Source organism: Verrucosispora sp. ts21, assembly GCF_002879555.1.
GTDB lineage: Bacteria > Actinomycetota > Actinomycetes > Mycobacteriales > Micromonosporaceae > Micromonospora > Micromonospora gifhornensis.
In genome coordinates this window covers 114102-171353 of the sequence record NZ_PNOZ01000002.1, presented here as the reverse complement: position 1 = coordinate 171353, position 57252 = coordinate 114102, and the positions used below count along the sequence as shown (strand labels likewise).

The 57252-nt window shown below is 71.7% G+C and carries 51 protein-coding genes (2 of these 51 running past the window's edge); 29 read left to right on the top strand and 22 right to left on the bottom strand.

Translation table 11 applies throughout. The features are described 5' to 3' along the window. The 3 genes from C1A38_RS01480 to C1A38_RS01470 form a co-directional block, all read left to right on the top strand. Nucleotides 1-814, top strand: partial view of an adenylate/guanylate cyclase domain-containing protein gene (locus C1A38_RS01480; RefSeq protein ID WP_102656010.1) — the end only. 2750 nt of this gene lie to the left of the window's left edge; 814 of the gene's 3564 nt are visible here — the last part of the coding sequence; the start codon falls outside the window, past its left edge; it ends in the stop codon at nucleotides 812-814. A gap of 140 nt (nucleotides 815-954) precedes the next feature. Next, on the top strand, nucleotides 955-1431 hold the full coding sequence (locus tag C1A38_RS01475) for a hypothetical protein (protein WP_102656009.1): 477 nt from the start codon (nucleotides 955-957) through the stop codon (nucleotides 1429-1431). A 31-nt stretch (nucleotides 1432-1462) separates the two neighbouring features. Then, nucleotides 1463-2929: a serine/threonine-protein kinase gene (locus C1A38_RS01470; protein ID WP_102656008.1), complete on the top strand. Its 1467-nt coding sequence runs from the start codon at nucleotides 1463-1465 to the stop codon at nucleotides 2927-2929. A gap of 39 nt (nucleotides 2930-2968) precedes the next feature. Here the strand turns inward: C1A38_RS01470 and C1A38_RS01465 are convergent, their stop codons facing one another. Continuing rightward, complete coding sequence (locus tag C1A38_RS01465) at nucleotides 2969-3295, bottom strand: hypothetical protein (protein WP_102656007.1); 327 nt, start codon at nucleotides 3293-3295, stop codon at nucleotides 2969-2971. 237 nt (nucleotides 3296-3532) lie between these two features. On the opposite strand from C1A38_RS01465, the gene C1A38_RS01460 reads away from it, so the two are divergent. Beyond that, entirely contained in the window at nucleotides 3533-5314 is a 1782-nt protein-coding gene (locus C1A38_RS01460; protein ID WP_102656006.1) for an alpha/beta hydrolase, read from the top strand. 71 nt (nucleotides 5315-5385) lie between these two features. Here C1A38_RS01460 and C1A38_RS01455 read toward each other — a convergent pair whose 3' ends face one another. From C1A38_RS01455 to C1A38_RS01430, 6 genes are all read right to left on the bottom strand, one after another. Next, nucleotides 5386-6552, bottom strand: a complete 1167-nt coding sequence (locus C1A38_RS01455) for an acyl-CoA dehydrogenase family protein (protein ID WP_102656005.1) — start codon at nucleotides 6550-6552, stop codon at nucleotides 5386-5388. Continuing rightward, a complete protein-coding gene (locus C1A38_RS01450) occupies nucleotides 6549-8597 on the bottom strand; it encodes an ATP-binding protein (RefSeq protein WP_102656034.1) in 2049 nt (682 codons plus the stop codon). The genes C1A38_RS01455 and C1A38_RS01450 overlap by 4 nt, the downstream gene beginning before the upstream one ends. Before the next feature lie 11 nt (nucleotides 8598-8608). Further along, complete coding sequence (locus tag C1A38_RS01445) at nucleotides 8609-10210, bottom strand: acyl-CoA carboxylase subunit beta (protein WP_102656004.1); 1602 nt, start codon at nucleotides 10208-10210, stop codon at nucleotides 8609-8611. Continuing rightward, entirely contained in the window at nucleotides 10207-11925 is a 1719-nt protein-coding gene (locus tag C1A38_RS01440; protein WP_102656003.1) for an acyclic terpene utilization AtuA family protein, read from the bottom strand. The genes C1A38_RS01445 and C1A38_RS01440 overlap by 4 nt, the downstream gene beginning before the upstream one ends. A gap of 97 nt (nucleotides 11926-12022) precedes the next feature. Beyond that, nucleotides 12023-12658 (bottom strand): TetR/AcrR family transcriptional regulator, encoded by a 636-nt coding sequence (locus C1A38_RS01435; protein WP_102656002.1) that lies wholly within the window; start codon nucleotides 12656-12658, stop codon nucleotides 12023-12025. 460 nt (nucleotides 12659-13118) lie between these two features. Then, nucleotides 13119-13796 carry a Crp/Fnr family transcriptional regulator gene (locus tag C1A38_RS01430; RefSeq protein ID WP_013736306.1) on the bottom strand — a complete coding sequence of 226 codons (678 nt, stop codon included), beginning with the start codon at nucleotides 13794-13796 and terminating at the stop codon, nucleotides 13119-13121. A gap of 211 nt (nucleotides 13797-14007) precedes the next feature. Between C1A38_RS01430 and C1A38_RS01425 the strand changes: the two genes are divergently transcribed. The 6 genes from C1A38_RS01425 (at nucleotide 14008) to C1A38_RS01400 (ending at nucleotide 19353) form a co-directional block, all read left to right on the top strand. Then, nucleotides 14008-14670 carry an adenosylcobinamide amidohydrolase gene (locus C1A38_RS01425; RefSeq protein ID WP_102656001.1) on the top strand — a complete coding sequence of 221 codons (663 nt, stop codon included), beginning with the start codon at nucleotides 14008-14010 and terminating at the stop codon, nucleotides 14668-14670. A gap of 57 nt (nucleotides 14671-14727) precedes the next feature. Next, nucleotides 14728-15876 carry a CapA family protein gene (locus tag C1A38_RS01420; RefSeq protein WP_102656000.1) on the top strand — a complete coding sequence of 383 codons (1149 nt, stop codon included), beginning with the start codon at nucleotides 14728-14730 and terminating at the stop codon, nucleotides 15874-15876. A gap of 54 nt (nucleotides 15877-15930) precedes the next feature. Next, the gene (gene nth, locus C1A38_RS01415) at nucleotides 15931-16740 is read left to right on the top strand and encodes an endonuclease III (RefSeq protein ID WP_199180044.1); all 810 of its coding nucleotides are present in this window, start codon (nucleotides 15931-15933) and stop codon (nucleotides 16738-16740) included. Beyond that, a complete protein-coding gene (locus tag C1A38_RS01410; RefSeq protein ID WP_102655998.1) occupies nucleotides 16737-17390 on the top strand; it encodes a TlpA family protein disulfide reductase in 654 nt (217 codons plus the stop codon). Before nth ends, C1A38_RS01410 begins: the two co-directional genes overlap by 4 nt. A 13-nt stretch (nucleotides 17391-17403) precedes the next feature. Continuing rightward, nucleotides 17404-18111: an NUDIX hydrolase gene (locus C1A38_RS01405; RefSeq protein WP_102655997.1), complete on the top strand. Its 708-nt coding sequence runs from the start codon at nucleotides 17404-17406 to the stop codon at nucleotides 18109-18111. Nucleotides 18112-18174: 63 nt separating this feature from the next. Beyond that, nucleotides 18175-19353, top strand: coding sequence for a MarP family serine protease (locus tag C1A38_RS01400; RefSeq protein WP_013736300.1), 1179 nt, complete (start codon nucleotides 18175-18177; stop codon nucleotides 19351-19353). A gap of 3 nt (nucleotides 19354-19356) precedes the next feature. Here C1A38_RS01400 and C1A38_RS01395 read toward each other — a convergent pair whose 3' ends face one another. The 3 genes from C1A38_RS01395 to eccCa all read right to left on the bottom strand — a co-directional run bounded on the left by C1A38_RS01395 (nucleotide 19357) and on the right by eccCa (nucleotide 25536). Next, complete coding sequence (locus C1A38_RS01395; protein WP_502696909.1) at nucleotides 19357-20127, bottom strand: phosphatase PAP2 family protein; 771 nt, start codon at nucleotides 20125-20127, stop codon at nucleotides 19357-19359. 61 nt (nucleotides 20128-20188) lie between these two features. Beyond that, nucleotides 20189-21499 carry a type VII secretion-associated serine protease mycosin gene (gene mycP, locus C1A38_RS01390; protein ID WP_373306859.1) on the bottom strand — a complete coding sequence of 437 codons (1311 nt, stop codon included), beginning with the start codon at nucleotides 21497-21499 and terminating at the stop codon, nucleotides 20189-20191. Nucleotides 21500-21585: 86 nt separating this feature from the next. Continuing rightward, nucleotides 21586-25536 carry a type VII secretion protein EccCa gene (gene eccCa / locus C1A38_RS01385; RefSeq protein WP_102655996.1) on the bottom strand — a complete coding sequence of 1317 codons (3951 nt, stop codon included), beginning with the start codon at nucleotides 25534-25536 and terminating at the stop codon, nucleotides 21586-21588. A 100-nt stretch (nucleotides 25537-25636) separates the two neighbouring features. Here eccCa and eccD point away from each other — a divergent pair, with 100 nt between their 5' ends. Further along, the gene (gene eccD / locus C1A38_RS01380; protein WP_102655995.1) at nucleotides 25637-27034 is read left to right on the top strand and encodes a type VII secretion integral membrane protein EccD; all 1398 of its coding nucleotides are present in this window, start codon (nucleotides 25637-25639) and stop codon (nucleotides 27032-27034) included. A gap of 27 nt (nucleotides 27035-27061) precedes the next feature. On the opposite strand, the gene C1A38_RS01375 is transcribed toward eccD, so the two are convergent. Then, nucleotides 27062-27568: an inorganic diphosphatase gene (locus C1A38_RS01375; RefSeq protein WP_013736295.1), complete on the bottom strand. Its 507-nt coding sequence runs from the start codon at nucleotides 27566-27568 to the stop codon at nucleotides 27062-27064. A gap of 413 nt (nucleotides 27569-27981) precedes the next feature. Between C1A38_RS01375 and dacB the strand changes: the two genes are divergently transcribed. The 3 genes from dacB to tilS are packed head-to-tail and all read left to right on the top strand — an operon-like array spanning nucleotide 27982 to nucleotide 31599. Beyond that, nucleotides 27982-29475, top strand: coding sequence for a D-alanyl-D-alanine carboxypeptidase/D-alanyl-D-alanine endopeptidase (dacB, locus tag C1A38_RS01370; RefSeq protein ID WP_233196556.1), 1494 nt, complete (start codon nucleotides 27982-27984; stop codon nucleotides 29473-29475). Nucleotides 29476-29531: 56 nt separating this feature from the next. After that, nucleotides 29532-30599: an Rv3626c family coenzyme F420 biosynthesis-associated protein gene (locus C1A38_RS01365; RefSeq protein ID WP_102656030.1), complete on the top strand. Its 1068-nt coding sequence runs from the start codon at nucleotides 29532-29534 to the stop codon at nucleotides 30597-30599. 10 nt (nucleotides 30600-30609) lie between these two features. Beyond that, entirely contained in the window at nucleotides 30610-31599 is a 990-nt protein-coding gene (tilS, locus tag C1A38_RS01360) for a tRNA lysidine(34) synthetase TilS (RefSeq protein WP_102655994.1), read from the top strand. 2 nt (nucleotides 31600-31601) lie between these two features. Here tilS and C1A38_RS01355 read toward each other — a convergent pair whose 3' ends face one another. After that, entirely contained in the window at nucleotides 31602-32564 is a 963-nt protein-coding gene (locus C1A38_RS01355; protein ID WP_102655993.1) for a GlxA family transcriptional regulator, read from the bottom strand. 151 nt (nucleotides 32565-32715) lie between these two features. Between C1A38_RS01355 and C1A38_RS32130 the strand changes: the two genes are divergently transcribed. The 4 genes from C1A38_RS32130 to folE all read left to right on the top strand — a co-directional run bounded on the left by C1A38_RS32130 (nucleotide 32716) and on the right by folE (nucleotide 36561). Further along, entirely contained in the window at nucleotides 32716-32838 is a 123-nt protein-coding gene (locus C1A38_RS32130) for a hypothetical protein (protein WP_275409867.1), read from the top strand. Nucleotides 32839-32952: 114 nt separating this feature from the next. Beyond that, nucleotides 32953-33528, top strand: coding sequence for a hypoxanthine phosphoribosyltransferase (gene hpt / locus C1A38_RS01350; RefSeq protein ID WP_013736289.1), 576 nt, complete (start codon nucleotides 32953-32955; stop codon nucleotides 33526-33528). Between the two features lie 319 nt (nucleotides 33529-33847). Next, nucleotides 33848-35863 carry an ATP-dependent zinc metalloprotease FtsH gene (ftsH, locus tag C1A38_RS01345; RefSeq protein ID WP_102655992.1) on the top strand — a complete coding sequence of 672 codons (2016 nt, stop codon included), beginning with the start codon at nucleotides 33848-33850 and terminating at the stop codon, nucleotides 35861-35863. 38 nt (nucleotides 35864-35901) lie between these two features. Beyond that, nucleotides 35902-36561 carry a GTP cyclohydrolase I FolE gene (gene folE, locus C1A38_RS01340; protein WP_102655991.1) on the top strand — a complete coding sequence of 220 codons (660 nt, stop codon included), beginning with the start codon at nucleotides 35902-35904 and terminating at the stop codon, nucleotides 36559-36561. 86 nt (nucleotides 36562-36647) lie between these two features. On the opposite strand, the gene C1A38_RS01335 is transcribed toward folE, so the two are convergent. After that, the gene (locus tag C1A38_RS01335) at nucleotides 36648-37364 is read right to left on the bottom strand and encodes a hypothetical protein (RefSeq protein WP_102655990.1); all 717 of its coding nucleotides are present in this window, start codon (nucleotides 37362-37364) and stop codon (nucleotides 36648-36650) included. Beyond that, on the bottom strand, nucleotides 37361-39916 hold the full coding sequence (locus tag C1A38_RS01330) for an FtsK/SpoIIIE domain-containing protein (RefSeq protein ID WP_102656029.1): 2556 nt from the start codon (nucleotides 39914-39916) through the stop codon (nucleotides 37361-37363). Before C1A38_RS01330 ends, C1A38_RS01335 begins: the two co-directional genes overlap by 4 nt. 191 nt (nucleotides 39917-40107) lie before the next feature. Between C1A38_RS01330 and C1A38_RS01325 the strand changes: the two genes are divergently transcribed. Further along, the gene (locus C1A38_RS01325; RefSeq protein WP_199180040.1) at nucleotides 40108-40674 is read left to right on the top strand and encodes a hypothetical protein; all 567 of its coding nucleotides are present in this window, start codon (nucleotides 40108-40110) and stop codon (nucleotides 40672-40674) included. Between the two features lies 1 nt (nucleotide 40675). Here the strand turns inward: C1A38_RS01325 and C1A38_RS01320 are convergent, their stop codons facing one another. From C1A38_RS01320 to C1A38_RS01290, 7 genes are all read right to left on the bottom strand, one after another. Then, on the bottom strand, nucleotides 40676-41275 hold the full coding sequence (locus C1A38_RS01320) for a hypothetical protein (RefSeq protein ID WP_102655988.1): 600 nt from the start codon (nucleotides 41273-41275) through the stop codon (nucleotides 40676-40678). Between the two features lie 12 nt (nucleotides 41276-41287). After that, a complete protein-coding gene (locus C1A38_RS01315) occupies nucleotides 41288-42457 on the bottom strand; it encodes a M23 family metallopeptidase (RefSeq protein ID WP_102655987.1) in 1170 nt (389 codons plus the stop codon). Further along, nucleotides 42454-43011: a hypothetical protein gene (locus tag C1A38_RS01310; RefSeq protein ID WP_102655986.1), complete on the bottom strand. Its 558-nt coding sequence runs from the start codon at nucleotides 43009-43011 to the stop codon at nucleotides 42454-42456. Before C1A38_RS01310 ends, C1A38_RS01315 begins: the two co-directional genes overlap by 4 nt. Beyond that, nucleotides 43008-44948: a hypothetical protein gene (locus tag C1A38_RS01305; RefSeq protein WP_102655985.1), complete on the bottom strand. Its 1941-nt coding sequence runs from the start codon at nucleotides 44946-44948 to the stop codon at nucleotides 43008-43010. Before C1A38_RS01305 ends, C1A38_RS01310 begins: the two co-directional genes overlap by 4 nt. A gap of 1 nt (nucleotide 44949) precedes the next feature. Further along, entirely contained in the window at nucleotides 44950-48234 is a 3285-nt protein-coding gene (locus C1A38_RS01300; protein WP_102655984.1) for an ATP-binding protein, read from the bottom strand. Nucleotides 48235-48346: 112 nt separating this feature from the next. Then, the gene (locus C1A38_RS01295; RefSeq protein ID WP_013736278.1) at nucleotides 48347-48709 is read right to left on the bottom strand and encodes a hypothetical protein; all 363 of its coding nucleotides are present in this window, start codon (nucleotides 48707-48709) and stop codon (nucleotides 48347-48349) included. A 13-nt stretch (nucleotides 48710-48722) separates the two neighbouring features. Beyond that, entirely contained in the window at nucleotides 48723-49040 is a 318-nt protein-coding gene (locus tag C1A38_RS01290; protein WP_013736277.1) for a hypothetical protein, read from the bottom strand. A 342-nt stretch (nucleotides 49041-49382) separates the two neighbouring features. Here C1A38_RS01290 and folP point away from each other — a divergent pair, with 342 nt between their 5' ends. The 7 genes from folP to C1A38_RS01255 all read left to right on the top strand — a co-directional run bounded on the left by folP (nucleotide 49383) and on the right by C1A38_RS01255 (nucleotide 54064). Next, on the top strand, nucleotides 49383-50285 hold the full coding sequence (gene folP, locus C1A38_RS01285) for a dihydropteroate synthase (RefSeq protein ID WP_102655983.1): 903 nt from the start codon (nucleotides 49383-49385) through the stop codon (nucleotides 50283-50285). After that, nucleotides 50282-50641: a dihydroneopterin aldolase gene (gene folB / locus C1A38_RS01280; protein ID WP_102656028.1), complete on the top strand. Its 360-nt coding sequence runs from the start codon at nucleotides 50282-50284 to the stop codon at nucleotides 50639-50641. Before folP ends, folB begins: the two co-directional genes overlap by 4 nt. Further along, complete coding sequence (gene folK, locus C1A38_RS01275; RefSeq protein ID WP_102655982.1) at nucleotides 50638-51165, top strand: 2-amino-4-hydroxy-6-hydroxymethyldihydropteridine diphosphokinase; 528 nt, start codon at nucleotides 50638-50640, stop codon at nucleotides 51163-51165. Before folB ends, folK begins: the two co-directional genes overlap by 4 nt. 106 nt (nucleotides 51166-51271) lie before the next feature. Continuing rightward, entirely contained in the window at nucleotides 51272-51757 is a 486-nt protein-coding gene (locus C1A38_RS01270) for a DUF3180 domain-containing protein (protein WP_373306879.1), read from the top strand. Between the two features lie 131 nt (nucleotides 51758-51888). Then, on the top strand, nucleotides 51889-53109 hold the full coding sequence (locus C1A38_RS01265; RefSeq protein ID WP_233196555.1) for an ABC transporter permease: 1221 nt from the start codon (nucleotides 51889-51891) through the stop codon (nucleotides 53107-53109). A 59-nt stretch (nucleotides 53110-53168) separates the two neighbouring features. After that, entirely contained in the window at nucleotides 53169-53474 is a 306-nt protein-coding gene (locus C1A38_RS01260; protein ID WP_102655979.1) for a hypothetical protein, read from the top strand. 98 nt (nucleotides 53475-53572) lie between these two features. Next, the gene (locus C1A38_RS01255; protein ID WP_102655978.1) at nucleotides 53573-54064 is read left to right on the top strand and encodes a hypothetical protein; all 492 of its coding nucleotides are present in this window, start codon (nucleotides 53573-53575) and stop codon (nucleotides 54062-54064) included. A gap of 54 nt (nucleotides 54065-54118) precedes the next feature. On the opposite strand, the gene C1A38_RS01250 is transcribed toward C1A38_RS01255, so the two are convergent. Beyond that, on the bottom strand, nucleotides 54119-55114 hold the full coding sequence (locus C1A38_RS01250; protein ID WP_102655977.1) for an ABC transporter ATP-binding protein: 996 nt from the start codon (nucleotides 55112-55114) through the stop codon (nucleotides 54119-54121). A 2-nt stretch (nucleotides 55115-55116) separates the two neighbouring features. Between C1A38_RS01250 and C1A38_RS01245 the strand changes: the two genes are divergently transcribed. The 3 genes from C1A38_RS01245 to C1A38_RS01235 form a co-directional block, all read left to right on the top strand. Beyond that, on the top strand, nucleotides 55117-55803 hold the full coding sequence (locus tag C1A38_RS01245; RefSeq protein WP_102655976.1) for an ABC transporter permease: 687 nt from the start codon (nucleotides 55117-55119) through the stop codon (nucleotides 55801-55803). A gap of 37 nt (nucleotides 55804-55840) precedes the next feature. Next, a complete protein-coding gene (locus tag C1A38_RS01240) occupies nucleotides 55841-56563 on the top strand; it encodes an ABC transporter permease (RefSeq protein ID WP_102655975.1) in 723 nt (240 codons plus the stop codon). 354 nt (nucleotides 56564-56917) lie between these two features. Further along, nucleotides 56918-57252 carry the 5' portion of a glycine betaine ABC transporter substrate-binding protein gene (locus tag C1A38_RS01235; protein ID WP_102655974.1) on the top strand. It continues 667 nt past the right edge of the window, so 335 of the gene's 1002 nt are visible here — the first part of the coding sequence; its start codon is at nucleotides 56918-56920; its stop codon lies beyond the right edge, outside the window.

Here is a 57252-nt window from a genome sequence, read left to right as displayed (position 1 = left end):
CCGGATCTTCCTGCCGTTCGGTGAGCGGGTCGGCGAGGCGTGGGCGGTGGGCACCCTGCGGGCCGTCGACGCGTACGCGAAGGCCGAACTCGGTGACCTTGCCGACGCCGATCGGGAGGCCCGGCGGGCGTACCGCGAGTTCGCCGCCGCCTCCGACGAGTGGGGGCAGGGCTTCGCCCTGGTCGTACGCGGGGTGGTCGCCCGAGGGCTGGGCGAGCCGGAGCACGCCGCCGACCTGCTCACCGACGCGATGTCCTACGCCCACCGTACGGGTCACCCGTTGCTCACCGGGATGGCCGGCACCCTGCGTGGCTTCGTGGCGCTGGACATGGGCGACGTCAGCGCTGCCGAACGCGACGCCCGGGCCGTGCTCACCAGCGTCGAGCCGCACAACCCGCAGGCACCCGCACAGGTGGCGCCCCGGGTGCTGCTGGCGACCGCCCGGCTGGCGGCCGGCGACTCCGGTACCGCGGTCGGGCTGCTCGCGCCGGTCGCCACCGCCGCGGCCGGTACGCCCTCGTTGCTGTTCGCCCGCCGGCAGTCGATGGCGCGGTACGCCTCGGCGCTGCTCGCGCACGAACAGCGGGAGCAGGCGTTGGACTGGGCCCGGCGGGCGGTGCAGGTGCCCGCGGAGGACGTACGCAGTCAGGTGATCGCGGTGAGCGTGCTCGCCGAGGCGTTGGCCGCGTGTGGTCGCCCGGCCGAGGCGACGGCCTGTGCCGAGGAGGCGGTTCGTCTGGCGTACGCGACCGAGCAGCGCAGCGAGCGCGCCGCCGCCGAGTCCCTGCTGGCCCGGCTACGCGCCGCCGGCTGACCCGTCCCTGCCGGGGCGGGTTGGTACGGCAGCTGCAGGTGTGTCGGTTTCGGTGATGTGATTCGTAACGCCGACGGTTACCGTGCAGTTGCCCGCGTTTGTCGACGTGGTCGCTGGGCCGTCAAGGGGGAGGGCTGAAGATGAGGCTGCCGCGCTCGGTTGCCGGCTGGACGATCGCCGTGTTCGGCGTGTTGGCACTGCTGATGGGCGCGGTCGGGCTGCTCTGGCCGGAAACGCTGCTGGGGATGCTCGGCTTCGAGATTCCGGAGACCCGTACGGCCGGCGACTACACGGGTGTCTTCGTGACCGCCTCGTCGATGGCCTCGTTCAACATGGGCGTCTACTACCTGCTCGCCACCGCCACCGAGTGGCGGGCGTTCTACCGCTTCACGGTGGTCTTCCGGCTTGTCACGTTCACGGTGTTCACGCTCGCGGTGCTGGCCGACGTGGCGCCCGGCGCGTTCTTCGGCGTGGCCGCCTGGGAGGGCGTGGGCGCGTTGGCCACCGCGGCGGGCCTCTGGTGGGATGCCCGGCGAGCCGGTGACGCTGCGGATTCGGGCGGGCGTGGCGGGGCGGGAACGTCGAACGTGGAGCCGTCTGCCGATGCGGTTCGATGAGCGGACGGTGCGGTTGGGTATTTTCGATACCGTGACCGACACGCCGCCCGGCTCGTTGCCGATGCCCATTGTGCCTGGTCTGACTGATTTGCAGGTGTTCGCCCGGGGTGGTTATGCGACGGTCTACCGGGCCACTCAGATCTCCGTAGGTCGTGAGGTCGCGGTCAAGGTGGAGAATCGCACCCTGGCCAGCGAACGGGACCAGGCGCGTTTCCTGCGCGAGGCGCGGGCGGCCGGCCGGATGTCGTCACACCCGCACGTGGTGGACCTGTTCGACGTCGGCGTCACCATCGACCAGCACCCCTATCTGATCATGGAACTCTGCGACGGGTCGTACGCCGAGCGGATGCGTACCTCGCCGCTGGATGCCGTCGAGGCCCGTGACCTCGGTGTCAAGATCGCCGACGCGATCGCCCATTCGCACGGCGCGGGCGTGCTGCATCGCGACGTCAAGCCCGCAAACATCCTCTACTCGCACTTCAACAGCGCGGTGCTTGCCGACTTCGGGCTGGCGGTGGTCGCCGAGATGCGGGACGCCTCGGTCGCCCTGGAGGTGCTCACCCCGGCGTACGCGCCACCGGAGATGTTCAATCACAGCCCGCCGTCGCCAGCCGTCGACGTGTATGCGCTCTGCGCCACGCTCTACGCGGTCATGCATGGTCGGCCGCCCCGCTGGCAGGCCGAGCGGAACCCGAGCCTGGTGACCGTGCTGGAGATGTTCCACCAGCCGATCCCCAGCCTGCCCGGGGTGCCGGAGGATCTGATGGACGTGCTCCGGGTGGGCATGGCAAACGATCCGGGGGAGCGGCCGTCCGCCGCGGAGTTGCGCGACCTGCTTGCCAATCTCTCCCTGGGCGCTCCCGGCAGATACGCCCAGGACAACTCGTTCGGATTTGGTGGCGGCCGGTACGACGCCGGTCCGCCCCACCCGCCGCCCACCACTGCGGCCCCCGGCGACTCGGCCCGGCAGCGTCGGCGACGCTGGTTCTTCGGCATGGCGGGCGTCGTCGCGTTGGCCGCGTCGGCCGGGGTCGGCGCCTGGGCCGCCGGTGGTCTGCCGCCGGCCCAGCCGACCCTGCCCGTTCGCCCCTCGGCGACCGGCGTGCTGCGGCCGGGTTGTGCCGCCGTGCCGCAGGCGCTGCCCAGCGGTGCCCGGTGCGCGGAGGAGTTGGAGTGTTTCGGGCCGGTGCAGGTGCGGGGTCAACGGGCCGAGGCGAGCCGGGTGCCGTGCGACAGTCGGCACACCTGGGAGAGCTACGCCCAGGGCGAGTTGCCCGCCGCGCTGGCTGACGCCGGCCACGACGAGATCGTGGCCGATCCGGCCGTCCAGCGGGTCTGCAACGAGGAGACGTTCCGACTGATCATCGGCGGGCGTACGACGACCGGCTGGAACCTGGAGGTGCTGCCTCCGACCGACGCGGAGGTCGACCCCACGTATCGCTGCCTCGCCGGACGAGGGCTGAACGGACTGGCCTCGCCCACGCTCACCGGCAACTGACCGGGCGGCGCGACAGGTGTGCGGGCGGCGGCTGCCCGGTCACTTGTCGCCGTCGGTCCGGTAGCGGGCCCGCATCGCGCGGACCGCGTCGCGGTCGCCCAACGTCTCCAGCGTGTCGGCGTCCACGCCCTGCGGCCCGGTGTTGGCAGGCCCGAGTGGGGGCGCGGGATCGGACGCAACGGCGGCATCCTGCTGACGGGCTGCGGCCACTGCCACTCCGGCGACGGTGGCGAGCAGGACGCAGAGCAGGGCCATCGCCACGCCGATCAGGTCTTGTCGACGTCCGGCGACCAGCGACGCCAGTAGCCAGCAGGCCGCGATGGCGGCGACCACCGCGACGGTTCGGGCGTCGGAGAAGCGTTTCACTGGTCCAGAATGTCGGGGATCGCCGGTCTGTCAACTACGGACTTCCCATGATTGGGAAAACGTCAGGCATCGCACCGCTGGATACGGCGCATCTGATGAACAGGTTGTTACATTCGCCCGAGTGAATGCCAGGATAAGCTCATCTTTGTCCGGTAAAGCGATGAGTTCTGAGTATCTAAAGTGGTCGTGGTCGAGCCTCGACTCGACGTGTCCCTCACCCCACCGGAAGGCGTCCCTATGCCACGACCAGCCCGGACACTGGCCGCAGCGGCTATCACCGGCGTACTGCTCGCCGGGATGGCGGTCGTACCCGCCGCTGCCGCCCCGATCGTCATCGGTGGTGCGAGCGTCTCGCACCGCACAAGCATCAAGGAGAGCCTGCGCGTCGACCGGGTACCCACCCCCAGGATGAACTGGGCGGAGTGCGACGAGGGGGCCGAGTGCGCCACGGTCGACCTGCCACTTGACTACGACGACCCGAAGGGCCCCACCACCCAGGTGGCAGTCGTGCGGGTCAAGGCACGCGACCAGAAGCGCAAGATCGGCAGCCTCTTCATCAACCCGGGTGGTCCCGGAGTCCCGGCCATCGCCACCGTCCTGGCCTCGCCGTACTTCCTCAGTGATGTGCTGCTGGACCGGTTCGACATCGTCGGGATGGACCCGCGCGGGGTGGGTGCCAGCAACCCGATCAGGTGCTTCAGAACGGTCGAGGAACAGACCCGGGCGTACGAGGGGTTGAACGTCGCCTTCCCGTACACCAAGGCGGAGGAGAAGAAGTACGTGGCCTCCTCGGTCGCCGTCGGCAAGGCCTGCTCCACCACGGGCAAGCCGATCAGTGGCGCGATGTCCACCGCCCAGGTGGCCCGGGACATGGACGTGCTGCGTCGGGCCGTGGGCGACAAGAAGCTGACCTACCTGGGGTGGAGCTACGGCAGCATCCTCGGGCAGCACTACGCGAACATGTTCCCCGACCGGGTTCGCGCTGTGGCGATCGACGGGGTGCTGGACGCGACCGCCTGGGTCGGTGGCGGGAACTACGGCGACGTCGACCAGGAGTCGCGGATGCGCAGCGCGCAGGGCGCGTACAAGGCGCTCAGCGAGATCCTCAAGCGGTGCAGGACCGTCGGCGCCGACCTCTGCCCGCTGGCCCCCGGCGACCCGGCGGCCAAGTTCGAGCTGGCGATGCAACGGCTCAAGGCCGGGTCGGTGGTGATCGAAGTCCCGTACCTCGGCCCGCGAACCTTCACCTACACCAGCTTCATCGGCACCGTCCTCAGTTTGCTGTACTACCCCTGGAACGACGGCGACATCGTGTGGTTGACCGCCGAGGTGCTGCGGCTCACCGACCCGACGGCATCCGCGGCGGACCGCGAGCAGGCGCGGGCCGCGCTGGGCCGGTGGCTGGCTCAGGCCCACTTCGACGACATCCCGTACGACAACATGATGGAGGCCTTCCTCGGGGTGAACTGCGTCGACGCCAACCACCCCACGGCCGTCGCTTCCTGGCCGGCCCGGGCAGCCAGGGCCGACAAGCGGGATCCGTACTTCGGTCGGCTCTGGACCTGGGCCAGCGCGCCCTGCGCCCGGGGCAGTTGGACGGTACGCGACGAGGACCGGTTCACCGGCCCCTTCAACCGGCGGACCGCCAACCCGGTGCTGGTGGTCGGCAACTACTGGGACCCCTCCACCAACTACAACGGGGCGGTGTCCGCCTCGAAGCTGCTGCCGAACAGCCGACTGCTGTCCAGCGACAGTTGGGGGCACACGGCGTACGGGACCTCGGCCTGCGTGACCGATGCCATGGACGCGTACCTGCTGCGGGTGACGCTGCCCAGGAAGGGCACGGTCTGCAAGGGTGACATTCAGCCCTTCCAGGAGGTGCCGGAGTTCGCGGCGACCACCCGGGCCGAGATGCCCAGCAGCGACATGGCCGCGCAGGGCGCGCCGCGTCGCGGTGCACCGAAGCAGCTACCGCCAGTGGTGGCGCCGCTGCCGGTAGGGACACCGGCCGGTCGCTGAGTTACGTTCGACTCACCGGGGTACGGCAGGCGTTCGGGTCGCCCGCCGTACCCCGGCCCGTCTTCCCCGGCTCAGTACGACTTGTCCTGGCCGAGGATGTGTTGGGCGACGAAGTTGAGGATCATCTCGCGGCTGACCGGTGCGATCCGGCTGGCGCGTACCGCACCGAGCAGGGTGGCCACGCCGTACTCGGTGGTCATGCCGGCACCGCCGAGAGCCTGGACGGCGGTGTCGACGGCCAGCGCCGCGGCCTCGCTGGAGGCGTACTTGGCCATGTTGCCGGCCACGCCCGCCTCCAGATCCCGCCCGGCGTCGTAGAGGGCCGCCGCCTTCTGGATCATCAGTCGGGCCAGCTCCACCTGCACGGCGGCGTGTGCCAGCGGGTGCGACACACCCTGGTGGGTGCCGATGGTTCGGCCGCCCCAGACCGCCCGGGTGGCGGTGTACTCGGTGGCCCGCTCGATGGCGTACCGACCGGTGCCGGCACCCATCGCGGCAACCGTGATCCGTTCCGGATTCAGCCCGGCGAACAGCGCCGGCAGACCGGCGTCGAGAGACTCACCGACCAGCGCGTCGGCGGGCAGTCGAACGTCGTCCAGGTAGAGCAGGAACTGGTTCTCCGGGGACACGATCTCCATGTCGAGCTTGGAGCGGGTCATTCCGGGCGCGTCGGTGGGCACCAGGAACAGCGCCGGCTTGAGCTTGCCGGTCGCCGCGTCCTCGGTACGGGCCACCACCAGCACGTGCTGTGCCTCGTCGACGCCGGAGATGTAGCACTTGCGCCCGGACAGCAGCCAGTCGTCGCCGTCACGGCGGGCCACCGTGGCGAGGCGGTGGAAGTTCGAGCCCGCCTCCGGTTCGGTGATCGCGAAGACGATCTTCTGGGAGCCGTCGGCCAACCCGGGCAGGTGGCGTTTGCGCTGCTCCTCGGTGCCGTGCCGGTGGATGACGGTGGCGGCGATCGCGGGGGAGACCACGAGCAGCAGCAGGGGGCAGCCGGCGGCGGCCAACTCCTCGCAGACGATGGCCAGTTCGGTGATCCCGCCGCCACCACCGCCGTACTCGGTGGGGATGTTGACGCCGAGGTAGCCGAGCCGGCCCGCCTCGTGCCACAGCTCGGTGGTGTGCTCGCCGGCCTTGGCCTTCTCCACGAAGTAGCGGTGACCGTACCGGCGACCCAGCGCGCGCACCGCCTCGCGTAACTGGTCCTGCTCCGGGCTGAGGTCGAAGTTCGTCACGATGTCTCCTCAAGCGGGTTGACCACGGCGAGCACGGCACCCGTGTCGACCTGCCCGCCGGGCGGGACCGGCAGTTCGGTGACCACGCCGTCGGTCGGGGCGAAAACGGGGTGTTCCAGCTTCATCGCTTCCAGGGTCAGCAGCAGGTCACCGGCGGCGACCCGCTGGCCGACCTCGACGTGCACCCGGGTCACCGCGCCGGGCAGCGGGGCCAGCAGCGACCCGGCGGCCAGCGCCGCGCCGGGCAACGGGAAACGCGGCGACTCGACAAGCCGCGCTGCGGAGTCCGGGCCGTCCACGAAGACCTCGGACCCGACCCGGTGTACGCGGTACGCCCGCCGCACCCCGGCCACGTCCAGCACGACCCGCTCCGGGCCCGCCTCGACCAGGGTGACCGCCTCGTGCGGCTCCGCACCGGCCTCGCCGGACTCGTTCGGCGTAGCTGGGGTCGGACCGGCGTGGTGGGGTGAAGCGGCGGTCGAGTCGGCAGAGGTCGACAAGTGCGCGAGCCGGCCGGCCCGATCCAACCGGTAGCGGACCTCGATCTCGCCGCCGTCGCCGCTGGTGAACCGGGTGACCTGCGGGACGGCGGGCGCGTTGCGCCAGCCCGACGGCAGCCCGGCCAGCACAGGTGCGGCGGCGCGACGGGCGGCGGCCGAGGCGAGCGCGGCGGCCAGCGCGACGAGCGGAAGCTCGGCGGGCGGCAGCAGTGGCGCGAGGACCTCCGGGTGCCGGTCCAGGAAACCGGTGTCGACCTGCGTCGCACCGAACTCCGGGCTGCGCAGCACCCGGACCAGCAGGTCCCGGTTGGTGGTGACGCCGTGCAACTCGGCGCGGGCGAGCGCACCGGCCAGGGCGCGGGCCGCCTCGGCGCGGGTGGGTGCCCAGGCGATCAGCTTGGCGAGCATCGAGTCGTAGTGCACGCTCACCACCGAGCCGTCGACCACCCCGGAGTCCAGCCGCAACCCCTGGTGCGGGGTGAACTCGGCGGCCACCCCGGGCACCGCGAACCGGTGCAGGGTGCCAGCAGCCGGGCGGTACCCCTGGGCGGGGTCCTCGGCGCAGAGGCGTACCTCGATGGCGTGGCCCCGTACCGGCGGGGTCGCCGGCACGGGCAGGGGCTGGCCCTCGGCGACCAACAGTTGCAGCCGGACCAGGTCCAGCCCGGTGACCGCCTCGGTGACCGGGTGTTCCACCTGGAGTCGGGTGTTCATCTCCAGGAAGAAGAAATCACCCTCCTCGGTCAACAGGAACTCCACAGTGCCCGCCCCGACATAGTCGACGGCCTGGCCGGCGGCCACCGCCGCCTGGTGCAGTCGGGCCCGCACCTCGGTGGCGAGCAGCGCCGGTGCCTCCTCGACGATCTTCTGGTGTCGGCGCTGGATCGAGCAGTCCCGCTCGCCGAGGGCGAGCACCGTACCGTGCCGGTCGCCGACGATCTGCACCTCGACGTGCCGGCCCCGTTCGACGTACCGCTCGATGAAGACCGTGCCGTCGCCGAACGCCGACGCCGCCTCGCGGCGCGCACCGGCGACGGCCTCGGCCAGCCCGGCCCGGTCGCGGACGATGCGCATGCCGCGACCGCCACCCCCGGCGGACGCCTTGACCAGCACCGGGAAGTCGGTGACCTGGTCCGCCTCGGTCCAGCTGGGCAGCATCGGTACGCCGGCCTCGGCGAGCAGCGTCTTGGCGGCCAGCTTGTCGCCCATCGCGGCGATCGCCTTGGCGGGCGGGCCGACCCAGGTCAGGCCGGCGTCGGCCACCGCCGTGGCGAAGTCGGCGTTCTCGGCGAGGAAGCCGTAGCCGGGGTGGACGGCGTCCGCGCCGCAGCGCCGGGCCGCGTCCAGGATCAGGTCGATCCGCAGGTACGTCTCGGCGGAGGTGTTGCCGGGCAGGCGGACAGCCTGGTCGGCCTCGCCGACGAAGGGGGCGTCGGCGTCCGCGTCGGAGTGCACCGCTACCGTCTCGATGCCCAGTGCCCGGCAGGTGGCGAAGATCCGGCGGGCGATCTCCCCGCGGTTGGCGACCAGCAACCTGTCAATCATGATTCGCCCGCTCACATTCGGAAGACGCCGAAGCCGTCGGCGCCCTTCACCGGTCCGTTGTGGATGGCCGACAGGCAGAACCCGAGGACGGTACGGGTGTCCCGAGGATCGATCACCCCGTCGTCGTAGAGCCGACCGGAGAGGAACAGCGCCCCGGACTGCGACTCGATCTGCTGCTCGACCATCATTCGCATCGCCGCGTCGGAGTCGGCGTCGAACTCCTGGCCACGGGCGGCGGCGGCCTGCCGGGCCACGATGGACAGCACCCCGGCCAACTGCGCCGGGCCCATCACCGCCGACTTCGCGTTCGGCCAGGTGAACAGGAACCTCGGCTCGTACGCCCGACCGCACATGCCGTAGTTGCCGGCCCCGTACGAGGCACCCAGGTTGACCGTCAGGTGCGGCACCTTCGAGTTCGACACCGCGTTGATCATCAGGGCGCCGTGCTTGATGATGCCGCCCTGCTCGTAGGAGGTGCCGACCATGTAGCCGGTGGTGTTCTGCAAGAAGATCAACGGGGTGTCGGTGGCGTTGGCGAGCTGGATGAACTGGGCCGCCTTCTGCGCCTCGGCGCTGAACAGCACACCTCGGGCGTTGGCGAGCACACCGACCGGGTACCCGTGCAGCTCGCCCCAACCGGTGACCAGGGCGGTGCCGTAGGCCGGTTTGAACTCGTCGAACTCGCTGCCGTCGAGCACCCGGGCGAGCACCTCGCGGGGATCGAAGGGCACCCGGAGGTCGGCGCTGACGATGCCGAGCAACTCCTCCGGGTCGTACTTCGGCGGCTGGGGGTGCGGGTTGCGGGGCGAGGGGCCCAGCTTGCGCCAGTTCAACCGGCGTACGCACTGCCGGGCCAGCCGGATGCCGTCCCGCTCGTCGGCGGCGAGGAAGTCGGCCAGGCCGCTCGTCGTGGCGTGCATGGCCGCCCCACCCAGGGACTCGTCGTCGGCGTCCTCACCGGTGGCCATCTTCACCAGCGGCGGTCCGGCCAGGTAGACCTGCGACCGATCCCGGATCATGATTGTGTAGTCCGACATGCCCGGCACGTAGGCCCCGCCCGCGGTGGCGTTGCCGAAGACCACGCTGACCGTGGGGATCTTCTCGGCCGAGAGCCGGGTCAGGTCACGGAACACCCGGCCACCCGGAATGAAGATCTCCGCCTGGGTGGGCAGATCCGCCCCGGCCGACTCGACCAGGTTCACCATGGGCAGCCGGTTGGCCAGGGCGATCTCACCGGCCCGCCGGGTCTTCGCCAGCGACCAGGGGTTCACCGCCCCGCCGCGTACCGTCGGGTCGTTGGCGACCACCAGGCACTCGACGCCCTCGACCACCCCGATGCCGGTCACCACGCTGGCCCCGACCGGGAAATCCGTGCCGTACCCGGCCACCGGTGACAGTTCAAGGAACGGGCTGTCCTGGTCCAGCAGCAGCTCGATGCGTTCCCGGGGGAGCAGCTTGCCGCGCCCGTGGTGCCGGGTCACGTACTTCTCGCCGCCACCGGCCCGCGCCTGCTGCACGGTGTCGTCCAGCTCGGCGATGCGTTCCAGCAACGCCTCCCGGTTGGCGCGGAACGCCGCCGAGGTGGGATCGACGGCGGTGTCCAGTGTGCTCACTTCGCTCCCTCCGATGCCGGTCCGGCGGTCAGCTCCGTCGGCAGGTCCACCACCCGGGCGCGGAGCAGTTCGCCGAGCGCCTTGGCCTGCGGGTCGAACCGGGTGGAGGCGGCCACCCCGGCACCCAGCAGCCCTTCGATGACGAAGTTGACCGCGCGCAGGTTGGGCAGCTCGTACCGCTGCACGCGCAGCGCCGCCGTCTCCGGCAGCAACTCGGCCAACCGCTCAACGCTCAGCCAGCCCCGCAACCAGACCCAGGTCGCGTCCGTACGCGCCCACACCCCGAGGTTCGCGTCGCCGCCCTTGTCGCCCGAGCGCGCCCCCACCACCTCCCCCAGCGCCCCCCGCCGGGTCGAGTGAAAGGAAGGGCCCCTTATTAACGCCTGGTGTTGTATAGGGGGCCCTTCCAAACAGGTCACCGGGGGCGGCGGGATCGGCACGCGGATGCCGTCGGGCAGCACGGCGACGTGTGCGACGTCGCCCTGCGGCACGGCGTCCGTGGTGAAGACTCCGTACGGGGTGGCGTCGCCGGGCAAAGTGGTCAAGGTGCAACCCGGATAGGAGGCCAGCGCCAGCTCCACCGCCGCGGCCGAGAAGGCCCGCCCGGCCCGCGACTTGTCACCGTCGCGCAGGTGTACGTGCAGCAGCGCGCTGGCCGTCTCGGTGTCCACGGCATCCGGATGATCGGTACGCGCCAGCGTGAACTCCAGCCCATCCGGGCCGACCGACTCGGTCAACTGCGCCTCGACCAGGGCGGCCTTGGCCGGAATGTCCAACCCGCAGAGCACGAACGTCATCGAGTTGCGGAAGCCGCCCAGGTTGTTGATGCCGACCTTGAGCGTCTCCGGTGGGGGCGTACCCCGGACCCCGCAGACCCGGACCCGGTCCGGCCCTTCCTGATCCAGGGTCACCGTGTCCAGCCGGGTCACCACGTCCGGCCCCAGGTACGCAGGCCCGCCCACCTCGTACAACAGTTGGGCGGTGACCGTCTCGACGGTGACCGCGCCGCCGGTGCCCGGATGCTTGGTGAGCACGGCCGAGCCGTCCGGATGCAGCTCGGCGATCGGAAAGCCCGGCCGGTGCCCACCGTCGGGCAACTCGGTGAAGAAGCTGAAGTTGCCCCCGGTCACCTGGGCACCGCACTCGATCAGGTGCCCGGCGACGGTCGCCCCGGCCAGCGCGTCCAGGTCGTCGCGTCCCCAGCCGAAGTGCGCGATGGCCGGGCCGACGGCCAGCGAGGCGTCGGTGACCCGGCCGGTCACCACCACGTCGGCCCCACCGTCGAGGCAGGCGGCGATGCCGAACGCCCCGAGGTACGCGTTGGCGGTCAGTGCGTCCGGCCTGGCGAGGGCGTCGCCCTCCACATACCCGACCCGCACAGTGAGCCCGAGCCGGTCGGCGAGAGACCGCACGGCGGCGGCCAGCCCCGCCGGGTTGAGCCCACCGGCGTTGGTGACGATCCGTACGCCCCGGTCCAGCGCGGTGCCGAGGGTGCCCTCCAGTTGCCGGAGGAAGGTCTTCGCGTAGCCGAGGTCGGGGTCGCGCATCCGGTCCCGGCCCAGGATGAGCATGGTCAACTCGGCCAGGTAGTCCCCGGTCAACACGTCCAACTCGCCGCCGTCGAGCATCTCCCGCCAGGCGGAGAAACGGTCGCCGTAGAAGCCGGAGGCGTTACCGACCCGCAGCACCGCACCCGGGCCGGTGGCCCGACTCATGCGAGCCGCCCGGTGGCAGTCGGTGCGAGCCGTCCGGTGGCAGTCGGTGCGGTGGGCGGTGCGGGCAGGTCGAGCATGATGCCTCCGGGCGGGATCGTCAGTGCCGCGCGCTCCCCGGCGGGTCGGCAGCGGGGGTGAGCAGGGCGGCGAGCTGGTGTTTCCAGGCCTGCAGCAGGGCGGTCCGCCGGGCCGAGTCGTCGCTGAGCAGATTGGCCACGCCCAGCCCACGCAGCAGGTCGAGGGTTGCCTGCACCGCCTCGCGTACGCCGGGCCGGCGTTCGTCCACCCCGAGCAGCTCGACGGTCAGCCGGTACATCTCCCGGCCCACCCGGGCCTCCAGCGGCAGCAGCGCGGCACGTAGTTCGGCGTCGGTACGGGCGGCCACCCAGAGTTCGAGGGCGGCGACGAACAGCGGCCCGGTGAAGGCGGCGGCGAGCAGGTCGACGACCCGGTCCAGCCGACCTGGGCCGGCCGGCAGGGTCTCCGCTTCGCTGCGCAACTCCGCCGCCCGCCGCTCGGTGAGGTGCACGACGGCGGCGGTGACCAGGGCGGCCCTGGTCGGGTAGTGGTGCAGCTGGGCACCCCGCGAAACGCCCGCGCGCTGAGCCACGACGGTCGTGGTGGTGCCGGACCAACCGTGTTCCACCAGGCAGTCGAGGGTCGCCTCCAGCAGCCGGGCCTGAGTGGCGCGACTGCGTTCCTGTTGAGGGACCCGGGTCGATGCGGTGGACACGCGCACAGCCTGCCGCGCCAGAAACAAACAGTCAAGACTGACTTTTTTATCGCTCCTGCGGCTGCCTCGGCCCGCCCCGCTGATCTCCACGCCACACCGTGCCGACCGGCGGAGACTGCGGCGCGTACGTGCCCGCGAACCCCTCCCGCGTCGCCCCCTCCGGCACCTCACTGTGCCCCTTTGCTCTGCTTCAACCCACGCATCGTTGTTGGCGGCGAACCATTGCGTGGGTTGAAGCAGAGCAAAGGGGGGCGTGGACACAGGGCGGAAGGGGAGGGACCCCCTGCTCGCACGGACCAACCTCCTGGCCCTCGGTCCGAGCCGAGGGCGCACCGAGGGCTGTCAAGGGGCGATGGCCAAGGGGTCGGGGCACCGAGGGCCGAGGGCCGGGCTGGACGTGGAAAAGCGCCACCCGCCCGGTCCGCGGTGGCGGGCCGAGCGGGTGGGTGAGCAGACGGGGTCAGACGCGGGCGCGGCGGGCCAGGCGCTCCGGGTCGAGGATGATGATGCTCTTGCCGTCCAGGCGCAGCCAACCGCGCGAGGCGAAGTCGGCAAGGGCCTTGTTGACCGTCTCCCGGGAGGCGCCGACGAGCTGGGCGATCTCCTCCTGCGTGAGGTCGTGGGTCACTCGCAGCACGCCGCCGTCGCGGGTGCCGAAGCGGCCGGCCATCTGGAGCAGGTTCTTGGCGACCCGGCCGGGCACGTCGGTGAAGATCAGGTCGGCCAGGGCGTCGTTGGTCCGGCGCAGGCGGCGGGCGAGCACCCGCAGCAACTGCTCGGCGATCTCCGGCCGGTTGTTCAGCCAGGGGCGCAGGGCCTGCTTGCGCAGTCGGGCCAGGCGGCTGTCGGTGACCGCGGTGGCGGTCGCCGTACGCGGGCCCGGGTCGAACAGGGACAGCTCGCCCACCATGTCCGACGGTCCCATGACCGCGATCAGGTTCTGTCGGCCGTCCGCCGCGCGGCGACCCACCTTGATCTTGCCGGACAGCAGGATGTAGAGACTGTCGCCGGGCTCGCCCTCGTTGAAGACGACCTCGCCCTTGCGGACCTCGATCGTCTCCATCTCCTTGGCGAGCGCCTCGGCAGCCTCCGGGTCAACGCCCTGGAAGATCCCGCTGCGGGCCAGTACCTCGTCCATCGCGCACACCTCCGGTTGCGCGTGCCGTCTGCTCGGCCGGGACTGCCGTCCGCTGATCCCCTCGCGCGCCGCCCAGTCTAGGCGCACGTGAGCAGTAATCAGAGGTCCACCCCTGGAATCTTGATCGTTGGTGTAACCCGCCCGTCGCCGACACCCACTACGATCGCCGGCCCACCCGATCTGGCGGAGCCGCTGGTCGTAAGGTCACGGCGTGCTGAGCGACCCCCTGCTGACCACTCGTCGTGAGGACGGGTGGGACATTCCGCTACTCGTGTGGCGGGCGAGGCGACCGCTGCGGGCGGTCAGCAGCGCTCCGCTCGGCGGTGGCATCGGCGTACGACGGTGGGTGCTGAACGCGACAGTGCCGATGTCGTACGACCGGGAGGACCCGGCCGCCCACCTGGGCGAGATGGCCCGCCGGCTCGGCCTCGACGGACCCGGGGTGGGCCTGCTGACCGGTGTCGACGTGAGCGAGGTGCTGACCCGGACCGACACCGGGGTGCGGGTGTGGGCCACCGTCGGCCTGGGCACCCCGATCCCCGCGGCGGCGCCGGCGACCCCGACCGTCGCCCAGCGGGTCGGCACGGTCAACATCGTGGCGTGGGTGCCGGCCCGGCTCGGCGACGCCGCGCTGGTGAACGCGGTGGCCACGGCCACCGAGGCCAAGGCGCAGGCGATCGCCGAACTCGGCCTGCCGGGCACCGGGACCCCGACCGACGCGGTCACCGTGCTGTGCCCACCGACCGGTCCGGTCAGCGCGTACGGTGGCCCGCGGTCGGAGTGGGGCGCGCCGCTGGCCCGGGCGGTCCATGCCGCCGTGCTCGCTGTCGGGACCGGCACAGTCGTGCCATGGTCGGATCGGCTCCGGGTCTGAACTCCTCGACCGATCGGCCGTCGTGATCCGGTTTTCGGCCCGGTAGGGTCGCCCACGATGTATGCTCCCGCCCCCCTTGCGTCCCGACGTCGCCGCCCTGCCCTGGCCGTGCTCGGCGCGCTGTTCGCTGCGCTCCTGCTCGCCGGTTGTGCCGAAGTCACCGAAGGGCCGATCTGGCAACCCGGTGCGGGCGGTGGCGGCACCGGAGCCCCCGTCGAGTCGCCGACGCCGAAGGTCAAGAAGATCTCGCTCTCGGCCACCGGCGACATCGTGATGGCGATGGCACCCAACCGGCTGCCGCCGAACAACGGCAAGGGCTTCTTCGACTCGGTGAAGAAGGCGCTCGCCGCCGACCTGGTGATGGGCAACCTGGAAGAGCCGTTGACCGTGGACACGGGGGCCGGCAAGTGCGGGGCGGATTCGACCCGCTGCTTCCAGTTCCGGGCCCCGCCGGAGTACGCCGCACACCTCGCCGACGCCGGGTTCGACCTGCTCAACCAGGCCAACAACCACGGCTACGACTTCGGTGAGAAGGGGTACGAGAACACCCAGAAGGCGCTGGAGGAGCACGGGCTGGAGCACACCGGCGCCCCCGACCAGATCACCGTGGTGGAGGTCAAGGGCGTCAAGGTCGCGGTGGCCGGGTTCTCGTCGTACCGCTGGTCGAACAGCCTGACCGACATCCCGGCCGCGAAGAAGGTGATCGCGAAGGCCGCCACCATGGCCGACATCGTGGTGGTGCAGGTGCACATGGGTGCCGAGGGTGCGGAGATGACCCGGGTACGACCGGGCACCGAGATGTTCCTCGGCGAGAACCGGGGTGACCCGATCAAGTTCTCCCGAGCCATGATCGATTCCGGGGCGGACCTGGTGGTCGGGCACGGTCCGCACGTGCTGCGGGGCATGGAGTTCTACAAGGGCCGGCTGATCGCGTACAGCCTGGGCAACTTCGCCGGTGGCGGCAACTCGCTGAGCAACAACGGGCGACTCGGCTGGGGTGGGGTGCTCAAGGTGTCGTTGGAGGAGGACGGCACCTGGGCGGGCGGCTCGTTCGTGTCGACGTACATGGACGGGGTCCGCAAGCCGGTGGTGGATCCCGACGATCGCGGCCTCGGGCTGCTGAAGGAAGTCACCAAGCTCGACTTCCCGGAGACCGGCGCCAGGTTCACCGACTCCGGCAAGATCAGCCCGCCCGCCGCGGGCTGAGTCACCCGGCACCCGACGAGGGCTGAGCCACCCTGCGTACGCGTGCCCGTCGCCGTGTCGGCGGGGCGACGTAGGCTGGCCGTCGTGACCAGAAGTGCCACCGAGACCGACCTCGGGCGTACCCGGCGGGCGCGGCGGATCGGCCGCGTGCTGACCGAGACGCACCCCGACGCGCACTGTGAGCTCAACCACACCAGCCCGCTGGAGTTGGCCGTCGCCACCATCCTGTCGGCCCAGTGCACGGACAAGAAGGTCAACGAGGTCACTCCGAAGCTCTTCGCCCGCTATCCGAGCGCCGCCGACTACGCCGGGGCGGACCGGGCCGAGATGGAGGAGTTGATCCGGCCCACCGGGTTCTACCGCAACAAGACCAACTCACTGATCCAGCTCGGTCAGGCGTTGGTGCAACGCTACGACGGCCGGGTGCCCGGCCGGTTGGCCGACCTGGTGACGCTGCCCGGGATCGGCCGCAAGACCGCGAACGTCATCCTCGGCAACGCCTTCGATGTGCCCGGCATCACCGTCGACACCCACTTCCAGCGGCTGGTGCACCGCTGGGGGCTCACCTCGGAGACCGACCCGGTCAAGATCGAGCACGCGATCGGGGCGATGTTCCCGAAGCGCGACTGGACCATGCTGTCGCACCGGATCATCTTCCACGGCCGGCGGGTCTGCCACGCGCGCAAGCCGGCCTGCGGAGCGTGCACGTTGTCGAAGCTCTGCCCGTCGTACGGCACCGGGCCCACCGAGCCGGCCGCCGCGGCGAAGCTGCTCAAGGGCCCCCGCGCCCGTGACCTCGCGGTCGCCGCCGGGGTCGATCCGGAGTTGGTGCCGGTGCAGGCGGTCCGGGCGGAGGCGCCATGATCCGCCGGCTCGCTCTGCTCGCCATGCCGCTGCTGCTGGTCGCCACCGCCGCCTGCACCGCCGAGGCCGAGAAGCCCCCACCCACCCGGCAGGACCCGGCCGCCAGCCGCCCGTCGCCGTTCGCCGACTGCGCCGCGCTGACCAGCGCCCCGGGCAGCTCAGGCGACGACGGTGCGCCGGGCAGTTCGGCCGACGACCGCCCGGCCGGCGACACCGGCAGCGGCGGCAGTCAACTGCCCGAGCTGTCGCTGACCTGCTTCACCGGCGGCGCACCGGTCGCCCTGCGGGAGGTACGCGGCCCAGCAGTGATCAACATCTGGGCCTCCTGGTGCCCGCCCTGCCGCAAGGAACTGCCCGCCTTCCAACGGCTCAGCGAACGCGCCGAAGGGCAGCTCCGGGTCATCGGGGTGAACACCCAGGACAGCCGCAGCGCCGCCCAGTCCATCGGCGAGGACTTCGGCGTACGGTTCCCGATGCTTGTCGACCAGGGGCAGGCGATGCAGCGGGCGCTGCGCCGCAATGCGTTCCCGATGACCCTGTTCCTGGCCGCCGACGGGCAGCTCCGGCACATCGACACCTCGGGCGCGCTGGACGACGCCCAGCTCACCGAGCTCGTTGAGCAGCATCTCGACATCACGGTCGGAGCGTGAGCGAGGTGGCGCGATGAGTCAGCCACCGGAGACGGCCCGCCGCGCGCCGGCCTGGCTGCAACCACTGCTGGCCCGCCTCGACACCGCCCGCATCGAGGACTTCACCCAGCTGCGTACGCCGGAGCACGGCGGCCGGGAAAGCGCCGTGCTGGTGCTGCTCGGCGAGGGTGAGACCGGCCCGGACGTGCTGATCCTCCAACGGGCCGCGACGCTGCGCAACCACGCCGGCCAGCCCGCTTTTCCCGGCGGTGCCGCCGACCCGGAGGATGCCGACGCCGCCGCGACCGCACTGCGGGAGGCCAACGAGGAGGTCGGGCTGGACGTCGGCAGCGTGACCCTGCTGACCGAGCTGCCCCGACTCTGGATCCCGGTCAGCGACTTCGTGGTCACGCCGGTGCTTGCCTGGTGGCACGCCCCGCACCCGGTGCACGCGCGGGAGCCGGCCGAGGTGGCCCACGTCGCCCGGCTGCCCATCGTCGAACTGGTCGACCCGGAGAACCGGATGCAGGTACGCCACCCGAGCGGCTGGATCGGCCCGGCGTTCTCCGTACGCGGGATGCTGGTCTGGGGATTCACCGCGGGGGTGTTGTCGGGTCTGCTGGACATGGGCGGGTGGAGCCGGCCGTGGTCCCACAACCGGGTGATCGACCTGCCGCCGACCGAGGCGACGCCCGCTCCCTCGGCCGGCACCGACGACGTCGACGAGAGCGCGATGCGCTGATCGGACGGTCACCTTCCGCTAGCGATCGTCATTCCGCGAGCTGTCGGCCCGTACGCTTGAGCCGTGTCGGCCGTGGATCTCGTCCTGCTGTTGCTCATGCTCGTGTTCGCGATCAGCGGATACCGACAGGGGTTCGTCATCGGGGTGCTGTCGTTCTCCGGGTTCTTCCTGGGTGCCCTGATCGGGCTCCAGATCGGGCCGATGTTCGCCCAGCAGTTCGTCGACAGCGGCACCCGGGTGCTGATCTCGCTGGCCGCCATCTTCGGACTGGCCGTGATCGGTCAGGCACTCGCCGGATGGCTCGGTTCGCACCTGCGTCGAACCATCAACAATGACGTGGCCCGCCGGGTAGACGACGTCGGCGGCGCCTTCGTCTCACTCTTCGCGGTGCTGCTGGTGGCCTGGCTCGTCGCGGTGCCGCTCGGCTCCTCGTCGCTGCCCTGGCTGGCCGCCTCGGTACGCAGCAGCGCCCTGCTCAACGTGGTCGACCGGGTGCTGCCCGACCAGGCGCAGCAGCTCTCCACCGCGCTGCGCGACACCGTCGACACGAACGGGTTCCCGGACGTCTTCGACGGCCTGCGGCGTACCCAGGCCCGGCAGGTCGAGCCGCCCGACCCGGCGCTGGCCGGCTCCGAGGTGGTGGCCAGCGGTCAGCGCTCCGTGGTCAAGGTGCTCGGTTCCGCACCGAGTTGCTCCCGCCGCATCGAGGGCTCCGGCTTCGTGTACGCCGACGACCGGGTGATGACGAACGCGCACGTGGTCGCCGGCACCCGTTCGGTGGCGGTGGAACTGCGCGGCGAGCGGTACGAGGGCGAGGTCGTCGTCTACGACCCGAACCGCGACCTGGCCGTGCTGTACGTGCCCGGGCTGCCCGGCCCCTCCATGCGGTTCGCCGCCGGCAACGCGTCCACCGGCGCGGACGCCATCGTGCTCGGGTTCCCGCTGGACGGGCCGTACAACGCCCAGTCGGCGCGGGTCCGCGACGTCGACCGGATCACCGGGCCGGACATCTACTCCTCCGGCAACGTGACCCGGGAGATCATCACGATCCGGGCGCTGGTGCGCAGCGGCAACTCCGGCGGGCCGCTTGTCTCCTCGAACGGGCTGGTCCTCGGGGTGATCTTCGCGGCGGCGGCGGACGACCCGAACACCGGCTTCGCGGTGACCGCCGCCGAAGCCCGCCCGGTGGCCCTGGAGGGCGCGCAGCGTACCCGGGGCGTCGACACCGGTGAGTGCACCTGACGCTCAACGGTGCGGTGCCGGACTTCGCCGCGGCGACGCTGCCCGGGGCCACACGCCCAGGGCGGCGGTGCTGGCGATGACCACCGTCAACCCGAGCAGCCAGCCGGCCAGCACATCACTGCTCCAGTGCACGCCGAGGGCGACCCGGCTGAAGCCGGTGACCAGGGCGATCAACAGCGCGCCGAGCCAGACCGCCGCCTGGGCACCCGGCCCGGCCCCGGTCTCGGGCTGACCTGCTCGGGCCGGCGTGGACGGCCGAGGTAGGAACACCACCACGAGGACCCCGGCGGCGAGCACCGCGTTCAGCGCGTGCCCGGACGGGAAGGCCAGACCGGGCGCCTCCGCCACGGGATCCGGCAGATCCGGTCGTGTCCGGCCGACCAGCAGCTTCAGCAGCGGCCCGAGCAGACCGCCGACCACCATTGTGGTGACGACCCAGACCGCGAGCCGTCGAGCGCCGCGGCGCACCAACCAGAGCACCAGGAACAGCGCCGCGACGCGCAGCGGCATCGGTGCGAAGGCGTCGGTCCAGACGCTCATCACCCGGACCCAGAGCGGATGGGCGACGGCGTACCCGTGCAGGTGCTCGGTCACCGTCACGTCCAGCCGGTGCAGTGGTGCCCAACCACCCAGCACCAACCCGGTGAGCAGGGCGAACGGCAGGAACGTCAGCAGGCTGACCGCCGGCGTACGGCCCGACGGTGTCGCGCCGACCACAGGCAGCCGTCGCTGTCGCCATGAGGTAGGCGGGAGACTACGCCGATCGCTGCCCACGGCGATCGTTGTACCCGCACCACCGGGTCCGCTACCGGGGATCGGACGAATTCGTCGACGGTCAGCGGGGCGACTGCCGGAACCGACGCACCATGAGCAGGGCGCCGGTGACCAGGGCGACGAGGATCGCCGAGCCGATCCAGAGCCGATCCGTGCCGCTGCTGTCCTGCGCGCCCGCCGCCCGAGCCCGCCAGCGGGTCTCCTGCTGCGGCGCGGTGAAGCCGAGCTGTTCGGCGTCCGGGTCCGGCGTGGGGATCGAGCCCGGTGCCGGGCCGAACCCGCTGATTCCCGGTGTCTCGTTGTCGTCCAACGGGTTGTGCTGCACCAGCGGCACATCCGCGGTCAGCGCCGCGATCGGGTCCACCAGGCCGTAGCCGAACCGGTCGTCGCGGCCGGTGGGACCGATGTCCTTGGCGGTGACCAGCAGACGGTTCACCACGTCGCCGGCGGACATCTGCGGATAGCGGGCCCGGACCAGGGCGGCGGTGGCGGCGACCAGCGGCGCGGCGAAGCTGGTGCCCTGCACCCGCCAGTAGCCGGCGGGGGACCGGGCGCCGACGAGACCGCTGGCCGGCGCGGTCAGCACGGTGGCCCGGCCGGTGATCGCGCCGCTCCACAGGTTGTTGCTGGACCGTTCCAGCCCGGAGACCGCGATCACGCCCGGCTCCCGGGCCGGGTACCACACCTTCGCGTCGGGTGAAGTGGCCAGGTTGCCGGTGCAGGCGACGACCACCACGTCCCGGGCGAAGGCGTAGTCGATGGCGGCGGCCAGCGCCGGGCTGTCCCCGCTGCCGCCGAGTGACAGGTTGATGACCTGAGCGCCGTTGTCGACCGCCCACCGCACACCCTGGGCGACGATCAGGGCGTCGTCGTAGCGGTTCTCCTCGTCGAGCACCCGTACCGGCAGGATCCGGGCGTCCGGGGCCAGCCCCACCACGCCCTGACGGTCGTCGTTGCGCCCGGCGATCAGGCCCGCCACGGTGGTGCCGTGCCCGACCGGATCCGGTTCGGCCGCCCCGTCCGGCGAGACCAGGTCGATGCCGGGCAGCACCCGCCCGGCCAGATCCGGGTGCGAACCGTCCACCCCGGAATCGATCACGGCCACTGTCACGCCCCGGCCGGTCGACGTGCGCCAGGCGGTCCGGGCACCGAGCTTGTCGAGCTGCCACTGCTCGTCGCGGATCTGGTCGGCACGGTCGGTCACGTCGCCGGGCGCGTACGCCACCGGCACGGTGACGCTCGGGTTCGCCGGTACGGCGGCAGCCGGCACCGCCGCAGCGACAGCCGACACGGCGGTGGCCGCCGCAGCGAGCAGCGCCCGGCCGGCCAGCCGTCGAGGCCCCGGCGGGCGACTGTGCCGCACCCTTGTCACATTCTCAGCCGTTCGGTCGCAGCAGACATGACGATCGGAGATTACCGGTTCCGTCCCGTTTCCAGGGACGTTCGCGATACTCGACGTCACTGTGGCGGCAAGTACGCGAGTTGGACCAGCCGTACGCCCTCCCGTCGGGTGAACAGTCGGCCACGCCCGGCGGGCAACGGACCGGGCCGTACCGGGCCGACCAGGGCGCCTTCGTCCGGGCTGCCCGACATCACCAGGCCCGAGGTGGACAGTTCGCGTAGCCGTTGGACGATCGGCTCGTACTGCGCCCGGCCGGCGCCACCGCAGCGACGGACCAGCACCAGGTGCAACCCGACGTCGCGGGCGTGCGGCAGATGCTCCTCAAGTGACCGCAGCGGGTTCGCCGGCCCGCTGGCCACCAGGTCGTAGTCGTCGACCAGGACGAACAACTCCGGGCCGGACCACCACGACCGGTCCCGCAACTGGGCCGGGCCGACATCGGGACCGGGAATCCGGCCCTGCATGTAACCGGCGGCGGACTCGACCAGGTCGGTGGTGTGTGCGGCGGTGGTGCCGTACCCGATCAGATGGGGTTCCTCGATCACGCCGAGCAGGCTGCGCCGGTAGTCGACCAGGATCACCCGGGCCTGCTCCGGCGTGAACCTGCTGACGATCGTGCTGGCCAGGGCACGCAGGAACGACGACTTGCCGCATTCGGCGTCGCCGTAGACCACGAAGTGCGGTTCGGTGGTGAAGTCGAGCACGACCGGGCGCAGGTCCGCCTCGGCGATCCCGATCGGGATGCGCAACCCGGTGGCGGCGTCGCGATCCAGATCGGCGTACGGCAGCACCGCCGGTAGCAGCCGCACCGGGGGAGCGGACGGCCCGGACCAGGCCCCGCCGATCTGCTTCACCAGGGCAGCGGTATCGGAGCCGGTGGACTGGGGCAACGCGACGAGGAAGTGCAGACTCGCGGCGGTGATGCCGCGCCCCGGCGTCTGCTCCGGCACGTCGGCCGCCGCGCGCCGGGCGACGAGCGAGTCGGACGGGTCACCGAGCCGCAACTCCAGGCGGGATCCGAACAGGTCCCGGATGGCGGGGCGGAAGTCCAGCCAGCGCACCGCGGTCGCCACCACGTGCAGCCCGTACGACAGGCCCCGGGTGGCGAGATCGGTGATCAGTGGTTCCAGGTCGTCGTACTCGCCGCGCAGGGTCGCCCAGCCGTCGACGACGAGGAAGACGTCACCGAACCGGTCACCCTCGGCCGACCCGCCGGCGAGTCGGGCGGCTCGGCGCTGCCGCCAGGCGGCCACCGACTCGACCCCGGATTCGGCGAAGGCGCGTTCCCGCTCCGCCAGCAGGGTGGCCATCTCACCCACGGTGCGGCGTACGCCTGTCGGATCGGCCCGCCCGACCACCCCACCGACGTGCGGCAGGTCGCGTACCGCCGCCAACCCGCCACCGCCGAAGTCGAGACAGTAGACCTGCACCTCGGCCGGGGTGTGGGTGAGGGCCAGAGCGCAGATCAGCGTACGGAGTGCGGTGGACTTGCCGCTCTGCGTACCGCCGACCACCGCGACGTGGCCGGCCGCGCCGTCCAGCGCCAACCAGAGCAGGTCACGACGCTGCTCGTACGGCTTGTCGACCACCGCCACCGGCACCTGAAGGGCGCCGTGCAGCTCCGGATTGCCGAAGGTCAGGCCCCGGCCGGGATCGATCGTGAGCGGCCCGACCAGTTCGTCAAGCGCGGGGGCGCCGTCCAGCGGTGGCAACCACACCTGGTGAGCCGGTGGACCCTGCCCGGTGAGCCGGCCGATCAGCAGGTCGAGCAGAGTCTGACCGGTTTCCTCGTCCGGCTCGGCGGTGACGGCCAGGACGGGCGGCTGCGCAGCCGGCGTGAAGTGGGTGGAGAAGGTGAGCAACCGGGGCCGGTCCGGACCTGCCGCCGAGGCCGACGTCCCCCGCCGCCGCACCGGCCCGGAGACGTACGCGGCCTTGAACCGCAGCAACGGCTCGGTGCCGAAGCGCAGATAACCGTGCCCCGGCGTACGGGGCAGTTCGTAGGCGTCCGGCACCCCGAGCACGGTGCGCGACTCCAGCGAGGAGAAGGTCCGCAGACCGATCCGGTACGACAGGTGGGTGTCCAGCCCGCGCAGCCGGCCCTCCTCCAACCGCTGGCTGGCGAGCAGCAGGTGCACGCCGAGGGAGCGGCCCAACCGGCCGATCTGGACGAAGAGGTCGATGAAGTCGGGCTTGGCGGAGAGCAGTTCGGAGAACTCGTCGCAGATCAACAGCAGCGACGGCAGCGGGGCCAGCGGACTGCCCGCCGCCCGGGCCCGTTCGTAGTCGCGCAGGCTGGCGAAGTTGCCGGCCCGGCGCAGCAGCTCCTGCCGCCGGACCAGTTCGCCGTTGATCGCGTCGACCATGCGGTCCACCAGCGGCAGGGCGTCCGCCAGGTTGGTGATCACCGCTGCGGTGTGTGGCAGCCGGTCGAAGGAGGCGAACGTCGCGCCGCCCTTGAAGTCGACGAGCACTAAGTTGAGCTGTTCCGACGAGTGGGTGGCGGCGAGCCCGAGCACCAACGTACGCAGCAACTCGGACTTGCCCGAGCCGGTGGCGCCGATGAGCAGGCCGTGCGGGCCCATCCCGTCCTGCGCCGACTCCTTGAGGTCCAGCTCGACCGCACCGCCGTCGACGCCGACCCCGAGCGGCACCCGCAGACGCTCGCGGGCCGACCGGGGGGCCCAACCCTGCTCGGCGGTGAAGCCCGCCGGGTCGCCGAGGCCGAGCAGCTCCGGCAGACCCGGCTCGACACCGGGCGCCGCATCCTTGCCGCCGGTGGCGGCGGCCAGCCGCAACGGTGCCAGCCGGCGGGCCACCGCCTCGGCCTCGACGATGCTCAGAGCGTCGGCGGTGCCGACCTCGGCGGCCTCGTCCGCCGAATGCGAGTGCAGCCGGCCCTCGCGCAGCTCCAGCAGCAGCGCGAACCGGTCGAGCAGCCGAGGCGGCGGAGTGTCCAGATCGATCAGTGTGACCCCGTCGATGCCACCGTCGCCCGCCAGTTCGGTGGCACCGGTGAGGTCACCGCCGTCCAGCACGACCACCAGGTGCGGGCCGTCCGTGGCGGGCCCGGCCGGGCTGAACCGGGGCCGACTGGCCAGCACCTCGTCGAGCAGACGCTCCAGTTCCATCGCCGAACTGGTCACCAGGCGTACCGGACCGAGGGCGTCGCTGCGCGTCGGGTGCTGGGCGTGCGGCAGCCACTTGGTCCACTCCCAGCGGTCGCGGCGTTCCGGCCCGGCGCAGACGGCGACGAGGAGTTCGTCCGGCGCGTGGAAGACGGCGAGTTGGGTGAGCATCGCCCGGACCAGTGCCTGCGCGGCCGGCGAGCCGGTGTTCCCGGCCGGCGTGCCCCGGACGAACACGCGGGCGAAACTGCGCAGCGACAGCGCCACCGGCAGGTCGGGCACCACCGAGTACGCGTCGAGGAACCGGCGCAGCGCGCCCGCCGTCATCGGCTCCAACTCCTCCAACGGGCGGGTGACAGGTGGAATCAGCGGCGTGGCCAGGGTCTGCGGCCCGACCGCGACCCGGACGACGGCGAAGTCCGGGTCGGTGGGCCGGCGTTCCCACACCCGGTGGCTGTCCACCGTCGACCAGAGCAGCCCCGGGTCCGGGTGCCGGTAACAGAGCCCGGTGCGCTGTTGCGCCGCAGCCTGTCGCACCTGCCGCCGCAACGTCGCCAGGTGTCGCAGGTACTCACGGCGGGCCGCCATCATCTCGGACTTGCGGGGGCTGCCCGAGGCGCTGCCCCAGCTGGTGACGAGCATGGCCAGCGAGGAGAGCCCGAACATGGCCCCCACCACGTACGAGTAGGCGCCGCCGCCCCGGCCGAACATCATGGCCATGGCGATGGTGCCGCCGAGCATCGGCAGCACCATCAACATCTGGTGCCAACGTCCACCGGTGACGGCGGGTATCTCCGGTGGTGCCTCGACCGGCAGCTCACCGACCGGGATCTGCGGTGCCGGACGCCGGGGCGGCCGCCGGATGACGACAGTGGACACGCGACCTCCTGACCGCGCTCGGTGACCCGAAGCTGGCTCATCGTAGGTAAAGTGCTCCCGTTCGCGCAGCCGTCGCCCCACTCAGCATGGAGGCCGGTCGATGACAGTCGGGCTGACCCGGATCACCGTCAGCACGCCTCAGCGGCGGGTCGACGTGGCCCTGCCGGAGCATGTGCCGCTCGCCGAACTGCTGCCGGAGGTGCTCCGGCACGCGGGCGAAGGGCTGGCGGACGACGGGGAGCGCCACGGCGGCTGGCTGCTGCGACGGGCCGACGGCACCGCGCTGACGGCCGGGCAGGCGCTGCTCGCCCAGGGCGTCCGCGACGGGGAGATGCTGCACCTGGTGCCGGCCAGCGTGCAGTGGCCCGAACTTGACTACGACGACGTGGTCGAGGCGATCGCCGACGGTGCCCGTCGTCGTGGTGGTGCCTGGTCGCCCCGAGCCACCCGGGCCGCCGCACTGGGCGGGGCGGCGGTCCCGCTCGCCGTCGGCCTGCTCGCCCTTCTGGCCGGCGGTCCGGAGCATCCGATCGGCTGGTTCGCGGCGGCCCTGATGGCGACACTGCTCGTGTTGGCGGGCACGGTGCTGTCCCGGGCGCAGGGAGACGGCCCGGCCGGGGCCACCCTCGGTGGGTACGCGCTGCCGTACGCCGCAGCCGCCGGTGCGCTCGCCGTCGGCTCCGGTGACCCGGTCGGCCCCTTCGGTCCGCTGCGCTGGATCGGCGCTGCGGAACTGCTGGCCGCCTCGGTGGCGTTGCTGCTGGCCTCGGTGCTCGGGTTGCTCGGGGTGGCCACCCGGTTACGGATCTTCGTGGCCGGCGTGGTGGTCGGCGCGGTCGGTGCCGCTGCCGCCGTCGGTGGCCTGTGGCTTCACCCGGCCGGCACCGCGGCCGTGCTGCTCTGCGTGCTGGCCTTCGGGATCGGGGCCGTCCCGCTGCTGGCCATCCGGTTGGGCAAGGTCCCGTTGCCGCCGATCACCCTGCCCACCGGCTCGCCGGACGACGCGGACCGGGTCCGGGACCTCCCCGACCGCAGCCGGGTGTACGCGGCGGTGGCCCGCACCGAGGAGATGCTGACCGGGATGCTGATCGGGCACGGCCTGCTGGCGGTTGCCGCCGCGCTGGTGCTCAGCGGCGCGGACACCGCGAGCCGGTTGCTCGTCGCGGTGACCTCGGCGGTGCTGCTGCTGCGGGCCCGGCTGTTCGTGGCGGTACGCCACCGAATGCCACCCGTGCTCGCCGGGCTGGCCGGGTACCTGCTCCTCGGCGCGAACCTGGCCGGTGCGGCGGGGGAGCGGGGTCACCTGCTCCTGGCAGCCGGTGGACTGCTGGTCGCCCTGCTGATCGTGGCCGGCGGCACCACGTACGCCCGGCGGCCGGTCTCGCCGTACCTCGGTCGCCTCGCCGACCTCACCGACACCGCGCTGGTGGTCTCCGTGGTGCCGATCGCCTGCGCCGTGCTCGGCCTCTACGAACGAGCCCGGGGCCTGCTCGGCTGAGCAGGCCCCGGGCTGTCGAAACGTCCGTCAGTGCGTGGATTCGCCGCGCTCGGCGGCCTCCCGGGCCCGCCGGTACGACGCCTGGATCTCGGCCTCGGCCTCGGTACGCCCCACCCAGGTCGCGCCCTCGACCGACTTGCCCGGCTCCAGGTCCTTGTACACCTCGAAGAAGTGCTGGATCTCCAGCCGGTCGAACTCGCCGAGGTGGTGGATGTCGCGCAGGTGCTCCTGCCGCGGGTCCTCGTACGGCACGCAGAGGACCTTGTCGTCGCCACCCTTTTCGTCGGTCATCCGGAACATGCCGATGGTGCGGCAGCGGATCAGGCAGCCCGGGAAGGTCGGTTCGGGGACCAGCACGAGCGCGTCCAGCGGGTCGCCGTCCTCGCCCAGGGTGCCCTCGATGAAGCCGTAGTCGGCCGGGTACTGCGTGGAGGTGAAGAGGGTGCGGTCCAGCCTGATCCGGCCGGTCACGTGGTCCACCTCGTACTTGTTGCGGTGACCTTTCGGGATCTCAACCGTGACGTCGAAATCCATCTGCACGCTCCTCATTCGCCCACGCTGGCTTGACGGAACCGGCGGCCGCACCCCCGGACAGGCGAATACCCACCCGCATACTCCGGCCGCCGCATAGTCTTCGGACCGAAGTAGTGTCACCCAGGCCGGTTCCGGGCGGGGAGGAGGGGGTCGTGGGGAGGGAAGATTCACACTATCGACCCGACGACGCAGGTGACGGCGTTTCCCGCCAACCACCCCCGAAACCGGCAGCCGGGCGGGTACCGGTGCCCGAGGCCCAGGTCCTCCGGCCGCAACCGGCCGCGCCGACCGGTCCCCCCACCGGCGAACCGCTGCGGGATGCGGAACGGACCGAGCCGCTGACGGTCGGCGCAGGGGCGGGCCCGACCAGGGCTTCCAGCCCACCGCCGCCCGGTGTCGGCGGCGGACCGAGCGTGCCGTCCGGCGTACCTCCCGAGCAGCCCCGACCGACGTCGCGCCGCCGGCTGCCGGTGCTGCTCGCCGCGGTGCTGGTCCTGGTGCTGGCCGTGGTGGGCCTCGTCGTGGTGCGTCCCGGTCCGGTCGAACGCTGGCTGGCCGACGACCCCGCCGCGCCGAGCGCCGAGCCGCCGGAACCGTCGCCGGTAGCGGTGCTGGCCGGCACCGACGTCGGCGCGCCGACGCCCGCCACCGACGGGCTGCGCGCCGTGCTCGACCCGCTGATCGCCGACACCGCGCTTGGCGGTCGGGTCCACGTGTCGGTGACCGACGCGCTGACCGGCCAGCAGTTGTTCGAGCGGGGCGGCGGTACGGGCACCGTGCCGGCGTCGGTGACGAAGCTGCTGACCGCGGTGACCGTGCTCACCGCTCGCGGCCCGGGATACCGGATCCCGACCACAGCCGTGGCCGGCGCGCGACCGGGCGAGGTGGTGCTCGTCGGCGGCGGAGATCCCACCCTGGCGGCGGGCGCCAAGGGTTTCTACCCCGGCGCCGCAAGCCTGAAGGACCTCGCCGAGCAGGTGCGTACCGCGCTGGGTGGGATGGCGCCGACCCGGGTCGTCGTCGACTCCTCGCTCTACTCCGGGCCGCGGTTGGAGCCGGGCTGGGACGACGACATCCCCACCGGTGGATACGGCGCGCAGATGACCGCGTTGATGCTCGACGGTGCCCGCAAGGATCCGAAGGCCGGCCAGGGCTGGGCCGAGCGGGTCAGCCAGCCGGACCTCACCGCCGGGCGGACGTTCGCCCGGCTGCTCGGCGTTCCGGAGAACGAGGTACGCAGCGGCACCGCGCCGGCACCCCCGGCTGGCTCGACGGAAGCGACTGATGCGCCCGAAGCGAGCGGTGCGCCGGTCGGCGCCACCGGCCCGGGTGCGCAACTCGGCGTGGTGCAGTCGCCGCCACTGATCCGGCTGGTCGACATCATGATCAGCGACAGCGACAACATCATCGGCGAGGCGCTGGCCCGCCAGGTCGCCCTGGCGCGTGGCCGCCCGGCCTCGTTCGCCGGTGCCGCCTCGGCGATGACCGAGGTGCTGTCCGAGCTGGGCCTGCCGACCGAGGGCCTGGCCCTCGCCGACGGCAGTGGCCTGTCCCGGCGGAACCTGATCAGTCCCACGTTGCTGACCGAGACGTTGGCCCTCGCGGCCAGCCCGGACCACCCCGAGCTGGGCGGCATCTTCGGTGGGCTGCCGGTCGGCGGCTGGTCGGGCACGCTGCGCGACCGGTACGGCTCGGTGCCCGGCACCGCCGCCGGGGCCGGGACGGTCCGCGCCAAGACCGGCACGTTGACCGGTGTGCACGCCATCGCGGGAGTGGTGACGACGGCCGAAGGTCGACCACTGACCTTCGCCGTGCTCACCGATCGGGTCCCGGCCGACGGGATGGAACCGGCCCGTGGGGCACTCGACCGGATCGCCGCCGCCCTGGCCACCTGCGGCTGCCGCTGACCCGTACCGCCGTCGAGGGCGTGGACGGGTGTGCCGGCGCGGGTACGGTGGGTGGCATGGCGCAGTTCGTGGACTGGGATCTGGCCGTTGCGACCGCGGGGGCCCTGGGCAAGACCGGCCCTCGGGTGTCGTACGACGAGGCCACCGAGGTGGTCGCCGAGCTGCGCCGGTTGACCGACGAGGCGGCCGGGCACGTGGCCGACTACACCGGGCTCACCTCGCAGGTGGCCCATCCGCCGGTGCGGGTGGTCGACCGGCGGGACTGGGCCGCCACAAACGTCGCCGGCCTGCGCGAGGTGATCACGCCGCTGGTCGGTCGGTTGGCCTCGGACAAGCAGCCCGGCGCGTTGACCGAGGCGGTCGGCTCCCGGGTGACCGGGGTGCAGGCGGGCACCGTGCTGGCGTACCTCTCCGGCCGGGTGCTCGGCCAGTACGAGGTCTTCTCGGCCGATCCGGGCCAGTTGCTGCTGGTCGCGCCGAACATCGTCGAGGTGGAGCGCAAGCTTCAGGCCGACCCCCGCGACTTCCGGCTCTGGGTCTGCCTGCACGAGGTGACCCACCGTACGCAGTTCACCGCGGTGCCGTGGATGCGGGGATATTTCCTCGGCGAGGTGCAGGCGTTCGTGGATGCCGCGCAGGGCAGCGAGCATCTGCTCGACCGGCTGCGTCGCGGCATGGGCACCCTGGCTGACGTGGTGCGCAACCCGCAGGGCCGCTCCAGCGTGCTGGACATCGTGCAGACGCCCGGGCAACGGGCGGTGCTGGACCGGCTGACCGCGCTGATGACCCTGCTCGAGGGGCACGCCGAGTTCGTGATGGACGGTGTCGGCCCGCAGGTGATCCCGAGCGTCGAGCGCATCCGGGCCGGCTTCAACCGGCGCCGGGAGGCCGGCAACCCGGTGGAGAAGACCGTCCGCCGGTTGATCGGCATGGACGTCAAGATGCGGCAGTACGCCGAGGGCCGCAAGTTCGTGCACGCGGTGGTCGAGCGGGTCGGCATGGCCGGCTTCAACCGGATCTTCGAATCGCCACTGACCCTGCCCCGGCTGAGCGAGTTGAGCGAACCCGACGCCTGGGTGGCTCGGGTACACGGCCCGGTCGGGCCGAAGCCGCCCGCCGACTGAGCCGGCGACGATGGCCGCGATCTCCCCGTCCGTCGCCGCGATCCGGGTCGCGGTTCGTCGGGCGCTTGCCGAACTGCCGGCGGACGGGCCGGTGCTGGTCGCCTGCTCCGGGGGCGCCGACTCGCTCGCACTGGCCGCCGCCGCAGCGTTCGTCGCGCCCCGATCGGGTCGGTTGGCCGGTCTGGTGACCGTCGATCACGGGTTGCAGACCGGGTCGGCCGAGCGGGCCGAGGCGGTGGCTCGCTGGGCGGAACAAGCCGGTCTGTCGCCGGTGGAGGTGGTCCGGGTCGAGGTGGCCGGCCGACCCGGTGGCCCCGAGGCGGCGGCTCGCGAGGCCCGCTACCAGGCGTTGGTCGAGGCGGCCGGGCGGCATCGCGCCGCTGCCCTGCTCACCGGGCACACCCGAGACGACCAGGCCGAGACGGTGCTGCTCGCGCTGGCCCGGGGTGCCGGCCCGCGCGGGCTGGCCGGGATGCCGGTACGCCGGGATCTGGGCGGGGTGCCACTGGTCCGGCCACTGCTGGAGATCAGCCGCGAGCAGACCCGGGCGGCGTGCGCGGCGCTGCGCCTGACGCCGTGGCAGGACCCGCACAACCTCGACCCCGCGTACGCCCGATCCCGGGTCCGGGCCCAGTTGGTGCCGGCGCTGGTCGAGACACTCGGCCCCGGTGTCGTCGACAACCTCGCCCGGACCGCCCGACTGGTGGCGGCCGACAACGCCGTGCTGGACGAACTGGCCGGGGATGCGCTGCTCGCGGCGCGGCACCCCGACGGCGGGCTGGCGACCAAGACCCTGGCCGACCTGGCCGGTGCGGTACGCGGCCGGGTGCTGCGCGCCTGGGCTCACGAGCTGGGCTCACCGCCGGCCGCGCTGTCCCACCGGCACATCGCCGCGCTCGACGCGCTGGTCACCGCCTGGCGGGGCCAGGGGGCGGCGTACCTGCCGGGCGGACTACGGGTGGTGCGCCAGGCCGACCGTCTGCTGCCCGCACCCGACTGAGGTCAGCCGGCGGGAACGCGGTCGCGGAAGGTGACCCGGTAGGCGTTCGGGGTGGCACCGACCCGGCGGGTGAAGTGGTGACGTAGCGCGGCGGCGTTACCGAAACCGGTCCGGTCGGCCACCTCGTCCACGGTCAGCCCGGTCTCCTCCAGCAGTCGGCGGGCCAGCAGGATCCGCTGGTTGGTCACCCAGTCGTGCGGGGTGGTGCCCGTCTCGGCGCGGAACCGGCGGGCGAAGGTGCGCGGTGCCATGCCGACCCGGGCCGCCAGTTCGTCGACGGTCACCTGCCGGTCCAGCCGCTGAATCAGCCACTCCAGCAGCGGCTCCAGGGTGGGGGCCTGCGGCACCTTCGCGATCGGCGCCTCGACGTACTGGGACTGCCCGCCGTCGCGGTGTGGGGGTACCACCATCCGCCGGGCCAGCCGGGTGGCGGCGGCCGAGCCGTGTTCCTGGCGTACCAGATGCAGGCAGGCGTCGATGCCCGCGGCCGTGCCCGCGCTGGTGAGCAGCCTGCCGTCCTGGACGTAGAGCGAGTTGCAGCGGACCCGCGCCTCGGGGTGTCGGCGTTGCAACTCGTCGACGTGCCGCCAGTGGGTCGTGCACTCCCGGCCGTCCAGCAGCCCCGCCTCGCCCAGCAGGTACGCCCCGGTGCAGACGCTGAACAGGTACGCCCCACGGTCGGCGGCTCGGCGCAGCGCCGCACGCACCTCGGGGTGCGCGGCGGTGTCGCCGTGGTGTGCGGGAACCGCCACCAGGTCCGCCTGCTCGATCGGGCCGAGGTCGGCGTTGGGCACCAACTGGAAACCGGCCGAGGTACGCACTGTCGCGCCCTGCGGGCTGCACACGTCGAAGCGGTAGCCGGGCAGGCCGTCGGCGGTGCGGTCGGTGCCGAACACCTCGGCCAGTACGCCGAGCTCGAACGGCGCGACGCCATCAAGCACCAGTACGGCCACCGAGTGAAGCATGTGACGAGGGTAACCGCAGCAGTGGCGGGAAATCGAGGGTCAGTGGCATTCCTGCCACTGTTCGTGCGGGGGCGCGAAGCGCAGACTCGTATCAGTCGGTGCGCACCGGCGGCGACAAAACACCAGAAACACTATGAAAGCGAGCGCCGCCATGGAGTTCCTTTTCGTGCTGTTCCTCCTCGTCGTCCTCACCTCCGCCTCGGCCGCCGGCCTGACCGCCGACAGCAGGGACTCGGCCGACTGGAAGCCCTCCGACGCTGGTCGCCGGTGGTGATCCGGTCCCCACTGAGGTGATTGGTCAGCTTCGTCGCAAAAATCGCCCGGGGTCGTCCCACGAAAGGGGCGGCCCCGCCGACGACCCACCCAGGGCGTACGGCAGGCTAGTGGCATGGCTGACGGCTCCTGGTACGACGCCGACATCGACCACGTGATCATTTCCGAGGCGCAGATTCGCGAGAAGACCGCGGAACTGGCCAAGCAGGTCTCCGCGGACTACGCCCACGTCACCGACGGGCTGCTGCTCGTCTGTGTGCTCAAGGGGGCGGTCATGTTCATGGCCGACTTCGCCCGGGCCCTGGGCCGCCAGGGTCCGCCCGCGGAGTTGGACTTCATGGCCATCTCCTCGTACGGGCAGGGCACCACCTCCTCCGGCGTGGTGCGCATCCTCAAGGACCTGGACCGGGACATCGCCGGCCGGCACGTCGTCGTGGTGGAGGACATCGTCGACTCCGGGCTGACCCTCTCCTGGCTGCTGCGCTACCTGGAGTCCCGGTCGGCGGCCAGCGTCGAGGTGGTCGCCCTGTTCCGCAAGCCGGACGCGGTAAAGGTGACGGTGCCGGTCAAGTACGTCGGCTTCGACATCCCGACCGAGTTCGTCGTCGGGTACGGCCTCGACTTCGGTGAGCGGTACCGCGAGTTGCCGTACGTCGGCGTCCTCAAGCCCGAGGTGTACGCCCGCAGCTGACCCCGCACCCGGCCGAATCGCCCCGTCTGACATACAGCGGGCTTTCAGGTGATTTGGCTACCGTGGAGCTCGGTGGTGGGGACTCCGCTCCCCACCATGCCGGTCGACTCCCGGTTCGCCGTGCGCGTAAGTGCTGGGCTCGCCAGCTCACATCCGTCTCGCACGGTGTACCGTCGAATGACCGTGGCGCGGCAATTTCGCGCCCCGGGGTCGAGGCCGGCCCGCACGGCGGCTACGGCAGCCGCCCCGGCGGCGACACCCAACAGTCGGTCAGGACGTCGATCAGGAGGATGCGGGCGTCTCGGCGCTCGACAAAAGCATGGAACGTACGCGTTTCTTCCGCCGACCGGTGTTCTGGGTCATCCTGGTCATCCTCGGCGCCGTTGTGCTCAGTCAGTTGTTCACCTCTGGTCCCAGCTACCACCGGGTGGACACCTCAGTCGCGCTCGACCAGCTCAACAAGGGCGGCATCGAGAAGGTCGTGTTCCAGGACAAGGAACAGACGATCCAACTCGAGCTGGCCCAGGAGGCCGAGTTCGGCAAGACCAAAACCAAGCTGATCGAGGCCCAGTTCCCGTACGAGGTCGGCAACGAGGTCTGGAACCAGGTCCTCGACGCCAAGGCCAACAACCGGGTCACCGGGCCGGCCGACACCGAGGTGTCGTCCGACAGCATCTGGGTCAGCCTGCTTGTCAACCTGCTGCCCATCGTGCTGCTCGTGCTGCTGCTGCTGTTCTTCATGTCGCAGATGCAGGGCGGCGGCTCCCGGGTGCTCAACTTCGGCAAGTCCAAGGCGAAGATGATCACCAAGGACACGCCGAAGACCACCTTCGCCGACGTGGCCGGGGCCGAGGAAGCCGTCGAGGAACTGCACGAGATCAAGGACTTCCTGCAGAACCCGGGCAAGTACCAGGCGCTCGGCGCGAAGATCCCGAAGGGCGTACTGCTGTTCGGCCCGCCCGGTACCGGTAAGACGCTGCTCGCCCGGGCGGTCGCCGGTGAGGCCGGGGTGCCGTTCTACTCGATCTCCGGTTCCGACTTCGTGGAGATGTTCGTCGGTGTCGGTGCCAGCCGGGTCCGCGACCTGTTCGAGCAGGCCAAGGCGAACGCCCCGGCGATCGTCTTCGTCGACGAGATCGACGCCGTCGGTCGGCACCGTGGCGCCGGCATGGGCGGTGGCCACGACGAGCGCGAGCAGACCCTCAACCAGCTGCTCGTCGAGATGGACGGCTTCGACGTCAAGGGCGGCGTCATCCTGATCGCCGCGACCAACCGGCCGGACATCCTCGACCCGGCGCTGCTGCGCCCGGGCCGGTTCGACCGGCAGATCCCGGTCGACGCCCCCGACATGGAGGGTCGCAAGGCCATCCTGCGGGTGCACGCCAAGGGCAAGCCGTTCACGCCGGACGTCGACCTCGACTCGGTGGCCAAGCGGACGCCGGGCTTCAGCGGCGCCGACCTGGCCAACGTGATCAACGAGGCGGCCCTGCTGACCGCGCGGAAGGACCAGCGGGCGATCAGCAACGAGTCGCTCGAGGAGTCGATCGACCGGGTCATCGCCGGCCCGCAGCGTCGTACCCGGGTGATGAGCGACCAGGAAAAGAAGATCACCGCGTACCACGAGGGTGGGCACGCGCTTGTCGCCTGGGCGCTGCCGCACGCCGCGCCGGTGCACAAGGTGACGATCCTGTCGCGTGGTCGCTCCCTGGGCCACACCCTGGTGCTGCCCACGGAGGACAAGTACACCCAGACCCGCGCCGAGATGATCGACACCCTGGCGTACGCGCTGGGCGGGCGGGCTGCCGAGGAACTCGTCTTCCACGAGCCCACCACGGGTGCCGGCAACGACATCGAGAAGGCCACCGCGTTGGCCCGTGCGATGATCACCCAGTACGGCATGAGCTCCAAGCTCGGTGCGATCAAGTACGGCACCAGCGGCGACGAGCCGTTCCTCGGCCGCAACATGGGCCACGAGCGGGACTACTCCGACGCCGTCGCCGCCGAGATCGACGGCGAGATGCGGGCACTCATCGAACTGGCCCACGACGAGGCCTGGGAAATCCTGGTCGAGTACCGGGACGTGCTGGACAACATCGTCCTCGAGCTGATGGAGAAGGAAACCCTCTCCACCGCCGACATGGCCCGGATCTGCGCCCGCGTGGTCAAGCGGCCGCCGATGGCGCCGTACAACGGCTTCGGCAAGCGTCAGCCCTCCACGGAGCCGCCGGTACTCACCCCGGCCGAGAAGGAGGCGCTCAAGGTGCAGGCCGAGGCCGACGGGGCGCAGGCCACCGTCGGTAGCCCGAACTCCAACAACTCGGACGGCATGCACTGAGCACCAACGACCCAGCGGCCAGCCCCCCGCAGCGGGGGCTGGCCGCCTCCTCAACCGAACCCGACGACACCCTCGACTACATCGCCGCACGGCTGGTCAACGGCCGGCTGACCGGCCGACCGGTCGAGGAGATCATCGACCTCGCCCGCATCGAGAAGGCGGTCCGCGAGATCCTCATCGCGGTCGGCGAGAACCCCGACCGGGACGGGCTCCAGCAGACCCCGGCCCGAGTGGCCCGCGCCTACGCCGAACTCTTCGCCGGCCTGCGGGTCGACCCGGCCACGGTGCTCACCACCACCTTCGAGGCCAACCACGAGGAACTCGTGCTGGTCCGGGACATCGACGTGATGAGCCTCTGCGAGCACCACCTCCTGCCGTTCCGGGGCAGCGCCCACATCGGCTACATCCCCGGCCCGGACGGGCGGATCACCGGCCTGTCCAAGCTGGCCCGGCTGGTCGAGGTGTACGCCCGTCGCCCGCAGGTGCAGGAACGGCTCACCTCGCAGATCGCGGACCTGCTGATGGACCGACTCGCGCCGCGCGGGGTGGTGGTCGTCCTGGAATGCGAGCACATGTGCATGGCCATGCGCGGCATCCAGAAGTCCGGCGCCAAGACGATCACCTCGGCGGTGCGTGGCACCCTGCAACGGGACGCCAAGTCCCGTGCCGAGGCGATGGCGCTCATCCACCCCCGCTGACCGGTCTCCTTCGCTGACTGGCCTTCTACGCTGACTGGCCGTCGCTGATGATGGGCCGTCGCTGCTCTGTGGGCGGTGGCGGCCGGTCAGGTGGCCAGCATGGCCAGGACGATGCCGGCGGTGGCGACCACCGCCGGAATCAGGCAGGCCAGGGCACCGAACCGGGGAGTCCGGTCGACCCGCTCCCCGGGCCGCGACGGGAACAGCCGCCCCACCGCCAGCCACCCCGCGCCGAAGGCGACCGCCGGGCCGGGCAGCCCCACCACCAGAGCCAGGATGGTCACCGGACCGGTGCCGGCGGCCAGGTAGATCGCGATCAGCAGCAACGGAACCAGCAGCCCCAGCGGGCCGTACACCAGCAGGTTGCGCGGGCGAGGCGACAAGTGCGCCACCCGCGACAGGCCACGCGCGGCGAGGATGTCGTCGACCCCGTACGCCCACCGCCGGGCCTCCCGCAACGAGGCGAGCACCGCCGCCGGGCCACCGGACATCGACCGGGCCGCCTCCGACAGTTCCGGCGGGGTCGGTGCCAGCGAGATCGGCGGTACGCCCAGCTCACACAGCCGGGCCTCCTGGGCCGCCAAGCGGGTGCGTACCGTGACCAGCTCGTCCCGGGCCGCCTGGACCGTGCGCGCCTGCTCGCTCGCGGCGGTCGCCGCGTCGCGGCGTACCCCGTCGAGTTGGCGGGCGGCGGCCAGATAGTCCGCCCACGCCGTCGGCAGCGACTCCTCGGGCGTCGGTGCGGCGGCCGTCCGCTGTCGACCGGGACGCACGGGCGTGGTCCCCGCCTGGCTGATCGTCATGCCTGCTTCCCGCCCTCCGGCACGTCGTACGGCACCAGCACGACCCCCTGCTCATCCGGGCCGTCCCAGAGCACCACCCGATCGGGGCGCGGCCGCCACTCCACCGGCCGGCCGAAGACCGGCGTGAGCTGAGCACCCGGCACACCCGCCACCGCCACGGCGGTCAGCTTGTCGACCGTCTCCTCGGCAGCGATCAGCGCCGCGAACGACGGCACCGTACGCCACCAGCCCAGCAGATGCTGCCCGGCCGGCGGCCCCTCGCGCAGCACCATCCGCAGTCGAGCCGGCGGCAGGTCCTCCGCCGGCGCCACATCCAGCCCGAACACCACCAGGTAGGCCGGCGCCCCGGCGTCCAGCACGGCCACCAACCCGGCCAGGTCGACCGTCTCGACCGGATGCCTCGCGGCCAACTCGGTGGCCAGCGCGTCGGCCACCGGCCGAGCCTCGACATCCGGTACGGCGATCACGAAGCGCGCCGTACCCCGCGGATGGTGAGCTGCGGTGCTGCGGGCGGCCACGGAGAGCAGCCGGCTGCCGTCGGGTCGAGGACCAAGCACCGCGAGGTTCCGACCGGCGGCCGGCCCGAACGGCACCGCCGCCGTGGTCCGCGCGACATCCACCGCCCGCCCCAACAGCGCCGCCGGCGCCAACGACCGTCCGGCAAGGGCCGACCGGTAGCGAGGATCATTGCCCAACTGCGGACGGGCGTAGCCGGCGAAGACCACCGGCGGGACGGCACCCTCCGTACGGGCCGACCAGAGCCGGTGCCGTAGCCCCTCCACTACCTCCGGTTCGTCCTGCGGATCAGGGAACCGGATCATCCGCTCGTGTCCGCGGATCGCACCCCGTGGCCCACCCAGACCACCGGCGGTGTTGACGACCGCGCTGCCCGCCGGGAGCCCGGCCGCCGAATCGTTCGTCGGCTCCAGCACCGCTCCGCCCCCGGGCAACGCCACCCGGACCGGGAACTGGCCGAGCAGCGAATCCCGCTGCCCGCCCTCGGTGCGTACGCCCAGGCCCAGATCGGCCTCACCGGCGAGGACCAGGTGCACACCGTGCAACCGACCGGTCCTGGTCAAGGTGTCCAGCCGGGCGGCGGCGTCGACGGTCAGCCGATCCCGTTCGGCGAACAGCAGGGGCAGATTGTCCACCACGCACACGATGCGGGGCAGCCGCTGATGCTGGCGCAACTCCGCGAACCGCTGCCCGCCCGCGCGGGCGGAAGCCTCGGCCCGTCGCTGGACCTCGGCAGTCAGCTGGTCGAACAGGTCGAGCAGGTACTCCCGATCGGCAGCCATCGCCGCCGCCCGCACCTGCGGAACCCAGGACCTGTCGCGCTCGGTCTGGAGGAACTCCGCGAACGACTCGCCCTCGCCGAGATCGGCCAGGTACAACGACAACTCGTCCGGGCCGTACCGGGCGGTGAGACCGAGCAGCGCGGTGGTCAGAAACGTCGACCGGCAGGCCCGTGACCGGCCACTGACCAGCCAGTGTGGCGTCAACTCGGTGAAGCCGAGCGACACCGCCCGCCCGCCAGCGTCACCGACCGTGGTGCTCATCCCCTCGGTCGCGTCCGCCTGCCACACCTCGTCCTCACCCGAGGGCAGCAGGCTCGCCAGGGACAGCCGGGTGCCGGCCTCGACCTGCGCGGCGAGCCGCCGACACACCTCCTCCACCAGCCCGGCCGGTGGGTCCGGCTCGACGAACACCGGCGAGTTCAACCCGCCGTCGGAGCCGGCTGCGGCGAAGGCGGCGCCGGGCGCGTCGCCCAGCAACGCGTACCCGGTGCGCATCGCCAGTGCCGTGGCCCGGGGCAGCGGAGCCTGGTCCACAGTCGGCCACCCCGCCACCACCAGGTGCAACCCGGCGGCCGGCCCCTGCTCGGCCAGGGACTCGATCCGGGCCAACTCGTCGTTTCCGGTGCGCTCGGGTAGCCCGGCGAGCACCAGCAGCAGCATCCGGTCATGTCGGCGCGGCCCGGTAGAGCCCGGCGTCACCCATCGCTCCGCCTCGTCGAGCAGGGCACGCAGCCCTGCGACATCCCGGGCCGGCGGCGACAGCAGCCCGGCGTCACCGAGCGCCCCGAACGGCGCCAGCACGTCACCGGTCGGATCCACCGCCCGTACCAGCAGCGTCCCTGCCGGTGTCGCGGCCACCAGCCGCAGCATCAACCCCCGCAACATGCCGGCCACCCGTGGGTCCTGCGCGTCGGTGTCCACCGTCAGGTGGCCGGTGCCGAGCAGCGGAACCAGGGCGGGGAAGCGGGCATCGTCCAACGGCGCGGCAGTGCCGACCCGGACGAAGGGCGGCGGAGCCTCCCCGGCACGGGTCGTCGACTCGATGCCGTCCAGCGGGTTGCCCGCCCAGCCCGGTGCGAGTACGGCGGCAGCGGTACGCAACCGTTCGGCCAAGGCGTACTGGCGGCGCTGGTCCGCCGGGGCGGGTCGGGTGTCGTCAAGACTGGTGGCCGCGGCCGCGACCGTCGCGGCGGCCCGACGGTGCAACGCGGCGGCACGTAGGGCCCGTACCTTCGGACCGCCCACCGCGTTCACCTCCTCCCGACCGAGGTCGGCACCCACCCGGCCGAGCAGAGACGACGGTATCCCAGCGAGCGCCGGACCTCTGGGACGCGTGCCGGTGCTGCGCCGGTGTTGTCGTGAATCTCACCGGTCGACAGGGGTCCGTCACGATCTGCTGAATCTGGGGCATTGGGTCCGCAGCCTCCAGCCGATAGCCTCAGGGGGTGGAATCAGTGCCGCCCCCCGCCGGTTCCCAGGTCTCCCGCGTACCGGCGCAACGGACCCCGCCAGAGGAGCTGGCACCGCCCACCGTCGCGCCAGCACCACAGCGACCACGTCGGCGGGTCCGTACGGTGCTGGCGGTGGTCGCCGGAGTGCTCGCGGCGATGTGTCTGGGCGGTGGCGTCGTCGGCTACCTCGTCTACGACCGCGCCACCACTCCCGACCGCAGCTCTCCGGTAGTGGTGGTGGACAGCTATCTACGGGCGTTCCTCGTGGACCAAAACGATGTTCGCGCCGAACTTTTCACGTGCAAGGACACGGCCGAACTTGAGCAGATCCGCAAGTTGAGGAGCGATCTAGCGGATCGCGAAGAGCGCTTCAAGACGGAAATGTCGGTTAGTTGGGGCGCTGTCCTGGTGGAGCAGGCCGGTGACAATGCTGAGGTGACAGTAGATTTGTTGTTCTCGGCGCGCATCGATGGAGTGAGGCAATATGATCGACAATCCTGGAAATTTGTTGCGCGGCTAGGTGAAGAATGGCGAGTCTGCTCAGGGACGATGGAGAATTAGGCTACTCAAGCCACAACAAATGCACAGGAACCTCCAAGGTGGTTGGTGGTTGGCCGCGCCAGGCCCAGCGGTACCACTCCACCTCCGGCGCGACCCGTACGCAGATGTCGCCCTCGGCACCCGAGTAGGTCTCGGTGACCGCGCGCAGGTCGCGCTGCTCAACGCCGCCGACCAGGTGAACCACCCGACGACCGACCACCGAGTCCGCCTCGAAGACCGGTGTCGGCGGCCGGTGTGCCGGCGCATCCAGCGAGACGAGCCGCAGGCCCCCGCCATCCACAGTCGGCTTGCTGGGCGCTGAGCTGATCGTCTCGACCCAGACCCGTTCGATGGGCACCAGCGGAGCGAAGACCTCCACCTGGTCGGACTCGGCGCGATACCACTCGTGTTCGGGTATGACGGGCACGTAGGTGCGGCTGTTCTGCACCACCTTCTCGTCGGCCCGCAGGTCACCTCGCCAGCCGAGGCCGGGCAGCCCGACCAGCACCCGTTGTCCGCGCAGGTCCACTCGGCCGGCCGCCGGAACGATCTCCACGGGTCGGGGCGGTTGCGGTGCCCAGTCCGGCTGATCGGCGAACGGGTCCGGTAGTGGCTCGCTCATGACGCAGAAAGGTTACTCCGCGCCCTTGAGCGGAGCACCCTTCGACCGCATGAACGGCACTGGGTCGATGGCGCTGCGGCTGCTGCGGTCGCCATCGGTGTGCACCTCGAAGTGCAGGTGCGGTCCGGAAGAGTTGCCACTGCTGCCCACCTCGCCGATCACCTGACCAGCCTCCACGGTCTCGCCCGCAGCGACCCGAGGACGACTCACCATGTGGCAGTAGCGGGTGACGATGCCCTGGGCGTGCAGGACATCGACGAACCAACCGCAGCCACCCTTGTTCGGCCAACCGTCCACGTCGCAGCTGAGCCTGCCTCGCCAGTCCGGGTCGCAGCGGGAGACCAGGACCCGACCGGTGGCCGCGACCCGGATGAGGGTGCCCTTCGGGGCTGCGATGTCGACCCCGTTGTGACCGGGCCGGCTCGCCGTGCGGAAACCGGAACCGACGCCACCCGGAATCGGGGCGGTCCAGCCGGAGGCGGCGATTTCACCCGACGCGGCCGCGTCACACACCTCCTGCCCGGCGATCAGGGCGGTCCGGGCCGCGCCACCGGCCAATGCATCGACGATCCGGGCGGCGAGTTCCTCGTGCTTGGCGTACGCGTCGGGAAAGGCGCTGATCTGCACGCGTTGGGCGGCCACGGTGAGCGGGAGCTTCTGCCAGTCGGGCAGGTCCACCAGCTTCTCGTAGAACTTCCGAGAGGCGTACTCGGGATTCATTCGTTGCGCGACGGTGCCCCACGACGCGCGTTGCTGGAACAGCCCTACCGAGTCGTGGTCGGCGCCGACGCCCTCGTGCGGGATGTCCTGGGACTCGGCGACCGTGCGGTTGGCCAGGTTGAGCAGCCGGGACTCCTGCATGGCGGTCGCCACCGCGATCACCCAGCCACGGGCCGGCACCTTCATGTCCTGGCCGACCTTGATGATCACTGCGGCGTTGCGGAGTTGGCGTTCCCCGTACTGCGGGATCCGGGGCATCTTGCCGGTCACTTCGACCGTGAAGTCTCCGGTGCACTCCAGGCTCGCCGGCGTGATCTGTTCGGCCGCGTCGCCGCCCAACTCGGTAAGGAAGAAGGCACCGGCACCCCCGGCGCAGCACAGGAACGCCAGCGTCGCGGTGAGCGCGGCGGCCAACGCGCCGATCCGCACCGGTCGGCGGCGGGAAGGATTCGCATCGGTCATGACCGCTCCCAGTCCACGGCGTCCACCAGCCACCGCCCCTGCGGCGCTACCAGTTCGAGTCGGAGGCGTCCGCTGTCGAGCGCGATCAGTGCCTCCACGAAGGTCTCGCTCCGCGGCCGGATGGTCACTTCCTCCGTCATCTCACCCGCCGGAACGCCGGCCGGATCGGCACCAGCGAGCTTGTCCATCAGGGTGGCAGTGGAGAGCGGACGGAGACCCTCGTGCCAGTCCTCGGCGGTCAGGCCCGATCCGCCGAGCCAGGCCACCACGAAACGTTTCGCGACCTGTTCCGGTTTCGCCTCGCCAGGGCTGGTCACCGGGGTCGGAGTGGTGGTGGTCGAGATCGCACCGTCGTCGCCCGCGGTCGGATGCACCGTGGTGATCGGCTCAGACGGCCGGTTGCTCAAACCGGTCGTCGGGTCAGCAGGACCGGCGACCAGCCGGGCCGCACCGACCACGCCGAGCACCAGTACGGCAATGCCGAGGGCGACCCCTAGTCGGGAGCGCAGCAGCCGAGTGACCAGGAATTCGATGACCCGCCGCACTGCGGTCACCGAGCCTCGGCGCGGATCCGGGGTGCTGGCTTCTCGGGTGTCCGTTCAGCCGAACCCGGACGGTAGATGGCGAAGGACGGGTTCTCCTCGGGTACATCCGGCTCCGTCCAGGTGGCGGGCTGCCGACGCCTGGGCCGGGGTGCGACCGGCTGCTTCTCGGGACGCGGCTGTTCCTCGCTCTTGCCTCGGTCGTCGCTGGCTCCGCGGCTTTCCGAACGTTCGCCGGCGGGAGGGGCGCCGCTGGGAACCGGGTCCGGGCGCGCCTCCGGCCGCACCTTCGGCTGTTCCACCATCACAGTGCGGCGCCGTCCCATGGCGGGCTCGGTGGTGCCGCCCGGCTCGGCGACATCGAGCCGGGCCGCCGTACGCATGTCGCGGAAGAACCGCCGATGCCACGAGCCGGCCGAGCTGACCGCCTCGCTGCTGTCCTTGCCGCCGAGCTGGGTGATCCGCCGATACGGGCGCAACAGCAGCCAGCCCACCACACCGCACAGCCAGACAAGCACCACCTGGAGCCAGCCGGGCAGGGTGGGCGTGCTCATGATGAGGTCCACCGCGAAGAGGTAGATCGCCGCACCGGTTCCGAAGATCGCGATGTTGAAGAGGGCGGCCACCACCGCGTTGCCCAGCCGGCGCAGACCGGCGCTGGCCGGTCGGAGCAGGCCGATAGTGCCCAGGATCGGTGCGGCGATCACCGCCCACCGGAAGATCAGGAAGCCGAGCAAAACGAGCAGCGAGGCGGTCAGATCGAACATCGCGAAGAGCAGCGCGGCCAGCACCGCGATGAAACCCGCGCCGACCCGGTCCATGTCCCGCACACCTTGCAGGTACTCGTACGCCTCCGGGTCTTCTCGCTCGATCTGCGCCGCCACCGTCATCCACTGCTGCTTCTTCGCGTTGATGGTGGCTTCGCGGAGCTCGGGGCTCGTTCGGATCTTCTCCGCCTCGTCCCACGACAACGACTTGGCGTCGTAGAGCGCCTCTCCGTACTTGCGGGCGGTCTCGCTGTCGGCCGAGCCGAGCACGCCGCGCAGCCAGTTCCGGTAGAGCATGCCCTCCGTGGCGGTGTCGCTCGCCCTCACCGCAGGGGGGCGCTTGTCGGTGCAGGCATCCGGGTTCGGCATGGCGCAGCGATCGGGCGGCACGTCCTTGGAAGCGGGCCCGACGGCGTCATGTACGACGCCGAGGGTGGAGATGAGCGCACCGTCGGCCAGGTTCGCGGACTTGACCGGCCAGGCGGCCAGCGCCGTGACCGCCACCATCACCACGAGCGCCCATCCCGCCGTGGTCATCGCGCTGCTCATGTCGCTCTGGCGTGAGCGCCAGAGCAGGTAGAGGCCGACCACGCAGAGCGTGATGATGCCGAAGACGCTGAACACCTTCTGGTAGATCGCCTTCGTGGCCTGGTCCACAAGCGGATCCGCCCAGCCCCACATCGTCCCCGGATCCCAGGCGCGTTCCCGCAACGCGTTCGAGGCGCCGACGATCGCCGTGGCGATCATGAATTCCCCGTTGGCGACGGTGTTGGTGAACTTGTAGTCCGGATGCAGCAGCGTGGTCGCGCAGCCAGTCTCGATCTTGTAGGTGGTGTAGCTGTAACCGGCGTAGCCATAGTTTGTGTAATAGCCCTTTGGACCTCGTAGCTTGGAGGCTTCGGGCTGTGAGGCGAACCAGCCGGCGATCCCGGAATCCGGGGCGGTAGGCGTTGGTGGACTTAGGCAGGTGACTTCGCTCTCCGCGACCTGGTGGAGCTTGGCGACGCAGGCGCGGAAGTCGGCTTGCCATTCCTCCGTGGTGCAGAGGTCGGTGGGGGCCTGGTACGCGACCGGAGCGGCGTACGCGGGTGTGGCGGTGAGCCCTGGCCAGCTGATCGTGGCACCGGCGAGTACGCCGATCGCCAGGAGGAGCGCCGTGATCCGTGCCCGGGCCCTCGCCATGTCATGCCTCCAGGTCAGGCAGCACGGTCGGCAGCACCCCGGCGGCGGCAGCGATGGCGGCGGGGGTGGTGTCGAGGTGCTCCAAGAGTCCATCCACGTAGGAGACGTCGACTCGGACCTTCTGCACCCGGCCGTCGACGTCGCGCATCACGAATTCGCGGAAGCCGAGCCGGTGGGAGGAGGTCGCGTCGGCGGTGGAGAGCGAGGCGAGGGTCGCCTCGTAACCGTCGTCGACCGGGACCCGCAACAGGCGCAGCGCCTCCGAGGCGATCTCGGCGTCCTCGGCGATCCGGCCGACGAAGACGGTGGAGACCAGGTTCTGGACGTCGAGGCCGAGGATGTCGCGAGGGTTCTGGGAGGCGACAAGCGCGGCAAGGTTCCACTTGCGGGAGTCGCGGGCGAGCCGGACGAGGAAGGAGCGGCCGGACCGCCAGCCCTCCATGAAGTGGGCCTCGTCCAGGCCCACCAGCTTGCGGGACGCCATCGAGCCGCCGTAGCAGCGGCGGACCGCCAGCCGGTGCGCGGTGTGCAGCATCGGCAGGGCCAGCGCCTCCTCGGCCGACCAGTACTCCCGCTCGATCTTGAGGTCGGGCAGCCGCAGGCCGGCCATGGTGATCACGGTGAGCGCTGCGTCCGCGCCGAGCAGGCCCTCCGGCGGCCGGCCGAAGAAGAGCATGGCCAGCGGCATCTCGGCGGTGTCCAGCAGCAGGTTGGCCAGTTCCCGGCCGGCGTCGTCGTCGAGCTGCGCGAGGCAGGTGACCACGTCGTCCAGGGTGGAGGTCTCTTCGGCCGGCACCTGGCGTACGGCGTGCCGGAACAGGGTCGCGGTGGACGCCTCGCGGGCCACCTGCGGCGGCACCAGCATCATGCAGATGTCCTGCACCAGCATCCGGCGTTCGGCCCGAGCGTTGGAGACCGAGATCTCGAACTCCCGGTCCCCGGCGGCACCGGCACCGAACTCGCTGCGCAGCGGCGTCGGGATCAACGAGTACGGCGCCAGGGTGCCGTGCTCGGAGCCGGTCAGGTTGAGCACCCGTGAGTACGGCCGCAGTTCCGGCATCGCGCAGAGGCGGGCCAGCGGGCCGGACGGGTCGAGCAGGGTCACCTGCACGCCGCGCCGGGCTGCCAGGTAGCCCAGCGCGCCGAGCAGTGTCGACTTGCCACCACCCGGCTCGGCCACGAAGACCGCGAGGCCGGAGCGTTCCCGTACCTCCATGGGGAAGTGCAGGTCGAGGAAGACCGGCCGGCGGCAGGTGCCGGCGGTTCGTCCGATCAGGTCGCCGCGGCGGTCGCCGACAGTCGACGCGGCCTGCGGCAGCGCCGCCGCCAGCAGGTGCACCGGCATCCGCCGGACATAGCCGGTGTTGGCGATGGGCTCGCCGGGGATGAACTCCCGGGCCAGCCAGTCCTGGTTCTTCGGGTGCTGCAGGGAGATGCGCAGTTCGCGGGAGTAGAGCTGGATCAACCGGCGGGCCCGCTCCAGGCACTCCTCCCGGGTACGCCCACCCACCGCGATCCGGTGCCAGCCGTGCGCCCGAGCGGAGTCCACCGGCAGGCCGGTGGTCATCTCGTCGCCGATCACCAGTGCCCGCTTGGCCAGCCGCTCCAACTCCGGTGGTGCGTCGATGCCGTGCTCGGCGTAGTCGAGCTGTTGCGACCGGATCATCCGGAGCCGGTGTTCGAGGTTACGAAAGGAGTCACCGGAGCCGAGGATGTCGACCCGGGTGGAGAGCTCCATCGGCCACGGCAGCCGCTCGTGGAAGTGCAGCCACGGCTCGTGCCGCTCGGGGATCTCCAGCGGCTCCATCCGACCCACGGCGAGCACGGCCACGTGCCGCTCCTCGCCGGTCATCCGGTTGACCAGCTTCACGGTCGAGCCGTACGGGGTGCGGTAACGCTCCACCTGCTCGGTCAGCGCGAGCAGGTCACCGCGTTCCCAACGCCCGTCGGTGATCGGCGAGAGCGCACCCGGAGGGGCCATGCAGAGCGCCACCGAGCGGTAGAGCAGCCATTCCAGTTCCTGTGCGGTGACCCGCCGGCCCCGCATGCCGAACGCGCCGAGCACCTCGTCGAACTGCTCGACGGTACGGCCCAGCTTGCGTCGTTCGCCTTCGGCGACGCCACGCCCGAAGGTGCGCAGCAACCGTTCGGTGAGCGAGTCGCCGAGCGAGCGACGGGCGAAGGTGACGCCGAGGTAGGTCTGGCCCTCGGCATGGTTGACCGAGAGCAGGTGCCGTTGGGCGGCCACCAGGTGGTCGGCCCAGCCCGGCGTGCCGGGCACGTCGGGCAGCGGGGAGTGGGTGTGGGCGTCGATGGTGCGGGCCCACTCGTCGGCCGGGAAGGGGCGGGTGGTGCGGCGCAGGTGCAGTCGGAACCCGGCCAGGCCGGCGTACTGCTCGGAGATCGCCGAGAGCAGCGCCTCGCGTTCCGCGTCCGGGCGGAAGGCCCAGCGCACCTCGGGCAGCCAGTACCAGGCGGTGACGGTGTTCGGGGTGAAGGTCAGGTGACCGGCGATCTCGGTGATCGCCAGTTCCACCGCCGGATCACGGTCGCCGAACTTGATCTTCGGGGCGCGGACCCGGACCGGCTTGGTCGGTCGGTCCCGACGGTCGGCCGAGCGCTGCCGGGGTGGGCTGGCGACCCGGGTGGCCGGTGCGCCGGCTCGGCGGCTGGCCGCGGCGTCCACCGGTGGCCCGTCGTGCGGACGGTCGTCGACGGGGGGACGGGCGCTCGGCAACCGGTCGCTGGTCGGGGTGGGGGTGGTGACGGTGGTGACGGGCGGCGGCGGAGGCGGCGCGGGGGGCGCGATCGCCGGGCCGGCCACCGGGCGAGGGCTGTCGGCGGGGCGCTCCGGGGCGGCGATCGGCGTCGGCGGGACGGGTGGCGCGGGTAGCGGGGTGGGTGCCGGCCGGCGGGTCACCGGAGCCTGCGGGGCGGGGGTCGCCTGCTGCGGCAGGGCCCGGGGCGGCTGGCCGTTGCCGCGCAGTGCGGACCCGGGCCGGGCGTAGGTGCCACCGAAGAGGTCGAGGAACGGGGAGTCGATGTCGGCGCTGTCGCGGGTGGCGGGTAGGGCCGGCGAGGGCTCGGCCGGTGCCGACCGGCGCTGCGGCGGGCGGGGTGCCTGGAAGACTCCCACGCTGCCGTGCCCCGGGGTGGTGGCCAGCGCCGGATCGAGCGAGGCCTCCTCGGGATCCGCGGATTGTGGGTAGTCGAGCGATCGCGCACGGTTACCGTGCGGTGCGGCCGAACGCCCGGCCGGCGACCCCGGCGTGGAGGAGCGGTTCATGCGATCGCCCTGCCCGTGCTCGCAGTGGTCACCCGATGGCGGCGAGGCGGCTGCGGATCCGCCTCGCTTGTCGCCGGCAAACCCTCCGAAGGCCGGTACGGCGTGCAGCCGGTCATGCCAGTTCCTCCCGGATCCTGATCCCGCTTCCGACCAGGCGCGGGTCGCGCTGCTCGGCGGCCGGCTCCCGGGTGCGTCGCCAGTCGGTCAGCGCGGTGCGGATCACCATGCGCGCTGGCCGGTCCGGATCGACGTACCGGAAGACGAACGAGGTGGTCACGATGGCGAGGGCGATCTCCCACGCGGGGAAGAGCTCGACCTGCAACGTGAACAGCCAGTGGATGAACATGTAGAGGGGAACGAGCAGCATGAAGAGCCCATACTGGGCGTAGGGCAGGTGGACCGGAAGGGTGTAGCCGGGCGGCCCGAGATAGACCAGGCGGGCCCGGTAGATGTCGTCGTCGGTGCGCAGCCGCATCTCGTGCCCGCGCCTATTCGAAGATCAGGTTGATCAGGAAGTCGCCGATGAAGAAGAGAGTGGCGGCTCCGGCGATGAATGCCAGTCCGACGATCGCGATGGCGGAGCTGGTCAACACCTTCGAAATCTCGCCTCGGCTGGCTCGGCCGATGAAGATGACGCCAAGCACGGCGAGCAGGATCGGCGCGATCTTGCTGGCGAAGAAGGTGACGACGCCCTCGGTGTTGATTCCCTTCGGCTCCTCTGCCGCGAGTGGAATCGACGATGCCAGGGCGGTGAGCAGGTGGGCGGCGTTGCTCGACGCCGATTCCATCAGCTCGATGGCGATCACTGGAACCTCCCCAAGTCGCGGCCGGCGGCGCCGCGGTGGTGCAGTAGGCAAGCCTTGCGGGATCGGTGCTTACTCTGCGCAGCGGCCGAGACCCTGCGTGCGTAGCTCGCCACGGTAGGTGGCGATTTTTGGGCGGATTACCCCGCTTTGGCCCTCCCTCCAAGCGTCGCCATCTCGATGCTGGGCAATTCCACAGCGTACGGGCCGCCCCCCTTTGCGACAAGCCGCGAAGAGTCTGCCCGATACCGCCCGGACGACCGATCGTACACGTGTTTCAATTCGCATGTCAGCGCCCTGACCCGGGTCGATCACGGCGGTCTCGGCGACCGGTACCGTCTAGTCGTGACCGATCTGGTGCGGGCCCCGGCCCCGGTGGTGATGGGCGTCCTGAACGTCACGCCCGATTCGTTCTCCGACGGCGGACGCTACGCCGACGTCGGGGCCGCTGTCGCACACGGCGTCCGGCTGCGTGACGAGGGTGCGGGGTTGGTTGATGTCGGTGGCGAGTCGACCCGGCCCGGTGCCGAGCGCGTCGACGCCGAGACCGAGGTGGCCCGCGTGGTCCCGGTCATCCGGGAGTTGGCTGGCGCCGGCGTGCCGGTCAGCATCGACACCACCCGTGCCCGGGTCGCCGCGGCGGCCCTCGCGGCCGGTGCGGTGGTGGTCAACGACGTCTCCGGTGGGCTCGCGGATCCCGACATGGCCCGGGTCGTCGCCGACGCCGGCTGCCCGTGGGTGCTGATGCACTGGCGAGGTCACTCCCGGCGGATGACCGAACTGGCCGCCTACGACGACGTGGTCGCCGACGTACGCGCCGAACTCGGCCAGCGGGTGGAGGCCGCGCTCGCCGCCGGGGTGGCCGCCGATCGCATCGTGATCGATCCGGGGCTCGGATTCGCCAAGACCGCCGCCCACAACTGGCAGCTCAGCGCCCGGCTGCCCGAGTTGCTGGAACTCGGCTACCCGTTGCTGTTCGGCGCGAGCCGCAAGTCGTACCTCGGTCTGCTGCTGGCCGGACCCGACGGCGTACCCCGACCCACCGGCGGTCGCGAGTCGGCCACCGTCGCCACCAGCCTGCTGGCGGTCGCCGCCGGCGCCTGGGGTGTACGCGTGCACGACGTGCGCGCCACTGTGGACGCCCTGGCCGTCTGGCAGGCGACCGGTCGTCCACGACTGGCTCCGGCAGCCGGCACCGCACTGGCGGGCGCGGGTTCCGCCGGCCATCCGCAGGGGGTATGGCGATGACGGACCGGATCGAGCTGACCGGGCTGCGGGCCCACGGGCGGCACGGGGTGTACGACTTCGAACGCGTCGCCGGCCAGGAGTTCGTGGTCGACGCGGTCCTGGAACTGGATCTCGCGCCGGCGGCCCGCTCCGACGAGGTGAGCGACACCGTGCACTACGGCGAACTCGCCGAGCGGCTGGTCGCGGTGATCACCGGGGAGCCGGTCAACCTGATCGAGACCCTCGCCGACCGGTTGATCACGGTGTGTCTGGCCGACCCGCGGGTCGACGCCGCGACGATCACCGTGCGCAAACCCGAGGCGCCGATCCCGCACACCTTCACCGACGTGGCCGTCACGATGCGTCGGGCCCGATGAGCCGGGCCGTCCTCTCCCTGGGCAGCAACCTCGGGGACCGCATGGCGCATCTGCGTACCGCCGTGACGGTGCTCGGCGAGCACGTGCTGATGGCGTCCGGGGTGTACGAGACCCCGCCGTGGGGCGACACCGACCAGCCGGCGTACCTCAATGCCGTGCTGCTGGTGGCCGACCCGCAGGCCGGACCGTACGACTGGTTGACCCGGGCGCGGGCCGCCGAACAGGCGGCCGAGCGGGTACGCGACCCGAACCGTCGGTTCGGCCCCCGCACGCTCGACGTCGACGTGATCGCGGTCTGGACCGACGACGGCGAGCCGGTGCTCAGCGCCGATCCCGAGCTGACCCTGCCGCACCCCCGGGCGCACCTGCGCGCCTTCGTGCTGCGCCCGTGGATCGACATCCAGCCGTACGGTGAGCTGCCCGGACACGGCTGGTTGACCGATCTGCTGACCTCCGGACCGGCGGCGGCCGAGGTCGCGGAACTGCGTCCCCGACCGGATCTGGCGTTAGAGTCGACCACATGAGCGAGCGGCAGCGAGCGAGTGATCAACGCGGTGCCGTGGCACGTCGTGACGGCACGCCGCGCAGGCGGCGGACATGACACAGACCCCACCGCCCGACGAGTCGCGGATGCGCCCCACGCGGATCTCCACCCTGGTGGTCGCCGCCCTGGCCGCTGCGGCGGTCGCCTGGCTGCTGATCAGCAGCATCTACTACGACCGGCTGCCGCCGCTGCCGTGGTTGCCGGTGGTCACCCTCGCCGGGCTGGCCGTGCTTGAGGCGTACGCCGCGATCAACACCCGGGGGCGGATCGAGCGGCGACCGGGCCGCGAACCGGTCAACCCGCTGATGGTCGCCCGGTTCGTCGTCCTCGCCAAGGCCTCCGCCCTGGTGGGGGCGATCTTCGCCGGCTTCTACGCCGGGCTGGCCGGCTGGCTGCTGGTCCAGTCCACGCGGGCCGCCGAGCAGGATCGGCCGGCCGGCATCGCCGGGCTGGTGGCCTCGGCCGCTCTGGTGGCGGCGGCGCTCTGGCTGGAGCGGTCCTGCCGGGTTCCGGAACGGCCGGACGACGACCATGAGCCCGACGATTGGGAGTCGCAGCCGGGTCGACGCTAGACCCACCTGCCGCACAGGGGTTACGTCCGGCTGCGCTCGCGGGTACGGTGCCTGCGACCGCAGGGCAAGCGGTCACCACCAATATGCCCTTTCGTCGAAGCAGTCCGGGCGGCCGCTGGAAGGCAGGCATGATGGCGTACGACGAACCAGGCCGCAGTGGGCAGTCAGAGTCGGCTCCGGTCGGATCCACCGTCGACACGGACACCGTCGTCGACGACCGTCAGAACGGTGAGCCGGGCGGGGACCGCTTCGGGGTCTACGTGCTCTGGGAGACGCTCCTGCTGCTCGGCTTCGCCGCCCTGGTCTATCTGCTCTGGCTGGAGAACCCGACGGCACTGCGCGGCAGCGGGCTGCGTGCCCTCATCGTCGACGTGGTCGCCCTCGGTCTGCTGGCGTTGGCTGCCGGGCTGACCCTGCGCACCGCGGCGGTGAACCTCGCGATCGGGCCGGTGGCGGTCGCCGCCGGGTTGAACTTCGCCGAGCAGAGCGACCGGGGCCTGCTCATCGCCGTGGGCACCCCCGCCGCGGTGGCCGCGGTCGGTGGCCTGGTGCTGGGGCTGGTGGTCGTGCTGCTGCACGTCCCCGGCTGGGCCGCGAGCCTGGGTGCGGCGGCCGGCGTGGTCGTCTACATCGAGCAGCGTGCCGCTCCGGTGCTGGTCCAGGGGGACTACGACCCGCGCGACATCGCCGGGCAGCTCTTCGTGGGCTTCGCCGCGCTCACCGTGATCGGCGGGCTGTTCGGCGCGATCGGACCGATCCGCCGGCTGGTGGGCCGGTTTCGCCCGGTCGCGGACCCGGCCCGACGGCGAGGGGTGGCGGCCGCCGTCGTCACCACCGGAGGGTACGTCTGCTCCACCGTGCTGGCGATGCTCGCGGGCGCTCTGCTCGCGTCGAGCGACGACGCGGTCACGCCGGGGGACGGGCTGGACTGGACCGTGCTGGCCGTCGGTGCCGTGCTGCTCGCCGGCACCAGCGCCTTCGGTCTGCGGGGTGGCGTGTTCGGCACGCTGCTGACGGTCGGCGCAGTCGGCCTGTTCCTCGCCTACGCGCAGGCGCGCGGCTGGACGGTGAGCCGGTGGGTCGTCGGCGGGGCGGCGCTGGCGGTCGGACTGGCGGTGACCCGGCTGGTCGAGCGGTACGGTCGGCCGGTCGTCGGACCGCCCCGCCCGGTGTCTCCGCCGGCGGCCGGGGACCCGGCGGGCGGTGCCGGCGGCTGGGCGATGTCCCAGCCGGAGCCGGTCGGCGACTGGCCGCCCGTCCTGCCGGCGCAGTCGACGGGCGACCCCACCGATCCGTGGGGCCCGCGCCGCTGGGAGACCAACTCGCCGATCTGGCAGGCCGACGACAGGTGAACGATGTTCTGGCGCGTCGTCGGCGAGCCGGATGTGATCTCGGCAGTTAGGCTCGGCGCATGACCGACACATCATCGAGCTCCGGCGGCCGGTCGTTCGAGGAGTTGGACGCGCTCAGCACCGAGGAGCTGCGGGAGCAGGCGTTCACGGTGGCTCGGGAGCGCCGGGACGTGAAGTTCTTCTGGTCGGTGCTCCGGCATCTGCCGAACGCCGACGAGGCTGCCGCGCTCGACGGTGCCCCGAACTCGGTGGGGCCGACGGTCGACGAGGCGGTGGCGCTGTGGCGGGAGATGACCGGTCACGGCTACGAGGAGTCCGCGCCGTTGCTGCGCGCCGCGTTCATCGACTATCTGATGAAGCACTGACCGAGGGCTGCTGACCGCGACATCCGCTCGTCCCGGCATACCGTCACAAAACGCGCCCTCGCGTTTGTTCATGTCGATCCGCTGGGAACTAGCGGGCCATGGCTCTCACCAACCGATACAAGTCCGCACCAGGGGCCGGCACCCTCGCCGCGCTCCTGCTGGTCCTGGTCTTCGGCAGCCCCTGGTACGCCGACTGGGCCAGAGACAACACCGATCCCGACAGCGCCGGCGGGTGGTTCCTCAGACTGCTCGCCTGGCCCGCCTGGCGGTTCGACTCGTCCGACTCCATTCAGGAGATCATCGCGGCGGACCTGAAGGCGATCCTCCTGGTCGTCCTGACCTTCGTCTTCCTCTACCTGCTTCCGGGTTCCCAGCTGGCCCGCGCCCGGGGCACGCTCAGCCAGTTCTTCGCCGGCTGGGCCGCGTACGTCTTCGCAGCGGCCCTGGCGGCCCTGCTCACCGCACTGATCCGGAGCAACCCCTCGCTGCTCGGCGCGCTGCAGGCCGCCGGCGACGGTGCGGAGTACGGCCTGTTCACCGGCTGGATCATCGGCATCGCCACGCTGGGCGGTTGGCGGGGACGTCGCTGACGCCGTGGCCGGCCCCGTGACCTGGTTCAGGTGGCCGGCCCGGTGCCAGTCACATCAGCCGGTCGGCTCCGCGAGCGCCAGGACACGTTCCCGGCTGAGCAGACCGACCGGCTGGCCCTGCTCGGTCACCACGGCCTGTCCACCGGCCGAGGTGAGCAGCACGGCCAGCGCGTCGTACGCCGAGCCGCCCAGGACCACCGCCGGCAGGCCCGCCACACCGTCGCTGGGCAGCGGTGCGAGCACCTCCCGGGTGACCGGGGTGACCACCAACCGGCGGATGCCCCGATCGGCGCCGACGAACTCGCGGACGAACGGGGTGGCGGGCGCACCGAGCAGCGTCGCCGGGGTGTCGTACTGCTCCAGCCGGCCCCCCTCGGAGAGCACCGCGATCCGGTCACCGAGCCGGACGGCCTCGTCCAGGTCGTGGGTCACCAGGACGATGGTCTTACGCACCTCGGCCTGCAGGCGCAGGAACTCCTCCTGGAGCCGGGTACGCACGATCGGGTCCACGGCGGAGAACGGCTCGTCCATCAGCAGGACCACCGGGTCGGCGGCGAGCGCCCGAGCCACGCCCACCCGCTGTCGCTGACCACCGGAGAGTTCGTGCGGGTAGCGCCGGCCGAACTGCGTCGGGTCCAGCCCGACCAACTCCAGCAACTCGTCGACCCGCCGCCGGGCGCGGTCCCTGGACCAGCCGAGCAACCGGGGCACGGTGGCCACGTTCGCCGCCACCGTCTGGTGGGGGAAGAGCCCGACGTTCTGGATCACGTAACCGATCTGTCGGCGCAGCCGCACTGGATCGGTCCGGGTGACGTCGGCGTCGCCGAGCATGATCCGCCCGCTGGTCGGCTCGATCAGCCGGTTGATCATCCGCAGCACTGTCGACTTGCCGCAACCCGACGGCCCGATCAGGACCACCAGTTCACCCGCGTCGACGTGCAGGCTGAGGTCGCGGACCGCCTCGGTGCCGTCCGGATAACGCTTACCGATGCCGTCGAGAGTGATCGACGCCGCGCGCTGGCCGTCGTCGGCGACCGGGGTACCGTCCACGTATGTCCTTCCGCCTGAGCTACCGGGCCGACCCGGGTAACCCGTGGTTCTCCTGGCAGTACGTGCGGGACAACTCTGACACGGTGCTGGCCGCCCTACGGGACCACACCACCCTCACCCTGCGCGCGGTGCTGATCGCCACGCTCATCGCCGTCCCGCTGGCCGTGGTGGCGTACTGGTTCCGACCGCTCACCGGGCCGATTGTCGCACTCACCGGGGTGCTCTACACCGTCCCGTCGTTGGCCCTGTTCGCGTTCGTCGCGCCCTATCTGGGCATCGGCGTCGCGACCGTGCTCAGCGTGGTGGTGCTGTACGCGCTGCTGGTGATCGTCCGCAACACCGTGGCCGGGCTCAACCAGGTGCCGGCGGAGGTGCGGGAGGCCGCCGAGGGCATGGGGTACGGCCGTTGGGGTCGCCTGCTGCGGGTCGAACTGCCGCTGGCCCTGCCCGGCATCCTCACCGGCCTGCGGCTGGCCACGGTCTCCACGGTCGCCCTGATCACCGTGGGCGTGGTGATCGGACGGGGCGGGCTCGGGCAGATCATCTTCGCCGGTTTCAACAACAACTTCTACAAGGCCCAGATCATGACCGGGACGCTGCTCTGCGTACTGCTGGCCCTGGTGCTCGACCTGCTCCTCATGGGCGTCGGCCGGCTGCTCACCCCGTGGCTGCGCGGGCGGGTCGGATGAGGGGCCGCCGGGCCGGCGGGCGTGACCGGAGGTGCCGATGAATCCCGTACAGCAGGCGGTGGTCTGGCTCAACGACCCGCTGAACTGGACGAACCCGGGTGGCATCCTGGATCGGCTCGGCGAGCACGTCACCATCTCGGCCGCCGCGGTGCTGCTGGGCTGCCTGGTGGCCTGGCCGCTGGGGCTGTGGCTGGGCCATGTCGGCCGGGGCGGCGGGCTGGTCGTGCTCGTCTCCAACGTGACGCTGGCGGTGCCCACCCTGGCCCTGCTCACCATCCTCCCGTTGACCTTCCTCGGCTTCGGTCGACCGGCCGTGGTCGTCGCCCTGGCGGTGTTCGCGGTGCCACCGCTGCTGGCCAACGCCTACACCGGCGTACGGCAGGTCGATCCGCAGACCCGGGAGGCGGCCCGGGGCATGGGGATGACCGGGCCGCAGGTGCTGCGTCAGGTGGAGTTGCCGCTGGCGATTCCGTACCTGGCGGCCGGGTTCCGGACCGCCGCGGTCCAGGTGGTCGCCACGGCGGCCCTGGCGACCTTCGTCAACGGCGGGGGCCTTGGCGAGATCATCCGGCTCGGGTTCGGCCTGAGCATCGCGGTGGGCGGTGGTCAGATCCTCGCCGGTGGCCTGCTGGTCGCCGGTCTCGCGGTCAGCGCGGAGCTGATCTTCGGGCTTGTCGAGCGGCTGGTCACCCCACGTCCGCTGCGCCGCGCCCGGCGCCGCGCCGCACGTCGCGCCGCGGACGCGGTCACCGGCGGCTGACCGGATCGCCTCGGTTGGTGACGCCGCCGCCTGGATGGTGACGCCTGCCACGGTGGTGACGCCTGCCACGGTGGTGACGCCCGCCTCGGTGGTGACGTCGCGCCTCGATGGTGACGCCCGTCACGGTTGGCGAAGGGCTAGCCGCACGGGGTCACGTCCGCTGTCGCGCCAACGGATGGTGACGTTCCGGTGACGAACGTGGCGCAGAAGTTGTCGGTGGCGTTCGGCAGGATGTTGGGTGGATCAGCGGGCGGCCGGAAGGCGGGATCGGCGGGATGATCCGCCGCAAGATCGCCGCCCGTCGGACACGCGGCCGGCCCGAACGGGCCGCGCCGGGACACGGAAGGCGGGTCCATGCGCGCAGGTAGAAGACTGTCCATCGCCGTTGTCGGCGCCGTTGCGGCGGCAGGCGTGCTGGCGGGCTGCGGCGAGGCAGGTTCGTCCGGCACCGAGGCGCCACAGCAGTCCGCCTCGGGCGAAGGCTGCGCCCCGGTCGCCGGGGAGCAGTTGATCGCGCTGACGGACGACAAAGCCCTGCAGAACGCCGACAACATCATCCCGGCGATCAACACCAAGGTCGCCACCCCGCAGCTCGTCGCGGCGCTCGACAAGGTCTCGGCGGTGCTCGACACTCCGAAGCTGGTGCAGCTCAACAAGGCGGTCGACGTGGACCGCAAGAGCGCACAGGC

What these genes read in the sequence shown, in the direction of transcription:
- C1A38_RS01320 (WP_102655988.1), bottom strand. Translation starts at nt 41,275, where the DNA reads ATGAGCGAGCCACTACCGGACCCGTTCGCCGATCAGCCGGACTGGGCA.
- C1A38_RS32130 (WP_275409867.1), top strand. Translation starts at nt 32,716, where the DNA reads ATGGAGTTCCTTTTCGTGCTGTTCCTCCTCGTCGTCCTCACCTCCGCC.
- C1A38_RS01410 (WP_102655998.1), top strand. Translation starts at nt 16,737, where the DNA reads ATGATCCGCCGGCTCGCTCTGCTCGCCATGCCGCTGCTGCTGGTCGCC.
- tilS (WP_102655994.1), top strand. Translation starts at nt 30,610, where the DNA reads ATGGCCGCGATCTCCCCGTCCGTCGCCGCGATCCGGGTCGCGGTTCGT.
- C1A38_RS01240 (WP_102655975.1), top strand. Translation starts at nt 55,841, where the DNA reads ATGAATCCCGTACAGCAGGCGGTGGTCTGGCTCAACGACCCGCTGAAC.
- C1A38_RS01440 (WP_102656003.1), bottom strand. Translation starts at nt 11,925, where the DNA reads ATGAGTCGGGCCACCGGCCCGGGTGCGGTGCTGCGGGTCGGTAACGCC.
- C1A38_RS01335 (WP_102655990.1), bottom strand. Translation starts at nt 37,364, where the DNA reads ATGACGATCAGCCAGGCGGGGACCACGCCCGTGCGTCCCGGTCGACAG.
- C1A38_RS01295 (WP_013736278.1), bottom strand. Translation starts at nt 48,709, where the DNA reads ATGCGGCTGCGCACCGACGACGACATCTACCGGGCCCGCCTGGTCTAT.
- C1A38_RS01245 (WP_102655976.1), top strand. Translation starts at nt 55,117, where the DNA reads ATGTCCTTCCGCCTGAGCTACCGGGCCGACCCGGGTAACCCGTGGTTC.
- hpt (WP_013736289.1), top strand. Translation starts at nt 32,953, where the DNA reads ATGGCTGACGGCTCCTGGTACGACGCCGACATCGACCACGTGATCATT.
- C1A38_RS01420 (WP_102656000.1), top strand. Translation starts at nt 14,728, where the DNA reads ATGTATGCTCCCGCCCCCCTTGCGTCCCGACGTCGCCGCCCTGCCCTG.
- folB (WP_102656028.1), top strand. Translation starts at nt 50,282, where the DNA reads ATGACGGACCGGATCGAGCTGACCGGGCTGCGGGCCCACGGGCGGCAC.
- C1A38_RS01355 (WP_102655993.1), bottom strand. Translation starts at nt 32,564, where the DNA reads ATGCTTCACTCGGTGGCCGTACTGGTGCTTGATGGCGTCGCGCCGTTC.
- C1A38_RS01270 (WP_373306879.1), top strand. Translation starts at nt 51,272, where the DNA reads ATGCGCCCCACGCGGATCTCCACCCTGGTGGTCGCCGCCCTGGCCGCT.
- C1A38_RS01265 (WP_233196555.1), top strand. Translation starts at nt 51,889, where the DNA reads ATGGCGTACGACGAACCAGGCCGCAGTGGGCAGTCAGAGTCGGCTCCG.
- eccD (WP_102655995.1), top strand. Translation starts at nt 25,637, where the DNA reads ATGACAGTCGGGCTGACCCGGATCACCGTCAGCACGCCTCAGCGGCGG.
- C1A38_RS01405 (WP_102655997.1), top strand. Translation starts at nt 17,404, where the DNA reads ATGAGTCAGCCACCGGAGACGGCCCGCCGCGCGCCGGCCTGGCTGCAA.
- C1A38_RS01460 (WP_102656006.1), top strand. Translation starts at nt 3,533, where the DNA reads ATGCCACGACCAGCCCGGACACTGGCCGCAGCGGCTATCACCGGCGTA.
- C1A38_RS01300 (WP_102655984.1), bottom strand. Translation starts at nt 48,234, where the DNA reads ATGAACCGCTCCTCCACGCCGGGGTCGCCGGCCGGGCGTTCGGCCGCA.
- C1A38_RS01475 (WP_102656009.1), top strand. Translation starts at nt 955, where the DNA reads ATGAGGCTGCCGCGCTCGGTTGCCGGCTGGACGATCGCCGTGTTCGGC.
- folK (WP_102655982.1), top strand. Translation starts at nt 50,638, where the DNA reads ATGAGCCGGGCCGTCCTCTCCCTGGGCAGCAACCTCGGGGACCGCATG.
- C1A38_RS01255 (WP_102655978.1), top strand. Translation starts at nt 53,573, where the DNA reads ATGGCTCTCACCAACCGATACAAGTCCGCACCAGGGGCCGGCACCCTC.
- C1A38_RS01260 (WP_102655979.1), top strand. Translation starts at nt 53,169, where the DNA reads ATGACCGACACATCATCGAGCTCCGGCGGCCGGTCGTTCGAGGAGTTG.
- C1A38_RS01315 (WP_102655987.1), bottom strand. Translation starts at nt 42,457, where the DNA reads ATGACCGATGCGAATCCTTCCCGCCGCCGACCGGTGCGGATCGGCGCG.
- C1A38_RS01430 (WP_013736306.1), bottom strand. Translation starts at nt 13,796, where the DNA reads ATGGACGAGGTACTGGCCCGCAGCGGGATCTTCCAGGGCGTTGACCCG.
- C1A38_RS01450 (WP_102656034.1), bottom strand. Translation starts at nt 8,597, where the DNA reads ATGATTGACAGGTTGCTGGTCGCCAACCGCGGGGAGATCGCCCGCCGG.
- C1A38_RS01375 (WP_013736295.1), bottom strand. Translation starts at nt 27,568, where the DNA reads ATGGATTTCGACGTCACGGTTGAGATCCCGAAAGGTCACCGCAACAAG.
- C1A38_RS01305 (WP_102655985.1), bottom strand. Translation starts at nt 44,948, where the DNA reads ATGGCGAGGGCCCGGGCACGGATCACGGCGCTCCTCCTGGCGATCGGC.
- C1A38_RS01365 (WP_102656030.1), top strand. Translation starts at nt 29,532, where the DNA reads ATGGCGCAGTTCGTGGACTGGGATCTGGCCGTTGCGACCGCGGGGGCC.
- ftsH (WP_102655992.1), top strand. Translation starts at nt 33,848, where the DNA reads ATGGAACGTACGCGTTTCTTCCGCCGACCGGTGTTCTGGGTCATCCTG.